Annotated in this window: 52 protein-coding genes (2 of these 52 running past the window's edge); 23 read left to right on the top strand and 29 right to left on the bottom strand. The window is 62.7% G+C overall.

Annotation, left to right across the window (positions count from 1 at the left end; translation table 11 throughout):
- The 3 genes from WBN73_RS04615 to WBN73_RS21420 all read left to right on the top strand — a co-directional run.
- On the top strand, positions 1-66 hold the end of the coding sequence (locus WBN73_RS04615) for a DUF1998 domain-containing protein (RefSeq protein WP_337339467.1). Its footprint begins 2,034 nt before the window's first position; the window shows 66 of its 2,100 coding nt (coding positions 2,035-2,100); its start codon lies beyond the left edge, outside the window; the stop codon is at positions 64-66.
- 1 nt (position 67) lies between these two features.
- On the top strand, positions 68-868 hold the full coding sequence (gene drmC / locus WBN73_RS04610; protein ID WP_337339468.1) for a DISARM system phospholipase D-like protein DrmC: 801 nt from the start codon (positions 68-70) through the stop codon (positions 866-868).
- A 209-nt stretch (positions 869-1,077) separates the two neighbouring features.
- Positions 1,078-2,058 (top strand): reverse transcriptase family protein, encoded by a 981-nt coding sequence (locus tag WBN73_RS21420; protein WP_443193460.1) that lies wholly within the window; start codon positions 1,078-1,080, stop codon positions 2,056-2,058.
- Positions 2,059-2,174: 116 nt separating this feature from the next.
- Here the strand turns inward: WBN73_RS21420 and WBN73_RS04605 are convergent, their stop codons facing one another.
- The 8 genes from WBN73_RS04605 to WBN73_RS04570 all read right to left on the bottom strand — a co-directional run bounded on the left by WBN73_RS04605 (position 2,175) and on the right by WBN73_RS04570 (position 12,083).
- Positions 2,175-2,780, bottom strand: coding sequence for an SHOCT domain-containing protein (locus WBN73_RS04605; RefSeq protein WP_337339469.1), 606 nt, complete (start codon positions 2,778-2,780; stop codon positions 2,175-2,177).
- Positions 2,781-4,099: 1,319 nt separating this feature from the next.
- Positions 4,100-4,894 carry a hypothetical protein gene (locus WBN73_RS04600; protein ID WP_337339470.1) on the bottom strand — a complete coding sequence of 265 codons (795 nt, stop codon included), beginning with the start codon at positions 4,892-4,894 and terminating at the stop codon, positions 4,100-4,102.
- 146 nt (positions 4,895-5,040) lie between these two features.
- On the bottom strand, positions 5,041-5,250 hold the full coding sequence (locus WBN73_RS04595; protein ID WP_337681302.1) for a type II toxin -antitoxin system TacA 1-like antitoxin: 210 nt from the start codon (positions 5,248-5,250) through the stop codon (positions 5,041-5,043).
- Positions 5,251-5,350: 100 nt separating this feature from the next.
- Entirely contained in the window at positions 5,351-6,601 is a 1,251-nt protein-coding gene (locus WBN73_RS04590) for a Wadjet anti-phage system protein JetD domain-containing protein (RefSeq protein ID WP_337339471.1), read from the bottom strand.
- Positions 6,591-9,413, bottom strand: coding sequence for an ATP-binding protein (locus WBN73_RS04585; RefSeq protein ID WP_337339472.1), 2,823 nt, complete (start codon positions 9,411-9,413; stop codon positions 6,591-6,593). Before WBN73_RS04585 ends, WBN73_RS04590 begins: the two co-directional genes overlap by 11 nt.
- Before the next feature lie 29 nt (positions 9,414-9,442).
- The gene (locus WBN73_RS04580; protein ID WP_337339473.1) at positions 9,443-10,000 is read right to left on the bottom strand and encodes an ATP-binding protein; all 558 of its coding nucleotides are present in this window, start codon (positions 9,998-10,000) and stop codon (positions 9,443-9,445) included.
- A gap of 2 nt (positions 10,001-10,002) precedes the next feature.
- Complete coding sequence (locus WBN73_RS04575; RefSeq protein WP_337339474.1) at positions 10,003-10,593, bottom strand: DUF4194 domain-containing protein; 591 nt, start codon at positions 10,591-10,593, stop codon at positions 10,003-10,005.
- Positions 10,590-12,083, bottom strand: coding sequence for a DUF3375 domain-containing protein (locus tag WBN73_RS04570; protein WP_337681301.1), 1,494 nt, complete (start codon positions 12,081-12,083; stop codon positions 10,590-10,592). The genes WBN73_RS04575 and WBN73_RS04570 overlap by 4 nt, the downstream gene beginning before the upstream one ends.
- Before the next feature lie 141 nt (positions 12,084-12,224).
- On the opposite strand from WBN73_RS04570, the gene WBN73_RS04565 reads away from it, so the two are divergent.
- Positions 12,225-12,425: a hypothetical protein gene (locus tag WBN73_RS04565; protein ID WP_337339476.1), complete on the top strand. Its 201-nt coding sequence runs from the start codon at positions 12,225-12,227 to the stop codon at positions 12,423-12,425.
- A gap of 19 nt (positions 12,426-12,444) precedes the next feature.
- Here the strand turns inward: WBN73_RS04565 and WBN73_RS04560 are convergent, their stop codons facing one another.
- Entirely contained in the window at positions 12,445-13,689 is a 1,245-nt protein-coding gene (locus WBN73_RS04560) for a flavin-containing monooxygenase (protein WP_337339477.1), read from the bottom strand.
- A gap of 310 nt (positions 13,690-13,999) precedes the next feature.
- Between WBN73_RS04560 and cspE the strand changes: the two genes are divergently transcribed.
- From cspE to WBN73_RS04545, 3 genes are all read left to right on the top strand, one after another.
- On the top strand, positions 14,000-14,203 hold the full coding sequence (cspE, locus tag WBN73_RS04555) for a transcription antiterminator/RNA stability regulator CspE (RefSeq protein WP_011773907.1): 204 nt from the start codon (positions 14,000-14,002) through the stop codon (positions 14,201-14,203).
- Positions 14,204-14,686: 483 nt separating this feature from the next.
- The gene (locus WBN73_RS04550) at positions 14,687-17,254 is read left to right on the top strand and encodes a LuxR C-terminal-related transcriptional regulator (RefSeq protein ID WP_337339478.1); all 2,568 of its coding nucleotides are present in this window, start codon (positions 14,687-14,689) and stop codon (positions 17,252-17,254) included.
- A 69-nt stretch (positions 17,255-17,323) separates the two neighbouring features.
- Complete coding sequence (locus tag WBN73_RS04545; RefSeq protein WP_337339479.1) at positions 17,324-18,577, top strand: APC family permease; 1,254 nt, start codon at positions 17,324-17,326, stop codon at positions 18,575-18,577.
- On the opposite strand, the gene WBN73_RS04540 is transcribed toward WBN73_RS04545, so the two are convergent.
- The 6 genes from WBN73_RS04540 to WBN73_RS04515 all read right to left on the bottom strand — a co-directional run bounded on the left by WBN73_RS04540 (position 18,574) and on the right by WBN73_RS04515 (position 26,365).
- Complete coding sequence (locus WBN73_RS04540; protein WP_337339480.1) at positions 18,574-19,845, bottom strand: MFS transporter; 1,272 nt, start codon at positions 19,843-19,845, stop codon at positions 18,574-18,576. The two genes, WBN73_RS04545 and WBN73_RS04540, sit on opposite strands and share 4 nt — an antisense overlap.
- A 310-nt stretch (positions 19,846-20,155) precedes the next feature.
- Positions 20,156-22,345: a M48 family metalloprotease gene (locus WBN73_RS04535; RefSeq protein WP_337339481.1), complete on the bottom strand. Its 2,190-nt coding sequence runs from the start codon at positions 22,343-22,345 to the stop codon at positions 20,156-20,158.
- A gap of 27 nt (positions 22,346-22,372) precedes the next feature.
- Positions 22,373-22,873, bottom strand: a complete 501-nt coding sequence (locus WBN73_RS04530) for a hypothetical protein (protein WP_337339482.1) — start codon at positions 22,871-22,873, stop codon at positions 22,373-22,375.
- A gap of 160 nt (positions 22,874-23,033) precedes the next feature.
- Positions 23,034-23,783, bottom strand: a complete 750-nt coding sequence (locus WBN73_RS04525; protein ID WP_337339483.1) for a tyrosine-protein phosphatase — start codon at positions 23,781-23,783, stop codon at positions 23,034-23,036.
- A 24-nt stretch (positions 23,784-23,807) separates the two neighbouring features.
- A complete protein-coding gene (locus WBN73_RS04520) occupies positions 23,808-25,202 on the bottom strand; it encodes a UDP-glucose dehydrogenase family protein (protein WP_337339484.1) in 1,395 nt (464 codons plus the stop codon).
- Positions 25,199-26,365: a glycosyltransferase family 4 protein gene (locus WBN73_RS04515; RefSeq protein ID WP_337339485.1), complete on the bottom strand. Its 1,167-nt coding sequence runs from the start codon at positions 26,363-26,365 to the stop codon at positions 25,199-25,201. Before WBN73_RS04515 ends, WBN73_RS04520 begins: the two co-directional genes overlap by 4 nt.
- A 137-nt stretch (positions 26,366-26,502) precedes the next feature.
- Between WBN73_RS04515 and WBN73_RS04510 the strand changes: the two genes are divergently transcribed.
- Positions 26,503-28,404 (top strand): FG-GAP-like repeat-containing protein, encoded by a 1,902-nt coding sequence (locus WBN73_RS04510; protein WP_337681300.1) that lies wholly within the window; start codon positions 26,503-26,505, stop codon positions 28,402-28,404.
- Positions 28,405-28,554: 150 nt separating this feature from the next.
- Here the strand turns inward: WBN73_RS04510 and WBN73_RS04505 are convergent, their stop codons facing one another.
- Positions 28,555-28,983 (bottom strand): MerR family transcriptional regulator, encoded by a 429-nt coding sequence (locus WBN73_RS04505; protein ID WP_207596712.1) that lies wholly within the window; start codon positions 28,981-28,983, stop codon positions 28,555-28,557.
- 141 nt (positions 28,984-29,124) lie between these two features.
- Between WBN73_RS04505 and WBN73_RS04500 the strand changes: the two genes are divergently transcribed.
- The 5 genes from WBN73_RS04500 to WBN73_RS04480 all read left to right on the top strand — a co-directional run bounded on the left by WBN73_RS04500 (position 29,125) and on the right by WBN73_RS04480 (position 33,493).
- Positions 29,125-29,547 (top strand): Hsp20/alpha crystallin family protein, encoded by a 423-nt coding sequence (locus tag WBN73_RS04500; RefSeq protein ID WP_207596713.1) that lies wholly within the window; start codon positions 29,125-29,127, stop codon positions 29,545-29,547.
- A gap of 226 nt (positions 29,548-29,773) precedes the next feature.
- A complete protein-coding gene (locus WBN73_RS04495; RefSeq protein ID WP_207596714.1) occupies positions 29,774-30,178 on the top strand; it encodes a J domain-containing protein in 405 nt (134 codons plus the stop codon).
- The gene (locus tag WBN73_RS04490) at positions 30,175-30,552 is read left to right on the top strand and encodes a hypothetical protein (RefSeq protein WP_207596715.1); all 378 of its coding nucleotides are present in this window, start codon (positions 30,175-30,177) and stop codon (positions 30,550-30,552) included. The genes WBN73_RS04495 and WBN73_RS04490 overlap by 4 nt, the downstream gene beginning before the upstream one ends.
- A 152-nt stretch (positions 30,553-30,704) precedes the next feature.
- The gene (locus WBN73_RS04485; protein ID WP_337339487.1) at positions 30,705-31,742 is read left to right on the top strand and encodes a VOC family protein; all 1,038 of its coding nucleotides are present in this window, start codon (positions 30,705-30,707) and stop codon (positions 31,740-31,742) included.
- 419 nt (positions 31,743-32,161) lie between these two features.
- Positions 32,162-33,493 (top strand): cell division protein PerM, encoded by a 1,332-nt coding sequence (locus WBN73_RS04480; RefSeq protein ID WP_207596717.1) that lies wholly within the window; start codon positions 32,162-32,164, stop codon positions 33,491-33,493.
- A gap of 43 nt (positions 33,494-33,536) precedes the next feature.
- Here the strand turns inward: WBN73_RS04480 and WBN73_RS04475 are convergent, their stop codons facing one another.
- Positions 33,537-33,986, bottom strand: coding sequence for a hypothetical protein (locus WBN73_RS04475; RefSeq protein WP_337339488.1), 450 nt, complete (start codon positions 33,984-33,986; stop codon positions 33,537-33,539).
- Between the two features lie 11 nt (positions 33,987-33,997).
- Between WBN73_RS04475 and purN the strand changes: the two genes are divergently transcribed.
- Entirely contained in the window at positions 33,998-34,567 is a 570-nt protein-coding gene (gene purN, locus WBN73_RS04470; protein WP_337339489.1) for a phosphoribosylglycinamide formyltransferase, read from the top strand.
- 154 nt (positions 34,568-34,721) lie between these two features.
- Positions 34,722-35,657, top strand: coding sequence for a hypothetical protein (locus tag WBN73_RS04465; protein WP_337339490.1), 936 nt, complete (start codon positions 34,722-34,724; stop codon positions 35,655-35,657).
- A gap of 57 nt (positions 35,658-35,714) precedes the next feature.
- Here the strand turns inward: WBN73_RS04465 and WBN73_RS04460 are convergent, their stop codons facing one another.
- The 3 genes from WBN73_RS04460 to WBN73_RS04450 are packed head-to-tail and all read right to left on the bottom strand — an operon-like array spanning position 35,715 to position 38,991.
- Complete coding sequence (locus WBN73_RS04460; RefSeq protein WP_337339491.1) at positions 35,715-37,067, bottom strand: MFS transporter; 1,353 nt, start codon at positions 37,065-37,067, stop codon at positions 35,715-35,717.
- 51 nt (positions 37,068-37,118) lie between these two features.
- Entirely contained in the window at positions 37,119-38,069 is a 951-nt protein-coding gene (gene murQ, locus WBN73_RS04455; RefSeq protein WP_280627377.1) for an N-acetylmuramic acid 6-phosphate etherase, read from the bottom strand.
- The gene (locus WBN73_RS04450; RefSeq protein WP_280627379.1) at positions 38,044-38,991 is read right to left on the bottom strand and encodes an N-acetylglucosamine kinase; all 948 of its coding nucleotides are present in this window, start codon (positions 38,989-38,991) and stop codon (positions 38,044-38,046) included. Before WBN73_RS04450 ends, murQ begins: the two co-directional genes overlap by 26 nt.
- 201 nt (positions 38,992-39,192) lie before the next feature.
- Between WBN73_RS04450 and WBN73_RS04445 the strand changes: the two genes are divergently transcribed.
- Complete coding sequence (locus tag WBN73_RS04445; RefSeq protein WP_337339492.1) at positions 39,193-40,167, top strand: endonuclease domain-containing protein; 975 nt, start codon at positions 39,193-39,195, stop codon at positions 40,165-40,167.
- Between the two features lie 304 nt (positions 40,168-40,471).
- Complete coding sequence (purH, locus tag WBN73_RS04440; RefSeq protein ID WP_337339493.1) at positions 40,472-42,142, top strand: bifunctional phosphoribosylaminoimidazolecarboxamide formyltransferase/IMP cyclohydrolase; 1,671 nt, start codon at positions 40,472-40,474, stop codon at positions 42,140-42,142.
- A gap of 129 nt (positions 42,143-42,271) precedes the next feature.
- Here the strand turns inward: purH and WBN73_RS04435 are convergent, their stop codons facing one another.
- Both WBN73_RS04435 and WBN73_RS04430 read right to left on the bottom strand, forming a co-directional pair.
- Entirely contained in the window at positions 42,272-43,381 is a 1,110-nt protein-coding gene (locus WBN73_RS04435; RefSeq protein WP_369746227.1) for a trypsin-like serine peptidase, read from the bottom strand.
- A gap of 84 nt (positions 43,382-43,465) precedes the next feature.
- A complete protein-coding gene (locus tag WBN73_RS04430) occupies positions 43,466-44,065 on the bottom strand; it encodes a hypothetical protein (protein WP_207596727.1) in 600 nt (199 codons plus the stop codon).
- Positions 44,066-44,333: 268 nt separating this feature from the next.
- On the opposite strand from WBN73_RS04430, the gene WBN73_RS04425 reads away from it, so the two are divergent.
- Positions 44,334-46,556 carry an NADP-dependent isocitrate dehydrogenase gene (locus WBN73_RS04425; protein ID WP_207596728.1) on the top strand — a complete coding sequence of 741 codons (2,223 nt, stop codon included), beginning with the start codon at positions 44,334-44,336 and terminating at the stop codon, positions 46,554-46,556.
- A 64-nt stretch (positions 46,557-46,620) separates the two neighbouring features.
- On the opposite strand, the gene WBN73_RS04420 is transcribed toward WBN73_RS04425, so the two are convergent.
- From WBN73_RS04420 to WBN73_RS04400, 5 genes are all read right to left on the bottom strand, one after another.
- On the bottom strand, positions 46,621-47,730 hold the full coding sequence (locus WBN73_RS04420; protein ID WP_337339495.1) for an FAD-dependent oxidoreductase: 1,110 nt from the start codon (positions 47,728-47,730) through the stop codon (positions 46,621-46,623).
- Between the two features lie 157 nt (positions 47,731-47,887).
- Positions 47,888-48,742, bottom strand: a complete 855-nt coding sequence (gene phnE / locus WBN73_RS04415; protein WP_337339496.1) for a phosphonate ABC transporter, permease protein PhnE — start codon at positions 48,740-48,742, stop codon at positions 47,888-47,890.
- Positions 48,739-49,533, bottom strand: a complete 795-nt coding sequence (locus tag WBN73_RS04410; protein ID WP_337339497.1) for a phosphonate ABC transporter ATP-binding protein — start codon at positions 49,531-49,533, stop codon at positions 48,739-48,741. The genes phnE and WBN73_RS04410 overlap by 4 nt, the downstream gene beginning before the upstream one ends.
- Positions 49,533-50,447 carry a phosphate/phosphite/phosphonate ABC transporter substrate-binding protein gene (locus WBN73_RS04405; RefSeq protein ID WP_207596732.1) on the bottom strand — a complete coding sequence of 305 codons (915 nt, stop codon included), beginning with the start codon at positions 50,445-50,447 and terminating at the stop codon, positions 49,533-49,535. The genes WBN73_RS04410 and WBN73_RS04405 overlap by 1 nt, the downstream gene beginning before the upstream one ends.
- Positions 50,448-50,502: 55 nt before the next feature.
- Positions 50,503-51,756, bottom strand: a complete 1,254-nt coding sequence (locus WBN73_RS04400) for a TIGR03364 family FAD-dependent oxidoreductase (protein WP_242703552.1) — start codon at positions 51,754-51,756, stop codon at positions 50,503-50,505.
- 127 nt (positions 51,757-51,883) lie between these two features.
- Here WBN73_RS04400 and WBN73_RS04395 point away from each other — a divergent pair, with 127 nt between their 5' ends.
- The 3 genes from WBN73_RS04395 (at position 51,884) to WBN73_RS04385 (ending at position 53,828) form a co-directional block, all read left to right on the top strand.
- A complete protein-coding gene (locus WBN73_RS04395) occupies positions 51,884-52,651 on the top strand; it encodes a GntR family transcriptional regulator (protein WP_207596733.1) in 768 nt (255 codons plus the stop codon).
- Positions 52,648-53,319 carry a phosphonatase-like hydrolase gene (locus WBN73_RS04390; RefSeq protein WP_207596734.1) on the top strand — a complete coding sequence of 224 codons (672 nt, stop codon included), beginning with the start codon at positions 52,648-52,650 and terminating at the stop codon, positions 53,317-53,319. The genes WBN73_RS04395 and WBN73_RS04390 overlap by 4 nt, the downstream gene beginning before the upstream one ends.
- 68 nt (positions 53,320-53,387) lie before the next feature.
- Positions 53,388-53,828: a DoxX family protein gene (locus WBN73_RS04385; RefSeq protein WP_337339498.1), complete on the top strand. Its 441-nt coding sequence runs from the start codon at positions 53,388-53,390 to the stop codon at positions 53,826-53,828.
- A gap of 14 nt (positions 53,829-53,842) precedes the next feature.
- On the opposite strand, the gene WBN73_RS04380 is transcribed toward WBN73_RS04385, so the two are convergent.
- A complete protein-coding gene (locus WBN73_RS04380; protein WP_337339499.1) occupies positions 53,843-54,913 on the bottom strand; it encodes a Gfo/Idh/MocA family protein in 1,071 nt (356 codons plus the stop codon).
- A gap of 28 nt (positions 54,914-54,941) precedes the next feature.
- Entirely contained in the window at positions 54,942-55,877 is a 936-nt protein-coding gene (locus WBN73_RS04375; RefSeq protein ID WP_337339500.1) for a hypothetical protein, read from the bottom strand.
- A 196-nt stretch (positions 55,878-56,073) separates the two neighbouring features.
- On the opposite strand from WBN73_RS04375, the gene WBN73_RS04370 reads away from it, so the two are divergent.
- Positions 56,074-57,171 (top strand): efflux RND transporter periplasmic adaptor subunit, encoded by a 1,098-nt coding sequence (locus tag WBN73_RS04370; protein WP_337339501.1) that lies wholly within the window; start codon positions 56,074-56,076, stop codon positions 57,169-57,171.
- 58 nt (positions 57,172-57,229) lie between these two features.
- Positions 57,230-57,671, top strand: the 5' portion of a protein-coding gene (locus tag WBN73_RS04365) for an ABC transporter ATP-binding protein (protein WP_337339502.1). It continues 281 nt past the right edge of the window; only the first 442 of its 723 coding nucleotides appear in the window; the start codon lies at positions 57,230-57,232; its stop codon lies off the right edge, out of view.

Genomic DNA, 57,671 nt, shown 5'->3' with positions numbered 1-57,671 from the left:
CCAGCGTCCAGCGAAGCTGATGGCGAGAAGATACCGAGTCTCTTCCAAGCACTTCTGGAAGGATGACATGGCATCGGCTGCCGTCGAGGCTTACGCGGAGCTTGGCAGAATTCTGGTATTAGGCGAACTGAAGAAAATGATCGCGGCCTTTGAAATGGGGCAAAGTTGCAAAATGGCTGCCAGACAGTTGTCAGGAAACAAAGCTCAAATCGTCAATGACCTCCTGAGTGCAGCGGGCCTGGATGATCTCCCTCCGCAACTTCGTTCGGGTATGTTTCGGGCACTTCAAGCTGCGAGGCAAGACGCCCAAGCTGAGATTGAAACGGTGTGGACGATGCCGGCTGCCACTCGGGTCGCCGGACTAAGAACTTCCGCGATGTTTCACGAGATTGCCAAAGCCAAAGAAGCCGTACTTGCTTCGACTTTCAATATTCAGCTGGGGAGCCCGATGATGCGAGCACTTCGGGATGCTGCAGTCCGTGGAGTCGCAGTGACTCTCATGGCGACGCCGGGAGGAGACCAGTACGGGCCATCCAACGGCGCCGTGAGCCTAGCCATTCAGATCAGTCACGAGATCCCCGGGTGCAAGCTGCTAACTCTTGGCAAAGCAGTGGACGGTTCCTACCAAGTGCTCCATTCAAAGTTTGTCGTCGTGGATACCAAGTGGGCTTTCGTGGGTAGTGCCAACTTCAGTGAGGCTGCCTCTTCAAAAAATGTCGAGTTGGGTCTTCAGGTCCACTCAGCGACTCTGGCGAGAAAGATAACCAGGGACGTTCAGGCTTTCGAGACGCAGGGAGTGCTAGTCCATGCTTCAGACCTTGCGCGCAACATGGCAGCTGGATTTGACTCAAAGAATGTCGCCGGATAAATTGCGCTGAGAGCAGGACCGCCGATGTCTAGCTGGGCCCACTCATCATTCCGGAATGGTTGGTGAAGCCCTATCTGCGCATCGCGAAGCGCGGGCCCACCCAATTGGGTGGGCTTTGATTGATGTTGATTACCTCGTACTGGTTTACATGATGTAGACGTCGGCGGTTCTGCTCCCTTGCAGGCCAAGTGAAATGAGGAACAGACGGCGTGCCAAAGGGAATATTTGTACCCAAACGCCCTATCAATGACCTGGAACATGTTGCGAAGGCAACTGGGGTGGGGCTCGAGTTTCTAGAGCATGTAACTAAAAGGCTAGTCGACCCATACGTCGAATTTTCGCTGGCCAAGTCCGACGGGTCGCGTAGGAAGATTTCCGCGCCGGCGCCCGAACTTGCAAAGGCTCAGCGTTGGATCTTGGACTATGCACTCGCGGAATCTAGGCCCGGACATAGCAGCTTCGCGTATCAGCGGGGCCTCTCTGCGAGGGACTGTGCAGAGGTTCATGCTGGAGCAAGTTGGCTCATCAAGCTCGACCTCAAGGACTTCTTCGGCTCTGTGGACGAGCGGCGCGTAACCAAGATCTTCCGAATGACCACAACGGGTGAATCCACTTCGACGCAATTAGCGAAGCTGTGCACAAGAATCCCTGGCTCACGACAAAGTAATGCAAGGGTGCTTGGGAGCCTGCCTCAAGGAGGACCTTGCAGTGGGATGCTCGCCAATTTAGTGGCAGGAAATCTCGACCAGAGTCTGGGTCGTTTGGCTTCGAGAAGGAATCTCAAGTTCACACGCTATTCCGACGACCTGACGTTCTCTTCCAAGGATACCTTCCGCAGGTCGACGGCGATCGAGATAGTGCGCGAGGCTCGGGGCCGTATAGCCATGAATAACTTTGTTGTGAACGAAAAGAAGACTCGAATTAGTCCGCCTGGTACGCGGCTGACTGTTATGGGTCTATTGGTCGATAGAGAGCGCCCGCGGCTTCTTCCGGACTTCAGGAAGCGGCTCCAGTGGCATGTCTATGGTGTCGAGCGATTCGGTCTGCGAAGCTACGCATCCTCGAAGGGACTCGAGGACACAAGTGAGTACCTGCAGCATGTTGAGGGACTTCTGGCGCACGCCGTCAATGTTGACCCTGATTGGGGGAAGCCCCTGCAGGAATCATGGAGATCGGTCCTTCAAGTTTAGTGAGGGACATTTGCTCGCGAGGATAGATGCCGAGTGCCAGGCGAAAGTCTAGTCGCGGTTCGTAAGCGTATTGACGACTTGGAGCACGTGATGAAAAGAAAAATGCGGAGTAGGTCCTATCTTCCGAGAATGCGGGCCTTCTCTTGGTCGAATTCAGCCTGTGTGAGAACGCCGGAGTCGCGCAGTTGACCGAGCTTGGTGAGCTGCTCCAGACGAGACTCGCCGGGTCCGTCAGAGACTGAAGGTTCTATTTCCTTGCCAGCTTCCGTAGCTCGCATCATTGCGGTGATGAGTGAGCTCCACGTACGGGCTTCTTGATTCGCTCGCTCGTGGTAAACGCTTCCTCGGGGTGCAGCCGCGGTCAAAAAATCTATGTCGATGACTGGTTTTGTTGAATCCTCAAGTTCAATCCTGAGCGTCACACGCCGGACCACGTCCTCGGAATGTTGCCGAGCGCCAAGCCCTCCGATAATCGCTCCGGCCTGTCCGGCTACTTTGTGGCCGACATAGGCGGCCCCGATCTGACGACCGCGGTTCGCGTGAGTAATGGAACGTTGGTCCTCGTAAACCGTCACCGACATAATTTTCCTACCATCAACAAACTTCGCTGAATAGTCCGGTCCTTCCGCGTATGCCAGTTGATTTGAGGCCGGATCCAAGGCGATCGCCAACAAGGAATCAGCGTGCCATCGCTTCTTCGTAAACCCGGTCTGGGTCTCCATAACCGCATCGAAGGCGCTTAGCGCATCATTTCGTTCGGAAAGGGACCTGGAGCGCGCTCGCGCTTGTCTGACTCTGAACACCACGAATGCAGCAAAGATAAGGAGGAGTATGGTCAATTCCACGTGGAGGCTCCAGTTCGTGCGGCGTTATTTCTGCGAGGATCAGCTGCATTATTTCACGTGTCTGCGTGTGCAGGTGCACAATGCGCCCGCCTTTGGACCGAGGATGGACAAGGTCTCAGTGTTCCGTCCTGATGCTCGACGCCAGCGCATATCGACCACCTGCACGCATCATTCCTTCCCGTGGCTTTGCCTCGTGAACCGGCGCTCCGGATCACGAGGACGGTCATCTCATGTCGTCTAAGCACCCAAACGATGCCCCGGCGACAACAACTAATAGTCGAAGGCATTGGCGCATCCAGTAGGTCCGCCGCAACGTGGAACGAAATGATTAACCCGCTTTCATGACGCGACGTTAGCAGTAAAGCACTCCGCTCATGGTTGTGGTTGGGCAGAGAAAAATCAGGACGTGGCGGCCCTCCCAGCGATGTATCTGGCGTCGAGGCCCGCTCCACCGACCATCGCTGAATATCGCCGCGTCAGACAAGGCAGGCCCACTACGTGTATTCCGGGGATTTCGTTGACGCCTCGCGTGTGCTTCGGGTAGCCCCATAGGTCCACGAGCGGCCTGTCCGCGAACCGGAAATCGAGTTTGCACCCGGTCACCCACAGGACGGAAGTGATGTCCGCTTCAGCCAGGTTCATATGATCCGAATCTGAAGGTATGCATTCATCCGCCAGCGGAGTTTTCTCTCCGGGTGCTTCGAACCCTTCGCCGCAATGTACGCTTCAACCGCTTTTCCTAAGCGCTTCGCGAAGGTCAACTCGACTGTCGCCAAACTATAGGCCAGGTCGTCGCATAAGGTGATGACGCCGGCGTCGACTGCGTCAAGGTGGCCGTGCAGGCGAAAGCGTCTCCGGACGAGCTCGCGGAGGTGGATGCTGTGGCCGTCGCCGGTGCCCGATGGCAACGGGTTGGGCGCGAAGCGTAAGGGGGGGAGGGAACGACTCGGTGGTGCGGGCATGGACGCCATAGTCGTGGGCGTTACGAGGGATTCGCATCGATGATCACGGTATCTGGGCAGATTCCACGGCATGGATTACGCTCGGAGGCGGTGACTGAGGTGGGCCCTACAGCAATAGCGAGTGTTGCGGGAAGGAAAGCGCTAATAGACGTCTGTCTCTCGAGTTCAGGGATTGATTCGAGCCTGGTGCCCTAGATCATTCGCGGTTCCCTTCATAAATGCCGAGGCACCCGACTATTTGAGTACTTCTCCGTAAATGACTTCAGTCTCCTGCGCCCGATGTCCAGGTTTAGTTAGCTCCAAACTGGCGAGGTGCTTCTGCAACCGGTTCGACATTGGGAAGAATGTGCCCAAAGTGAGGCCGCCCGAGAGCAGCGCACCGACAACCGGGATGGCCTTTGCTACCCCAGTGGCAAATAGCTTCTTGGTCATGCTGACGCCGAGGTATCCTGCGACCCTCTTCACGATTGGATAGATGACGCCTTGAGTGAGTGCCTTCTGGGGCAGCTTCTTCGCGACATTGGCGGCGACCATGCCGGCGACCTTGGAGACTCCGCTTTGGGCGATCTGCACGCCGAACATCACACCGACGAAAAGGACCAGCATGCTTTCTGTCGCCTCGTCGATCTCTTCGCCTTCTTCGGCGAAGAGATCGGGCCAGCTGTAGATGTAAGCCAGCTTCTGGGAAATGCGTAACATGTGGCCAAGGTATTGGAGCATGTCACCTGGAACAGTGCCGAGCATAAACAGGCCACCAGGGATTCCTGACAGGGCCGAGAGGCCGGTGACTTTGCTTGTCTCGTACTTGATGGAGCTATTTGCAACTTCGGTTATGACTTTGAGCGGGATTCCGGCGGCCGCGGGACTCTCTGCAATAGCCCGCTGGATCTGATCCTCCGTGCAATGACGCTTGAGAGCAGTCCTGAGATATGCAGCTCTGTTGATTCGCACGCCCGGTAACTTTGCCGCAGCGTCCAGCACCTGGGTGAAATTCGAGCCGAGGTTCTCCACCTCTTGGGATTCAGTCATGTGTAGATCGTATCTGTGACTTCCCACCTGAGCGGCGATTTATGCAGGTCGCCTGACCAGGCTGTCACAATCAGTGAAGCAAATCTTGGAACCGTGGTCGTTGGGCGGTCGAACCTGGTGAGGGTTAGTGCAGTTTCTTAGTTTCGTCATCGACGGATATGCCGCGAAAGCATGGACAGCGTCTTCAGCTCGGACGACTCGTCCGGCACGTTCAGGGAAGCCATCATCGCGTCGAAAATCTCCGGGGCCATAAGGGTGGTGTCCGCGCGTGCAAGCACTCGTTTGGCGGCTTGCCGCGCAGCGTCGGTGATAAACGCCGTTTTGGAGACGTGCAGCAACTCCGCAGCCCCTGAGATCAGCAGGTCTGTGGTTTAGTCGATGCGTAGTTCCAGTCGCTGGGTGTTTCTTTTGGTCATGATGTTTACCTCCTTGGTTTGGGACGGTATCTGTGGGGCGCTACCTCCCAAGCCTTTCCGTTGCCCACCCCCACCCAATCAGTTCCTGCTCCAGCCGCACCCGATTCCCATAGGAGCCGGACTGCAGGCCCTCGTACACCCGGGCCTCCTCAGCAGTGAGCCGGCCAAGTACCGCCCGGGAAGGCGTGGATTCCACGCCCCAAACTTCGCGATGTGCCAACAGCGTCGCCTCGTCCATCAGCACGCTCGTCACCTGCGGATGCACTGACCGGAGCTGATCAAGGATGCCGAAGCCGTGCGTGTCCAGGTCGCCCCAGTAGAGGACTTCGCAGTCCCGTAACCAGGCGGCGTCCCGGAGCGCTGAGAAGCCGTAACCCTTACCGAAGATCGCCACGGTGCCGGCACGTTCCGGGAGGGTGAGGAAGTTCACGAGGTTCTCGGTGATGATCGCTCGCCTGACGGGCAGCTGGAGGGATCGAAAGGCCGAAGCCGCAACGGTCAAATCTCTGGCGTCTCCGAGCAAGGGAATAACAGGGTCCAGCATTCGGAAACGTACCTGCTCCGGCGGATGAAGGAAGCCATGACGCGAGGCGAAACGTGCGGCCGGGGTCCGGGCAGCTTGAGCACCAAGTAATCCCTCGTCGGCATCCGCGGGAATCGGCACTTCTGCCAGATCATCCAAAGGACCAGCTGCCTGCGACCCCACCAGCACAGCCACCATCTCATCAATGGTTCTCCGGTGGGTCTCGATGAACTTCGTGTGCACGCCAGGAATGCTCAACTGTCGCACGAAAAAGCCAGGAGAAGGATGCCCCCTAAGCCACAACGCCACACGCGCAGCCGTCAGCGCGGCGTCCCCCAGCTCAATGAGGGGTTTCGGCCGCCGCGCAGCCCACTCCCGCAGCGAAGGGTCAAGCTCAGCCAGGGAACCAGCCAAAACCAGGAACCGCGCCAGCTCCCGTCCTTTTCCCACAAAGGCCGCTTCATCGGCAGCCGACGCGAACACGGCCACAGCGGGAAGCTGATTGGAACCGATCGTGGTGCGGCCAACGTCGACCGTCTCCAAGCTGTACGGCCCAGCGGCGGCGAACAGTTCGGCCGCCCATTCGCGGGCAGCCGCGTAATCATCCCGAAGCTCGGTCGCGGAAGGCCGCTTCAAGACCCGTCGCCGCGGATAAACCCCGGATGGTTCCAGAGCCTCGCGCATCACCTGGCCACGGTCCCACGCCGTCGCTGACAAAGAGCGAAGCACACCCAGGGACGTCCAGCCAGCAGCAGACTTACCCCGCACGCTTCTCCCGTTCCTCGCGATACTCGGTGATGGTCATGTTGCGCAACTGGGAGTCATTGCCGTTGGTGTTCGCTACAAAGCCCACGTGTGCCACAAAAGGCTCGATGACGTTGATCTTCTGCAAGGGCGTGACGATCAGCAATTGAAGCTTCATCCGCTGGAACAGCTCCATCCCATACCGTGCAGATTCGTCTGAGCCGCGACCGAACGCTTCATCGATCACCACAAAGCGGAAGCTTCGCCTCTTGCCGGAACCAGCCCGCGAGCCGCCGCGCGCAGTACCCAGCCCAAACTGGAACGCCAAGGCAGCGGCCAGAATGGTGTACGCGAGCTTCTCCTTTTGGCCACCGGATTTGCCGCCGGAATCGGTAAAGTGCTCAAACTCCTCACCGGTCTCCGTCCAGCGTTCCGAGGCCGAGAAATTGAACCAGTTCCGCACGTCCGTGACCTTGGACGTCCAGCGCTCATCTATGGTGGTCAGCCCTTCGCGGCCCCGGAAGCGCTCGATCAGCCGCTCAACCTGCAGGTATTTCTGCTCCGAGTACTGCTCGTCGTCAACAATGGTTCCTTCGGAGCAGGCCCGCAGCTCCACGCCGAACTCCCGCACATCCTGGTCCGTAGTGTTCTGGTGTTCCAGCTGGATGTGCCGCCCGGGGTTGTATTCGATCTCCGCCAAGGACTGGTTGATCTCGCCGATCCTGCTCACAATATTCTGGCGTCGGCCATCCAGGAACGCGTTGAACGCCACCACCTCGTGAATGGTGTTCTGTGTCAACGAGTCCTTGAACCGCGCCTCGAACCTGGGCAAGTCATCGCGCTCAAGCTGCTCCAGAAGACGGTTGAACTCGTCCGCAGCTTCCATGGTCGCATCAATTTCCGTGGTCTCATTCCGGTAGTTGTTGCGGAAGTTGGCCATGAGCCCGATGGTTGACGCGGCGGCGGTCGCTATCCGCTTGGTCAGCGCATCAATCCTCGACGTCAAGCCAGAACGAACCGAGCTTTCCATGGACACCGTGTTCCGATACGTCAGTTCCTTTTCCCCGAGCGACTCGGCGGTGAGCCGGCTTACGGCAGCCAGCACGTCGGCGTCGTGCGTTAGCGGCTGTTCCTGGAGAGTCGCCCGGCATTCTTCGATCGATACCGCGATGTCCCGGGAGTCCTTGCCATTGGCCCCGATGCGTTCGTGCACCCTGTCCGACTTATCGTGCAACTTGCCGATGCTCGCGACGAGGACAGACTCTTTGGCCGTCAGCTGCTGCAACACACTGCTCGCGGACTGGAGTTCCGTCTTCTCCTCTTTGAGTTCCTGGATCCTCCGGGCAGTGACCTGCCAGCTGATCTCCGAAAACTCGGCCACCGAACTAACGGTGCCCAACAGTTGCCGCAAACGCCCCACATCATCGAGGGCCGCGTCAACCTTCGCCAGCTGCGTGCTGACGCTGCGGTGTTTGCCATCCACTTCGTCTCGTTCGGCGCGGAATCGAACAATCTTGTCATGGTTGTCCCAGCCCAAAACGAAGGACCGGCGGTCCGTGAGGCCCCTCCGGTCATCCTTCTCATGCCGACCCCGCGGGCCCTTAAGCTGGCCGTTGACCGTCAGCGCCTGCGGGTACCGGCGGAAGTCCTCCATGGTGTCGCAGCAGACGTAATCAAAGCGAGAGCTGAGCTCATCCAGCAGGAAGTCCCGGAACGGCGTCCCCTGCTTGATCGCGATCTTGGCACCGAGCGTCCCGGCTGAAGGTGGGCGTGACGAATAGGAATCCCCGACCTTCCGGTACACCAGCCTGCCCTTAAGGTCATTCGCGTCCACCCACGAACTCACCGCCGCGTAGTGCTCTGCAGACACCAACAGGGACAGCGCGAATGATTTGAGCGTCCGCTCCGCTGCCCCTTCCCATTCGGCCTCGCCATCGCGGACGCGCAGCAGTTCAGCCGCATAGGGGAGTGCAGACTCAGGGATGCCGGTGCCCTGGCAGATCCGCGCGCGCAGCTCCAACTCGCGACGCTCCAGCAGGGTTGGCCGCGAGCTCAGGCTCAGCAGCTCGGCGTCGATGTCGTCCCTGCGACCCGCAAACTGCCGCAGCTCCGCGTCCAAGTCCGTCCGACGGTCCTGAAGCTCCGCCGCCTTGGCCGAGAGGTTCCCTTCCACGTCCGACAGCCGGGCCCGGTTCGAGTCAAACAGCACCCGGTCCTCGGGTACATTCAAACCAAGCTCGACGACGGCGGCTGAGTACTGCTCAAAACGGTTGCGTTGGGTTCGGGCTGCCTCATCAAGCTGGGCCACCTCAGCATCAATGGCCGACAGCCTGCCGCCACCGTTGGTGCGAATGTCCTCTTGTATGGTTGCAAGCTCGTGGCGAAGACGGGCGATGTCCGAAGCCAAGTGCGTGCTGTCTTCCCGGAGTTTCTGTCCGGTCCGCTCCAGCTCGCCTTGGTGTTCCAGGCTGAGCCTGAGCTGCTGATCGGTGAACCACGGATGCAACTGATCCCGATGTTCGCGGGTCTGACTTTCCTCAGTGCTGAGGTTCCGGTGTGTGGCGGCCCCGGATCGGATCGGCTTCAACAGCTCAATTTGGTCTTTGGCCCGCACCACGGCTTCGTGCGCCTTCTTCAGGTCATCAAAGTGGTGGATGAGGTTCTTGATCCTCGACTCGACGTCATCGTCCTCCAACATATTGGCGCGGACGAAGTGGGTGATGTTCTCAACCTGCTTCATAGAGACAGTGCGGTGGAACAGGTCCATAGCCTGGTTGCCACTGATGCCAAAGTTCCGTTTAAAGGCTGCGGCGTAGGGATCAAAGGAGTCTTCCACCTTTACGCCTTCTGCCCTAAGCCTCTTCTTCAGCTTTGCAGGACCTTCCCGAAGTTGGAGAAATCCTCGGCGATGGATTGCTCTTTCTCGGCCAAAGAATAGAAACGCGGAGGGGTGCCGGCTTCCTGCATGGTCCAGAGAGTGACACCAAGCGTGATGGTCTTATCCAGGTCCACGTTGTGGAAAATTCCAAGGACAACCGTCAGCGTGCCGGGAGCGCGCAGCGCGACAGGCTTCGAGTACTCGCCGCCTGTGCTGCGGGTGCTCTTGTGATACCCGCGAACGTAGGACATCAGTGTCCGCTCGCGCTTCTGGGCGCCGGCTGCCTTGTTGTATTCGATCCTGTTGGCGGGAAGCAACAGGGTGGTAATCGCATCAACCACAGTGGACTTCCCTGAGCCGATATCACCGGTCAGCAAGCTGTTAGCGCCATCCAAACGGAACGTGCGCACACCGCCATGGAACGTGCCCCAATTGAGCAGCTCCAAACGCTGGAGTCGGAAACCGGGCGGCAGGCCGTCGTCGTCCGCTTGTGCCTCAGCTAGCTCGTCCAAGCTGAAGTGGCTGTCTTGAAGTTCAGTGGTCATGGTCACTTGCTTCCGGTGAGAGAGTCACGATAGTCAGCCAGCCGCGCGTCGAACTCTTCCAACCACTGGGCATCGACATACGCCTTCAAGATACGCGCCACTTCATAGCTTGCAGCCTCGCCGCGAAGCTTCCTGAGGAAGCCGAGCTCCACCACCTTCTTGATGTTGGCGCCCAGCCGGTCCAGAATGCGGGCCTCGTTGCTGGAATCCGGAAGAAAGACCGAGACCATGTCCCTTAGTTCGTCCTCGGTCATGATGAGGCGGAGTTCGCTGCTGTTGGTATCGAACTCCAGGAGGCGCTTCCGAAGGAGGGCAAGCATTAGGCTCACATCAAAGGTGAGTTGGCGGCGTGGAATCAGCCGGGGGAGGGTGCCATCGGGATCGTCCTGAGACCTCAGGAACGCATAGCCTTCGGACTCGTCCAAGGTTAGGTTGAGCCCCAAAACCTGCACATAATCCCTCACTTGAGGGGTCAGCGTGAGCAGCGACTGCCAAATCTTCTCGTCACTTTCCGCGTACACCACGCCCTTGAAAAGCTTGGTAACCACCATGGGAAGTTCGTCAGGCGTATTCGTTTCGACTGGGATGCTCATGCTGGCCTCACAAAAATGATCTGCTCAATGGTCGCTTCGCGGATGGCACCGTCCGGCGTCTCCCACGAGAGGTTCTGGGTAATGTCCTGGTTGATGGTGGCCCAGTCCGACTCTGCCGCCACCTGGTAATACGCCACGAGCTCTGCGAGCCCTTGCGTCAACGGGTATGCGTCCGTAACGTCCGCGAGGCTCGCTTGGTCAGCGTCCTCCAGGACGGAATCGATGTTGGACCTCAGGCGCGCGCTGTCCACATGGAACTGACTGAACAGGGCGCTCGCATCCACATTCCCATCATCAGCGGCGGATACCTGGTCCATCACCGATACCCTGCCACCCGGCTCATAGAGAGGCCGCTCGAACGGCAATGCGATGTCCACTGTTGGGGCGTCGATTTCCATGAAAATGCCCGACGGCGGCTGGTCGCGTGAGTCGAGAGCGCTCGTCTCGACGCCTCGGATCAGTTGCATGATGCGTTTGTTCTCCAGGAAGACCTTGTCATCCAGAAGCCGGCGCATCTGCTGCGATAGCTGCCGAACGGTGCCCTGCGTCTGCTCGACAGCCGGCAGCCAGTCCTGGTGCAGGTTGGTGATGGTGTGCAGGTTATCGACGCGGGCCAAGGCATCGATCTGAGTTGCCCGCTGCAGAAGATCGTTGAGCTCGTTTCTCAACTGAGGGGACATGAGGTAGTCCCAAAAGCCTTGGAATGTGCGGCCCTGCAGGGAGCTGCCGATGTCCTGCTGGTTGGCGAAGATGGTGTCCAGCAGCTCGCCTTGGCTGCCGTCCCACGTGGCGATCTGTTCGCGCACTTGGCGGTCCAGTCTCCTGAAGTTCTGTTCTACCTCTCGGAAGTCGGAGAGCAGATCCTTAGCTAAAGCCGTTAGCTGCTGGAAGTGGTCCAGAGCTTCCGGAGCGCTCATGACCTTGACATTGCCGTCGCGGATCTGTTGCATCTCTGCGTCGATCGTGTCCCGTTGTTTTTGGAGTTCAGTCAGCCGGACATCGGGGTCTGTCTCCGACTGTTGAACCAACGTTTTGAGGACGGTGAAAATGCTGGTCAGCCGCGACTGGGTTGCCACAAACTCACGGCCCCTCAGGCTTTCGACCCAGCGCACCACGTCCTCAGCCGCCGCGGTGAGGTCATAGTGCGGTTCGTCCTCGCCCGGTACGTAATACTTGCGAAGCCAGGCGCGTTCCGGAGCTGCCCAGTCATCCAGGTACTCCGACGCGCTGCGCGGGAACTTGTCTTCCCCCTGGGAATCCCGAACACCGAAAAGGACGTCATCCAAGGTATCGATCAACCGCTGGCGGCCCACATTGCGCGTGTTGGGATCGGTAAAGGCGGACATGAAGAAGTGCAGAGCCAGTGGCGCGTTTTGAGCGCGAACCAGTGCCCAACCTGCGTGGTTCTCCCGGAGGGAGTTGATGGCGTAGAAGTCCACTTGATCCCTGCTGTCAGTATCTGTGCGCTGTGTGCGCCTCTCCTGATTCAACAGGCTAAGGCAGATCTACGACAGTTTGATGTCCGCCAGGTCCCATCGCCCGGATTCCGTGGAGGGGCAGAGCGTTCTCATGGCTCACTTACTCGAGGCGTTAGGCTTCTTGGACAACGTCGTAGGGGGACGATTTTGAAAATGACTACTGCACGTAAGATCCGAGTTCTGAATATTGCGGCAACAGTCCTGCTGCTGACCGTTTTGACTCTGCAGTTCACAAAAGTAATCGACGGCTTCTGGACTATGACGCTGCTCGTGCTTATCGGGGCCCCGACGACGGTTGCTTGGGTGATTCTTGAGAGACGACAGGGCGCGGAAAAGATGCGTGACCGGGCCTAGTCTGCTCAAGGCGCGACGCTCAGTCCCCGGCAACCCGTCCTGCTACGTACTCCGCGTCCAGCCCAACCCCGCCAACGATCGCTGAGTAGTGCCGGGTTAGCCACGGCAATCCGACGACATAAAGGCCGGGGATCTCAGTAACGCCTTGCGAATGACGTGGGTAGCCCCACTCATCGACCAGCGGTAGGTCGACGAAGCGGAAGTCGAGCTTGAAGCCGGTTGCCCACAAAACGGACGTGATGTCCGAATCGACGAGGTTCAGCTCAACCTGATCGAGGGGGAGCCAACTATCTGGCGGCGGGGGAGGCTGCTTCGGGGCATCGATCCCTGCCGCCGCGATGTAAGCATCAATTGCCTTTCCCGAGCGTTGCGCGAAGATCGACTCAACTGTGCCCAGCCGCTCAGGGAGGTCATCGCTGAAGGTGATGTCGCCGTCGTCGATTGTTTCCAGGTGGCCGTGAAGGTGCATGCCGCGGCGGGCGAGTTCGCGGAGGTGGATGCTGTGGCCGCCGTCGGTACCCGAGAGCAGCGGGTTGGGCGCGAAGCGCAGCGCGGGGGAGGGGAGCGCCTCGTTGGTGAGGGCGTTGACGCCGTAGTCGGGGCCGTGTTTGCCGGTTTCGAGCATCCAATAGATGAGGTCTTGGCCTCGGTATCGGCGGGGCGCTTCGGGGACGAGTGAGACTGAGAGGTGGATGTCGCGGCCGGCGGCGTGGAGTTCCTCGGCGATCTGGCCACCTGACTGGCCCGTTCCGACGATCAGCACTGCGCCGTCTGGGAGCTGCTCCGGATTGCGGTAATCATGGGTGTGGAGCTGGGTCACGCCGCCAGGGAGCTTGGCGGCCAAGGCTGGGATCTTGGGAACTTGGTAGGCGCCCGTTGCCAGAACAACGCTTCGTGCACGCAGGCTCCCGAGCGACGTTTCAAGGTGGAAGCCGCCATCCGGTGCCGCGGCTAGTCGGGTGACGTCGACGCCCGTGTGGACTGGAGCGGCGATGAGCTCGGCGTACCGCCTGAAGAGGTTCACCGCTGCGTCCCGGGCGATGAACGCGTCCCGGTCGTCGCCGTCGTACGGCATCCCAGGGAGGTCCAGCGCAAGGTTCGGGGTGTTCATGTAAAAGCCGTCCCAGCGGTCCTGGAATGCTCCGCCGAGTGAATCGCGCCGTTCCAGGATCTGATGCTCGACGCCGAGTTGCGTCAGCCAGTAGCTCGTCGTGAGGCCGGCTTGGCCCGCGCCGATGATGACCGTGTCAGATGTCGGTCCCATGAGGTGGAGTTTACGCTTGGCAATGCCTCCAGAGTAGGCGGATCAGGAGTGGGATCCGGGACCAATTTGCTGCGCGCTCGTCCCCTCAAATCGATCGTCCAGAAACATCCGATGGATAAATATTTCCCAGCACTAGCTATCTGCTCAGAACTCTGTAGACTTGATGGTGTTGTTGTGTTTGGCATTTGGTAGTTCAGGCAGTCCCCACGGTCCCTCTGGATCGTGACCTTCTGAAGTAACGGTGGAGAACACCCCACACCGGAGACCCGAAAGTCGGGAGCATCTCCACCTTCAGTAAGGACTGAAAAAAATGGCTACAGGTACCGTAAAATGGTTCAACTCCGAAAAGGGCTTCGGCTTCATCTCTCCTGAAGATGGCAGCCAGGACGTTTTCGCTCACTACTCTGCGATCAACTCCTCGGGCTACCGCTCCCTCGAAGAGAACCAGAAGGTTTCCTTCGACGTCGAGCAGGGCCCCAAGGGTCCCCAGGCAGTAAACATCCAGGCTATCTAGTCTTCGGATAACAAAGAAGCAGGGCCGGTCATTGACCGGCCCTGCTTTTGTTTGCCCACGTGCAGGTGATCCCGGCCTTGCAGCAGCGCCGGGTGCGTCCCACTGGGGGTGTAGCAAGCCCATGCTAAAACAGGCTGAGACTCGCTTGCGCGTCCGAAGGGAACATACTTACTAATCCAATAAACCTCGATCGAACACATATCCACATAGCGAATTACACCCATGTAACTCTCGCTCAGCCCTCCGTAGCGTTGGAGATAATCCACCCACAGAGCTGAGGGAGCATCCCATGGATCACCTGATTTCCGAACAGCCCCACCACCTAGACGAGTCCCGCCACCACCTATATTTGCCCAAATCACCACCTAGATGGACCCAAATTGGCCTGTGCAAGGCCGTTTTGCCACCTAGTCCCGATTTCTCGATCTAGCCTGCGAAGTGAGCCGCATGTCGGGCATCCACAGAAACAGAAGGTTGGGTCGAGTGTTCGATTCTGAGGTTCAGCGAATCCTCGACTTTGTCGCACGCGGAATCGGAGTGCGGGTCGTCGGTGCTCCGGGGAGCGGCAAAACGTCCGTGGTCCGCAGTGTGATGAGCAATCTGGAAAAGACCGGAGTAGCCGTTCACTTCATCACCGGACTGCGCACGCACCGCACCCTCCCCTTCGCGGCCATCAAAGGACTGGGGCTGGACTTGCGGCCCGGCCGCAGCGGCGTCTTCGACATCGCGGACGTGCTGACCAGCCAACTGGCCACCAACGGGAAGCACCTGCTCGTCGTCGACGACCTTCACCTCGTTGACAGCGAATCACTGGCAGTCCTGGAGGCGGTTCGGCGCCGATCCACCTGCCCTATGGTGGCCACGGCGCCCGAGACCTGGGCATTCTCCAAAGGCCAGCTGGCCATCCTCAACAATGGCCGCGAGGCACACCTGCAGCTGGACCCGCTCCACTACGAGCAGGTTCACATGCTGATCGCCCAAGTCCTCGGTGCCCCAGCGGACGCAGACACCACAGCCCGGATACTCACCAAGTCCGCCGGTAACCCCCGACTCATTGTGCGGATTGCCGAGACCGCTTCCCTGAGCAACCTCTTGGTCATGAAGGATAAGCAGTGGGGGATGAGCACCAACACCCTCTGGAACGAGCACCTGCGGGGGACACTTGAGTCGCTCCTGGCGGAGCTCAGCGCCGATGAGTTCACGGCGCTGCACACCATGGCAATCCTCGGCACCGCTCGTGTGGACGTCCTGCAGAAGGTCATCGAGCCCGACGCCCTGGAAGGTCTCGAACGCAGGGGATTCCTCTCCGTCATGGACGATCACCACAACGGCTCCATCGCCGCCATCAGCCCACCCGTCATCGCTGACTACTTCCGCGGCAACAAGAACCTTAGGGACCGGAAACTGCTGCGACGAAAGATCGCCGGCGTTCTGGAGGCCGCGCCGCGCGCGGAACAGGAAAACCAAACAACGGCAGACTGCCTCGTCCGGGTTTTGGCTACGCTGCGTCTGGAAAAGGGCGACGGCGACGCCGTCACCGCCCGCCACTTCCACGACCACAGTTCCGATCGTGAACGTATCCGTTTCGAGCGATGGGAAGCCAACAAGTCAGCCGCCAACGCTGCCTCCCTGCTTCGGATCTATTGGGGTGCTCCCGTGGATGTCCAACGGGCAGCCCGCGTCTGCAGTGAAACAACAACGTCCGACGCCGACCCCAAGGACGTCCTGTTTGTCACCATTACCCGCGCCATGCTCGCGGTCCACACCGGGCAAGGCCCAGGTGCCGCCGTCGACATCCTCCAAAAGTTCGCAGACGACAACCCGGACCATGCCGCGGAAGCCGCCCACGCGATCACCTTCCTGAGTGCCTCCCACGGAAGGGTCCCTTTGGACGCGTCAACAGGCGTGCTTGAAGGCAAGCCATCAGGGATGGGCAGCTTGGTCCACGGGCTGTTGGAGCTCTACCGCTTCAGGCCAGCGGCGGCCTACGACGCCGTCGACGGCCAGAACGATGACGACACCTTCTCCCACCTACGTCCTTTCATCCGCGGGTTCGCGCTGTTCGCTGCCGGACGCATCGAGGAATCCCTCGTCTTCGCCTTGGACTGGCGGGCCGAAGCACGCAAGAACCTGGACCAGTTCGGGGTGGTCACCAGCAGCTACGTCGCTGCCCACGGGCTGCTGTATCGCGGGCACTTTGAGGAAGCGGAGTACCTCATGAGCAGTGTCTTCGCCATGGGCCGGCCAGGCTTCGTGGTGGACGCCCTCTACGACGCGATGCTGCGCCTCGCGGGGCTCCGCCACGCAACCACCGCCACACCACCGGCCCTCTCGATTGCCGCGCAGGCGCGGACAGAAGTACCCGACGTCGGCCCTTTGCCGGGAATTGGAAAGGGAGCCTACGAACTGATTGCGCACGACAGCGCGCAACCTTCAACGTTCGACCGCAAGGCCGCCAAGCTCGTCAGGCGCCAGCTGAAGAGCGGCTACGTGCTGGAAGCCATGATGACGGCGCTCCTCTGCACGTGTCTGAACCCGGGACGTCCGGTTCTGGACCTGCTGCAGAAGATCCTGCGGGACAGTGGCATTACGGTTCACGATCAACTCATCGGCATTGCTACCGCCGTGGTTGAAGGAGACCACCAGCTCCTTGGTCTGCTGCTGAAGCACTACGAACCGGACATCGACACCTACCAGGTGGGGATGCTTCTCCGGGGTGCACTGAAGAGGCACGTCATCGAGGGGAATACTGCCGCAGCCGACGCCATGGCCCAGGCCTCGTCCATGTTCGCGGTCCGGTTCCCGTCAGCCAATGAGCAACTCTCCTTCAACTCGTTCAGGACCACGCCACTGACTGAGCGGGAGATCGAGGTTGCCGTCCTGGCGGGCCATCGCACCAACGTGGAGATCGCGGAGCACCTGGGCATCAGTGCCAGGACAGTGGAAAACCACATCTCCAACGCGCTGCGCAAGACAGGCGCTACGTCCCGCAACGGACTCTTCATGCTCGTCGGGAATTCACTTCCACCGCGAGGAGCCGGGATAAGCTGAAACCAATTCTCCCAACGCCGGTCTCCGACGCCACGCCCTGAGCCCGGCCCCTCAGCGTTAAGGGTGTCAGTGAACAACTCCCCGGCTTTGGCCCGCCGACTCGGCACGTTCGATGCTTCGCTTATCGGCTTGGGTTCCATGATCGGCGCTGGGGTGTTCGCAGCTTTCACCCCGGCCGCTGCCGCCGCGGGGTCCGGACTGCTGATCGGCTTGGTAGTGGCCGCATTCGTAGCCTTCTGCAACGCCACGTCGTCTGCCCAACTCGCTGCCAGATACCCGACCTCCGGCGGTACCTATATCTACGGACGGGAACGCCTGGGACCGTGGGCCGGGTTCCTTGCCGGCTGGGGTTTCATCATTGGCAAGACCGCCAGCGCGGCTGCCATGGCAATGACGTTCGCGGCCTATGCCGCACCGCAAGGGTGGGAACGTCCGGTGGCGATTGCCGCCGTCGTACTTCTGACAGCTGTGAACTATCACGGGGTTACCCGGACAGCTGGGCTGACCCGTGTCTTGGTGATCGCGGTGCTGGCGGCCCTGGCCATTGCTGTCACCGCAGTGTGGGGTGGGTCCGGCGTCGACTTTGGCGACTTTGCGGGGGAGGGGCTACTGGCGGAGGGCTGGTACGGGATCCTGCAGTCCGCCGGGTTGTTGTTCTTCGCGTTCGCCGGGTATGCGAGGATCGCGACCATGGGCGAGGAAGTCCGTGAGCCCAAGCGCACTATTCCCCGAGCGATCGGCATCGCCTTAGGCATCACGATTCTCATCTACGCCGTTATTGCGGTGACACTGCTCGCGGCACTCGGCCCGGAAGGTGTGGCTGCCACGCCCACACCGCTGGCTGAAGCAGTGGGCGCAGGAACCTTGGCGTGGGCGTCGCCTCTTGTTCGTCTGGGGGCCGCCGTCGCCTCGCTGGGTGCCCTGTTGGCTCTGGTTGCAGGACTCGGCCGCACGAGCCTGGCGATGGCCCGCGAACACGACCTCCCGCACTGGCTCTCTGCCGTGCACCCGAAATACAAGGTGCCTCATAGGGCCGAGGTAACTCTTGCCGTGGTGATCTGCCTGATCATTGCCGTGGCCGATCTTCGCGGGGCCATCGGCTTCTCGTCATTCGGTGTGCTGCTCTATTACTTGGTGGCGAACGTCGCTGCCTTCACCCAGCCGAGCGAGGATCGTCGCTACCCGAAGTTCCTGCAGGTGGCCGGCGCAGTTGCGTGCATTGTTCTGGTCGCGACGCTGCCGCCGTTGTCCGCCGGGCTGGGTGTGCTGATGTTCGTTGTTGGTATCGCTTACAGGGTGATCCGTCTGCGGGTCAGCCGCTAGGCGGCTGAGCGGGCGGGAACCGGCAAGAATCGGCGGATTGCAACAGCCGACACCACAGCGATAACGCCAGTGAACAGCCACGGCGAGGCGGCCGCCGTCGACGTCTGGTCAGCAAACTCGTATAACGGCGCCATGGCCGTGTTGCCGATCAGCACCATGGCACCCCCGCAACTGGCGAGGAGTCCGTAGTAGGCGCCGGTGGGTCGGCCGCCGGCGAAGTCCAGCACGAGCCGCATTGCCGTGGGAGTCGCGCACATGTTCCCCAGGCACAGGCCTGTGACGAGTGCCAGTGCCGGCAGAACCGGCAGCGAGGCGATGGGTGGCTGAGTAGCAAGGATTGCGACGGCGGTGAATCCTGCGGCTTTCAGACTGAGGCCTAAAGTCAGGGCGTTGCGCTCGCCGAATCGGCGCATGAGCTTGGCGACGGGCCACTGCAGTGTGACTGTCAACAACGAGGCGTACGCGAAAACCAAGCCGAGTGTGCCGGCGTCGAGACCGCTGCGTCGCAGCTCCACCGGGAGGCCGAAGTACAACTGATTGTGCGCCAGCAGGCTGACACTGAAGAAGCAGGCGAACGCCACAAAGCGCTTGTCGCGCAGGCAGGCCAGGAGCTGGTGTTTGGGGACTGCTGCGTCAGTTGGCTGTCCGCTGTGGTCGGCGCTTGGCAGGAAGCGCCAGAAGACGAAAGCCATGACCGCGAAGATGGCCGAGGCGACGTAGAGGGAGACTTCGAAGCCGAAACCCATGAGCAGGCTGCCGAGCAGTGGGCCAGCCACGGCGCCGAATTCGCCGACGATGACCAGCGAAGCGAAGAGGGTTGGCCGGTGTTTCCCGGACGGTTCGCGTCGTTCCTCGGCTGCGGCGACCAGGCTTTCGAGTGCGGGCGAGAACAACGCGCCACCGACGCCGGTGACGATCGCACCCGCGAGGAAGAGACTGAAATTGTCGGCCGCCGCCAACAGCAAATAGCCACTGACCCGGACGATGCACCCGGCGACCATGGTGTAGCGGGCGCCCCAGCGATCGGAGATGGCGCCGCCCACCAGGAACATCCCTTGCTGCGCGAACGTCCGTGCTCCCAGAACGACGCCGATGGCCACCGCGCTCATGGCGAAGTCGTTGGCCATGGTAAGGGCAATGAACGGCACCACAGAGTAGAACCCGATGTTGAAAATCAGCTGGCTGGAGAGCAGGAGCTTCGGGTTGGGCCTGGCTGGCCGTCCCCCGGTCTGGAGGGGTGTCTGGGTGGAGCTGGTGGCGGGTTTCATGAACGGCTTTCCTTGGCGGCAGGCACGTTCGAGATTATCAATAATCGTTCTCGTTTACTCCTGTGACGACTCGCGGCGTCTCTGGCTTGGGCACGACTCCACCTGGGGGTAGACGGGTGGAGCCGTGCCGTAGTGCCTCCTACGCCAAAGCGGGTGGGGCTCCCGCCGGACACCGGGACTCCCGCTTCGGAGGCACAAGAGGAGACTATGGCCCGTTTCACGGCACTAGGTGGCAAATCCGGGCAACTAGGTGCCGTCAGTGGAGAAATTAGGTGTTGGTGCGGAAGAAATAGGTGGTGACGGGGAGCGCCTAGGTGGTGGCCGCCCGGCCGCGTGGCTCAGCTGCCCGCGGCGTCCTGTTCGCCCGGTTCACCACCAAGCCGATCACCGCCTGCACCGCGAGGCGAAGAGTGACGGTGACGCTGACGACAATGAGGGAGATGGCGAACCCCCGCGCCATGGCCGGTGCCCAGATGCTCAGCAGCACGTCCCACGGCACTGAATCCGTGCTGGCCAACCAAAAGACAGCAACACCCATGGCACAGAGCGCCAGCGTCAGAGGTCCCGCGATGAAAGTAGTGGCAGGACCAGTAGCGGGATTTACCAGGCAGAGCACGGCTGACACGGAAGCCCAGCACAGCACCGTGGTGCTTACCCAGAGGAAATCGGCTTGGGAGGCGGCTTCCGCGGTCCTGATGGGACTGATCCGCAAGAGCTGCGACACGAGGAATATGCTCCCTGCGATGCCTGCCACCAAGCCCAGGATCAAAGGCAACCAGAACGAACTGCCGGGAGCCTTAAGGTGAGGGCGACGCTGGGAGTCAAGGCCGCCGTCGTCCTTGTTGTCGTCAAAGTACATCCAGTCACGGGCTTCACGTGCACGGAAGAACTGCCCATAACAAGCCGCGATGATGGCTGTGATGCCCAGCACCAGGGCAACGCCGATTCCCGGCCACTCGTCATAGCCGTACTGGATCCACAATGCGGCGCCCAACCATCCGAAGTTTGTGAGGGCAAGATCCAAGCTGTCGGCCATCCAGGTGGTGACCACAAAAGTTGCGGTGCTGAGCAACGCCACAGGCAGCCAGAAATGCCGGGGACGCCTGGCCAGGACTGCCAGCGGGAGACCTCTGCTGGCGAAACCTGCGCAGATGAACACTGTTCCGAGCCCGGCGATCATGGGAGCGACCAACGTCATGGGATCCACCGGTGCTGAAACGTCCTGCCCTATTCCCGCGAACGACAGGACTTGCCCCAGCGCCAGGCCCACGGCAACACCGACGGCAACCCTGAAGACACCCGGCAACCCGTGCCCCGACAGTGGAACCCCCGCACCCCGGGCCGAATGAGGGGATTCCGCCGGATAAGCGCCCGCTAACGCAACCGCGAACCGTGATCGCCAAAGATCAAGCCCGACGGTAAAACCGAGGAGCGATCCCGTCACCACCGCTGAAGCCCAGATGCCACCCAATACGACGCCGGATCCCGTCAGCAGGGCGGTGGCGGTTCCCACCACCAAGGGACCAAGAATCCCGGCGAGGGCACCGCCGCTCAGCGAGCGGAGGAAGTCGCTGGTGGCGGCTTTACTCGGAGCATTGAGGACAGCGAACCTCGCTTCGCGTGTCGGGTGGCGCATGCGCAGGCGCCGTATCCACGTGGCGGGAGTGCCGGGACCGAGAAGTCCCAAACTGGCGCTGACCTTCCCGTATGAGCCCTGCGCGGCCCGCAGGTCGGCATCATGCTCACGTGACCTGAGCAGCGCAGCTGTCACAGTCTCCACCACTACAGCCAGGAGGACCGCACGCCAGAGGTAGTACGGAAGCAGCGAAGGCCCTTCCCATATGGCGCCGGCGACGGGAACGAGAAGCGCCACCAGAGTCACGTACCACGAGCTCCGAGCCAGCCACGCCAATTCAACGTCGCGGTGACGGATATGCGCGAACTCATGGAGAACGACGCCGTCGGCCGGTCCGGGCCGTACAAGAAGACCGACAATTTTTGGCGGCAGGGCAACCGCCGTTGAGCCGGGCCTGCCGAAGGAGAAAGCATCTCCCATTCGTGCCGGACCGATGAATAGCTTCGGTACACGACGCAGGCCGGCCTCGGACGCCAATTGGCCGAAACGATCCACCACGGCGCTGTGTTTTGGCGCGGGCACCTGCAGGGCACGCCGCCGTCGAATCACTAGTGGAACAACAAACATGACGGCTACGGCAAACACTGCCATGACCCCCGCTCCGGCCAGAGACCACAGACCCCGCCTGATCTCCAGCGGCGCCGTGCATTGCTGTTGCTGGGCGAAATCCAGGGCCAAACACTTACCCAACTCCTGGACCCATTCCCTTCCAAGGACCACGTTGTGCATCCATGAGCCCACAAACAAGCCGACCGCCAGAAGCGCAGCAATGAAGAGAACATACAGGCCAGTGGTGGGTGCGGGGAGGGCGAGTACGTTAACCCGGCGACGATCAACTGCTGGCGCCAACGGCTTCTGGTCCATGCTGACCGCCTTCTAAGGGTTGGAGAGCTACCTGCTGAGGACCCCGAGGATTGCGTTTCCCAGCAGATCTGCCTTGGTTTCGTCGAGGCCAAGCCGTTTGGACTGCTCTTTTGCGGCGGCGAAGACGCGGTCGCGCTGTTCCGCGGTGAGTTCGATCGCTGCGCTGGTGGAATCCTGTGGGGAACCCAGCCGCAACACCCTGCGAACGGCTCCCGTCACTGCGGGTTTGGCGGCGTCCTTCACCGCGTCCTTGGCCACATCGCGGAGCAAGTCACCGAGGAAACCGATGATGAACTGGGCCACGGCGAGGGCAAAAGGTGCCAGCAAGGCCAGCTCCAGGCCGAAACCAACGGCCTCATCATTCTGAGCCGGGTTCAGAGTGGATTCAGGATCCGCGTAATACTCGTCGGCGACTTCGTCGAAGGTGAGCAATTCATCCGGGGCGGCCCGCTCGATCATCAGCCGGGCCAGTTCAGTGCTCACATCACGTGTCTCGCCCACTGGGATGTCCGTGCCAAGCTCTCCCATGGTGCCCCCTTGGTGAGAATCGAACAGACTCGGAGGTCTGCCGTGGGACACATTGTCCGCCTGACGATGGGGGACCACAAGACCATTGGCCCGTGCCGTCGAGCTTCGCCTTTCGATCAGCGGAACGGAGCCGCTGATCTGGCGTCAACTGGCTCGGCGACTAGCAACCGAGCGGAAGAATGGTGCCGCGCCAAGTGGCTAGGGCGGTGCGGTCGCGCTCGGGGAGGTCGGCGGCCTCGATGAATTCGTGAAGGTCCAACCCGGCCAAAGCCGTCCTGAAGGCTCCTTCGGTGGTGGTCCCGTGGCGCTCGCAGAGTTCGTTGAGTAGGGATTCGGCATTGTTTCTGTTGCTGCTGGCAGCGCGGACGTCGCCGAGCCTGACGGTTTCGAGGTAGTCATCTACGATTGCCTCGGTGCCGGCGTTCACGGCCGACAGCAGAATCATGGCAATAATTCCGGTCCTGTCCCTGCCACCCATGCAATGAAAGAGGACGCCGCCCGGCGGTGCGTTGAGTATGGCTGAGATAGCAGCCCCGGCTCGTTCGGGCATCTCATTGAGGTGGGGCAGGAAATACAGTGCCGTGCCCACCAAACCGTTGTCCCAGTAGCCAGCCCAGAACTCGGTGTTCTCAAGGCCGTCGAGATCCACGTTGATCGTGGTGAGCCAGGCCGGACGTTTCCGGGTGTCCTTTTCACGTTCCCCAGCTTGCCGAAGATCGACGACGGTTCGGATGCCCGCCTCGTAGACTTGCTCCCAGCCATCGGGGCTAATCCGGTCCACGTTGTCGCTCCGGAAAAACACCCCGTGCGGCGTCAGAGTTCCGTCTGCACGTTCCAAACCGCCAAGATCCCGGGCGTTGACCAGACCATCAACCCGGAGGGTACGGTCCTTCCTGCCAGACTCTTCCATGCCCCAAGTAAAGCAAAGCGGGCCCTACGCCCGCGCGTGCTTCTTCCCGCCGACACGCGTCGCAGCGGCACCCTCGCCCCGCTCCCCGGCAGTAACCGACGCCCCCGTCCCCAACCCGCGGACCGTCCACCCGGCACTCCGCCAGGCGTCAGCGTCCAGGACGTTTCGAGCGTCCAGCACCATCCGGCGTCGTACTAGGCCTCCCACAACGGAAGGTGACAGCGAGACGTATTCGTCCCACTCCGTTAGCAGCAGCACCAGTTCGGCGCCTTCGAGGGCGCGTTTTGTGTCGGCCTCGAAGCGGATTTGCGGGTAGCGGATCCAGGCGTTGTTGATGGCTTTGGGGTCCGTGACGGTGACGTGGGCGCCCGCGGCAGCGAGTTGCTGGGCGACGTCCAGGGCAGGGGAGTCGCGGATGTCGTCGGTGTCGGGCTTGAACGCTGCGCCCAGAATGGTCACCGTGCGGCCGGAGAGGAAGCCGCGGCACATCTCGCGGGCCACTTCCACGGCGCGGGAACGCTGGTCCAGGTTCACCGAATCAACCAGGGCCATCCACTCATCCACGGACGGCACCGACAGCTCGCGGGCCTGCGCACGGAACGACCGGATGTCCTTCGGCAGGCAGCCGCCACCGAACCCGAGCCCGGCGTGCAGGTATCGGTTGCCGATGCGCGGGTCCAGGCCCATCGCCTCGCTGAGCTCGCTCACGTCAGCGCCCGACGCGTCGCACAGCTCGGCCATCGCGTTGATGAAGCTGACCTTGGTGGCCAGGAACGCATTGGACGCCGACTTGATCAGTTCCGCCGTCGCGAAATTGCAGACGAGCCGCGGAATACCGGCGCTGATCAGCGGTTCGTACACGGCATCAAGCACGGCGGTGACCGGCGCGCCGGCAGCGGCACCCTTGCCGCCCGGGACGCCGTAAACCAGACGATCGGGAACCAGCGAATCCTTGACCGCAGTGCCCTGGCGCAGGAACTCGGGGTTCCAGCCGAGCAGCACATCGGAGCGCCGGGCCAGTATCGTGCGGAGCGTTTCCACCGTGCCTACCGGCACCGTCGATTTACCCACGACGGCGGCGCCCTTCGCCAGGTGCGGCAGGAGGCTCTTCGTGGCGCCCATCAAGTAGGAGAGATCGGCTGTGTCAGAGGTCTTGGACTGCGGTGTACCCACACAGAGGAAGTGCACCTGGGCCTCGGCGGCGGTGGAGAAATCGGTGGTGAACACGAGGCGGCCAGTGGTGCGCCCGTCCTGAAGGAGCTCGTCTAAACCCGGTTCATGGAATGGCGCCACAGCTTTGTTGAGCTGTTCAACCTTGGAGGAGTCGACGTCGATGCCCACCACACTGTGGCCCATCGAAGCGAGCGTTGCTGCATGGACTGCGCCGAGGTAGCCGCAGCCGATCACGGAAATCTTCATGAGGAGGGTCCTTTGCTTGAGGTGAGTTCTGTGGGCCTGTTTTCGCGGGAGAAGGAGGCGATGACTTCGGTGTAGTGCCGGACCAGATCGGCGCTGAGCACAGGCCACGTCCGCCCCTGGACCGAGGCGGTTGCTGCCGTCGCGAACGCGCGGCGCTTGGCGTCGTCGCCCATCAGGTCCTGGACGTATGCCCTGAGTTGGGTGAGGTTTCCGGGCTCGTACAGCCAGCCGGTGCGGGAGTTTTCGACCAAGTCCAAGGGCCCGCCGCGTCCGGTAGCGACCACTGGAACGCCCGATGCCATGGCCTCCTGGATGGTCTGGCAGAAGGTCTCGAACTCGCCGGGATGAACAAAGAGGTCAAAACCCGCGACCGCCTCAGCCAGTGCATCCCCGCCGAGGAAACCCGTGAATACAGCGTCTGGCAGCTGAGCTTCCAGCGCCGCACGCTGCGGGCCATCACCTACAATCACCAGCTTCGTGTTGGGTAGATCAGCCAGCACGGCAAGATCTTCAACCTGTTTCTCCACGGCGAGCCGGCCGACGTAGCCGATGATCCGGTGACCGTCGGGCGCTACTGAGCTGCGCCACGCCGTCGAGCGTTTGGCGGGGTTGAAGCGCGCGGTATCCACGCCGCGACGCCACATGTCCACACGCAGGATGCCTCGCCCGCGCAACTGGTTCAGCGCGAACGTGGAGGGCACAAGGGTTCGGGTGGCCAGGAGATGGATGTTGTCCACGCGGTTCCAGGCCCAGTTCTCCAGGAACGGCACGCCATAGCGGGCGGCGTAGCTGGGAACCTCGGTTTGGTAGATCGCCACGGTCGGGATGCCGAGTTGGTGGGCGGCCTGCACGGCGCGCCAGCCGAGGACGAACGGGGAGGCGAGATGAACAACATCGGGGGAGAAATCGGCAAGGATTCGCTTGACCCGATTCACACCACCCAACGCAACCCGCACATTCGTGTAGCCGGCCAGCGGCACCGAAGGAAGCCGGTGCACATACGCACCCTTCTCGACGCTCGAAACATCAGTGTCCGACGTCGACGGCGCGATCACCATCACCTCATCCCCGCGCTCTTGCAGATGCTCCAGCACCCGCAGGATGGAGTGGGTTACCCCGTTCATCAATGGCAGGAATGATTCGGCGACGATTGCGATCCTCACGCCTTCCACGGTGGTCGCGGCGGTTGGCGTGGCGGGTTCGAACGGGTGGCCTGTGGAGGAAGAGTTGGTTAACAGGTGGGGCTCCAGTTTGTCTCAGGGCGCGCGTAGACTCTGCTTCACCGACGCGCTGGGGCGTCATGACTTCTGGGGGTCTTGCCATGTTTGCTGCTGGGGACAATTCGCGCGCGCTTGGAGTACGACGGCGGCGCTGGGCGGCGGTGCGGTCAGTCGCTGTCGGTTTGGGCTTGGCGCTGTTCTTGGGAGCCTTCAGTTCGCCCGGATCGCCGGCTGTGGCTGATGCGGTGACGGACATCGTTCCTGTGGGCGACAAACCTGGTGCCATCGCCGTGAACCCTGTGACGAACAAGGCGTACGTTGCCTCATTCGAAGGCGTTTCGGTCATCAACGGAACGTCCGACGGAGGCCTCCTGTACTCGGGAGACATGCCTGTGGACGTTGCCGTGAACTCGGCGACCAATAAGATCTACGTCAGCGAGATCGGCGGCTCGGTTGCTGTTGTAAATGGGGTTTCCGGTGCCGTGACGTGGGTTCCCGTGGGGGCTGAGCCGGGTGTTGTGGCGGTGAACGAAACGACCAACAAGATCTACGTGGCCGTGAAGACCGGCATCACGATCATTGATGGGGCTACGAACACGACCACCTCTGTGCCATTCGACGGAGGTGCGCAGGACATCCTGGTGAATTCCGTGACGGACAAGGTCTATGTTCAGTCCAGTGGCACCATCAAGGTCATCAACGCCAGCGGCAATCTCTCGTCAACGATCGTCATCGGCGCCGGCATCTTGGGCGCAGCGATGAACGAGACAACGAACAAGCTTTACATCACGACGATCAGCAGGTTCGGGCCACGGCTCTCAGTGATCAACGGCGCAACCGACACCAGTGGAGTGAGCCTCACATTCTCGCAGACCGTCGGTACCCTCGCGGTTAATCCTGGGACGAACAAGATATACGTAGCCGCAGACAGTGCTTCAACGGACGGCTTTGTGAAAATCATTGATGGGGCGACCTTCACGGAAGTGACCACCATCAGCACCGCCACGCGTGTCAGCGAGATCGTCGTGAACCCCACGAGCAACAAGGTCTATGCGCCGACCAGCGGCGGGGGCACCGTCATCATCAATGGCCAGAGCAACAGCAGCTACGCCGTTTACACGGGCAGCGAGCCGGTCTCCGCTGCCGTCAACACCTCCACCAACAAGGCGTACGTCGTCAGCTACGGCACTGCTTCTGTGCGGATCATCGACGGGACCGTGGAGCAGCCTGTCAAGAATGATTTCAACCGGGACGGGTTCACGGACGTTTTGGCTCGGGAAGCTTCCGGCGTCCTGTGGCTCTACCCGGGGGATGGCTCGGGCGGGTGGCTGAATCGCGTTCAAGTAGGGCAGGGCTGGAACATCATGACGGCTCTGGTTACTCCCGGCGACTTCAACGGCGACGGGAATGCCGACGTCCTTGCCCGTGATGGCGGAGGGCTGCTCTGGCTCTACCCCGGCAACGGCTCGAGTGGTTGGCTGCCTCGTGTGCAGGTAGGCATGGGCTGGGCTGGCATGACCGCGATCGAGTCCGTCGGGGACTTCAACGGCGACACCTTCGTGGATATCGCTGCCCGTACCGCCTCAGGCGTTCTGTGGGTGTACCGAGGTAACGGCTCCGGCGGTTGGCTGTCTGCCATCCAGGTCGGTACGGGTTGGAACGGAATGTCCGAGATGACCGGCGTCGGCGACTTCAACAGCGACGGCACGCCCGATGTTGCTGCCCGGGACTCCTCCGGTGTGCTCTGGCTTTACCCAGGCAACGGCTCTGGTGGATGGCTGCCGCAGCGGGCTATTGGGCAGGGCTGGAACGTCATGAACTCGCTGCTTGGTCCCGGTGACTTCGACGGTGATGGACGTGCAGACATCCTCGCGCGGAACGCCGCGGGTGAGCTTTGGTTGTACGCGGGCAGTGGGGGAGCTGCATGGCCCACGGCTTCCCGCGTGGGTACGGGGTGGGGCGGGATGACGGCGATTCTGTAAAACAGGCGGCCAAAACGGGACGTGTCGACATCATGGTTTGATGCCACCTTCCATTCACCACATCCATTTGCCCTGTACTCCTTGACTTCTTCTCTTCGGTGGAGAGTGCTCAGGTCCGGGTCCCGGTCAGTGCACTGTTCACTCGCGGACTCAAGCGTCCCCTCCCCGCGCCCGCTTCAGATCCTTCCGCAGCCCCCGGTTATCAGCCCGGAGCTCCCGGTTGTCGTCAACCAGCCCACGGTTGTCCTCCGTCAGCCCTCGGTTCTCCGCCTCCAACTCGAGCACCAGCTTCACTCCGGCCAGGTTCAGCCCCTCATCCAGGAGTGCGCCGATCCTCCGTAGAGTCGCAAGGTCGTCCTCGCTGTAACGCCGGGTGCCGCCGTCGGTCCTTTCCGGGGTGACCAGCCCTTTGCGCTCGTACTGCCTGATGTTCTGCTGCCCCGTGCCAACCAGTTCCGCCGCCACTGAGATCGCGTAGACGCCGCGAGCGTCCCGGCCACCGGCAGAGGTGCCGTCCGCCCCGGAAGCAGCCGGGCCGCCGTCGTGCGTCTCCGCAGCAGCGCCGTCCGAACCTGCCATCAAGAACCTCCGAAAATCTTCCGAAAACCTACTTGCACTACTTTCTCACCAGTGCTATAAAAAATCTATACCAGCCACCACAGATCAGGGAAGGCTGGGAGAACAACAAATCAGCATCACGACCAGAGGAGTGAGAACAAAATGCTGATGCGCACTGACCCGTTCCGCGAATTCGACAGGCTCGCCCAACAGGTTTTTGGCACAACAGCACGACCTGCCGGAATGCCCATGGATGCCTGGCAGGAGGGCGAGGAGTTTGTCGTTGCCTTTGATTTGCCCGGTGTGAGCCCCGACTCCGTCGACCTCGACGTCGAGCGCAACGTCCTCACGGTCAAGGCAGAACGGAAGTCGCCGGCCGGCGAGAACTCAGAGATGATCGCCGCCGAACGTCCGCAAGGCGTCTTCAGCCGGCAACTGATCCTGGGCGACACCTTGGACACCGAAGGCGTCAAGGCCAGCTACGACGCGGGCGTGCTGACACTCCGCATCCCCGTCGCCGAAAAGGCCAAGCCGCGGCGCATCGAAATCACGTCCAACGAACAACGTCAAGAGATCAACGCCTAATCCTCTGCCCTGCCGGAAGGCTTCCCCGGGGGTGGCCAACCGGCAGGGCGCCGACCGGGAACAACGGAGGCGGCCGCATCGGAATAGTTGGGCGCAGGCTTCGTGCCACGTCACAGCGTTTTTTAGCGCACATGAAAGCGGTCCCCGCCCGTCGTCTCCCGATTGATGGCCCCCGGTTCACCCCGGGGGCCATCCCCAAGTCTGCTGCAGGAAACCGGAACCAACCGTGAGCGATCAACCTGACCACTACGCCACTTTGCACGTGTCGCCGGACGCGACGACCCGTGAGATCGCCCGCGCCTACCGCACGCTGCTCCGGACCCATCACCCGGATACACGCCAAAAGGTCGACGACGGCGACACCACCTCCGCGGCCGACCTCCAGGAACTGCATGCCATCATGCAGGCGTACGTCGTTTTGTCGGACCCAGGAAAGCGGGCGGCTTACGATCAGGCGCGGCGGAGCGGTGTGCCCGCAGGAAGGCCCGGAACGCCGGTCAACGTGCGAGTCCATCGACACGAACCAGCGGCCAGCAAGGAACCAGGGCGTCCCCAGCCGCCCTTGTCTTTCGGGCCAACCCGTTGGGAGCCTTCATCCAGAACCCTCAGAACACCAAGGAGCCATTCATGAGTGCCTGGCGTCCCTACGACGGCCACATCATTCCCGCGTTCTACGAACGGTTCGAGAAACGCTGGGGGAGGGGAACGGCTCCATTCCTGGACCCCGAGGTCCACGAACAGCCGATGCCCCGTGCCCAGTGGATCAACCCGGACACGGGCGCTGCGGTTGCTGTGGTGCCCATCTGGACCGACGACCCTGAGCATCGCTCATTTGGTGTGTTCTACCTCCCGCCGGCTGGGGACATCTGGATGCTCCGCCCCGGCCCCACCACGTTTCTGGAACCCAGTGCAGGGGCCAGCGGGGAGCAGGTGACACTCCGCAACGACGCTTTCAAGAAGGCCGTCAACCACGCCAAGGAGTTCATCTACGGGCCCCAGCTCTAGCGGGCTCACCCGAGGGGTTGGCTCTCGGCCCTAAGCGAGCCCTCAAAGTGCTGAGATGTAACCCCTCGGCGCTAGGAGCAAAAGCGGACGCATCCTGACCTCAAGTAGTCGTAGCCTGAAAGTACTGAACTCCCGACGAAGAGGACACAGTCATGACCGCGGCAAACCCGAGTATCAGCACAGTTCCCAGCGGCTACTCCAGCGTCAGTCCGTGGCTCATCACGCGTGACACCAACGCCCTCTTCGAGTTCATCACCGCAGCGTTTGGGGCAGAGGAGATCGACCGCGTCGTCGGGGAGGACGGCACCATCGGGCACGCGGAGGCGCGGATTGGCGACTCAGTAGTCCTCGCGTTCGACAGCCGACCGCACTGGCCCGAAACGCCGTCGTACCTTCGCCTGTACACGCACGACGCCGACGCCGCCTTCCACGCCGCCCTCGCCGCGGGTGCCACCGCGGTTTCGGTCCTCGACAACAGCGCCTGGGGTGATCGCGGCGCCCGCGTCCAGGACCCGTTGGGCAACGTCTGGTGGATCATGTCGCACATGGAGGACGTCTCCGACGACGAAGCGGCCAGCCGCTGGGACGCCCCGGAATACGCCGCCGGAATGGAGTACGCGGTCGAATCCCTCCGACGGCATATGACCGGTCAGCCGGATGCGCCGGTCCCGGATGAGGTCAAGGCGATGGCTCCGGTGACACGTACCGAAGGAGTCCCTGCCGTCCCGGCCGGATATCGATCCGTTGAGCCCTGGATAATCTCGCGCAGCACTCCGGAACTCCTCGATTTCATCACGGCTGCGTTCGGCGCCAAGGAAGCGTTTCGCGTCCCGATGGAGGATGGGTCGATCGGGCACGCTGAAGCCAAGATCGGCGACTCGAACATCCTCGCCTTCGATTCCCAGCCCGACTGGCCTCCTACTCCTGCTTTCCTGCGGGTCTACGTCGACGACGGCGATGCCGCCTTCGCTGCTGCCCTCGCCGCTGGTGCCACGGCAGTCACGAATATGACGGAGATGTTCTGGGGAGACGTAGTGGGCCGGGTCCGGGATCCGTTGGGAAACCTTTGGTGGATCCACTCCCGCGTTGCTGAGCCCACCGAAGAAGAGGCCTACGAGCGGATGATGGATCCGAAGTTCGTGAAAGCCATGGAGTACGTGTCGGGAGTGGACTTCTTCGCGAAGGGTTAGCTCTCGGCCGTAAAGCAACCACCCGCCGTCGTACTTCTCGCCGAGGGGTCAGCTCTCGGCACTAAGCGAGCCCCAAAGTGCCGAGACGTCGCCCCTCGGGGCAAAGGTGGGGGACACAAAGAAGGCTGGTGCAGCCTAAGGAGAGAATCCCGAGGCGGCTGCACCAGCTGCTAGTACGACTTTCTGTTATGAGTTGTGACACCTATCCATTGGCCGCTCCTAGTTCCCGGCTTCGATTGTTTCCGGGCCTTGCAAAGTCTGTGCAGGTGGGGGCGGAGCTGAGATGGTCGGTGAGGGCTCCGTGCCCCGGGAGAACACCTCCCATTTTACGGCGGCTTCGTGGAAAAAGCGCTGGAATTCGCGGTATTTCAGGGGCGCCTGCGGGGTGGGAGCGGCCTGCCGTGGCACGATAGATCACGATGAAACTGCGCGCTGATCAGACCGGAAACCGTGGCCTCCCGATGCCCCTTTGGCTGCAGGGTGGTTTGGAAGCGGCGCAGGCAGCGTTCATTTCGGCCATCGTTGTGGTGTTGCCGCTGGTGGGAGTGTGGGCAACCGATGGTTTCCAGGACCGGAACGTCGACTCCCTGGCCCGTTTGGGCGGCCAGGCGTGGCTGCTGATCCATGGTGTTCCGCTGGAGCTGGCGCAGGTCAATATCGGGACTGCGGCCCAGCCGGGGTCGGGTCTGCTGTCCCTCATTCCGCTGGGGTTGACGCTCATCCCGTTCCTGCTTGCGTGGCGTGCGGGTCGTCGGCTCGCCCGGGCCTCCTACACCGACCAACTGTGGCAGGCATTCCTCGGCGCTTTCGTTGTGTACGCGGCGTTCGGGGCAGCCACCGGCTTCGTGTGCCGCACCCCTGAAGTAGTCATCAACCTCTGGTTCGCCATGACCATCCCCCTGGTTTCCTTCGGCCTTGGCATGATTGTGGGCGCTCGGCGAGAGGCCGGTTCGTGGAGCCGACTGATCGGCGTCGACGCCGTTGCGTGGCTCGCGAAGACCAGCCAGCATTCGCGCTGGGCGGGCTCCTACGTGGGCTCGGCGTTGAAGGCCGGATTCGTCGCGGCGATGGCTTCGGTCTGTTTGGCTGCTGTCCTGCTGGCCGTCACCATCGTGTGGCACTGGACGGACATCATCGCCGTCTACGAAGGAATCCAGGCCGGCGCCCTCGGGGGAGCCGTGCTCACCATCGCGCAGCTGGGCTTCCTGCCGAACCTCGTCATTTTCGCTCTTTCATGGTCCACCGGCGCGGGCTTCTCGCTCGGCGTCGGCTCCACGGCGGGTCCGCTTGGTACGGCGGTCGGGCCGCTCCCGGCCGTTCCGGTCCTCGGTGCCCTCCCCGCAGGACAGCTCGACGCCGGCGCCATGGCACTCGCGCTGCCAGTCGTCGCCGGTATCCTCGCGGGCTGGTGGTTCCTCCGCGAAGGCGAGAACCACTTTGACGAGTGGCTCTCCATCAAGATCAAAGCCCGATGGTTCACAGCTGCCGCCTCAACCCTGTTCCTGGGTGTGTTCATTGGCGCCGTTGCGGGGCTCCTTGGTGGTGCCTTGGCGTGGATCTCCCGCGGTTCGGCAGGGATTGGGCGGCTCACGGAAATCGGACCCCACCCGCTGTGGACGGCAGTCTGGCTGGCCGCGGAAGTGGGTATCGGCGTCGTGATTGGCTACGCAGTGGGGCCGTGGCTGGAACGCAGCCAGAAGCAGCGCGAAGCGAACCTCGACGAAGCAGCGTACGACGACGAACACGCCTGAGCTGGTCCTCTTCCGTCAGCGCTGGCTACTGCCGCGACCGGCGTTAGCGAAGCGGTCCAGGCATGGAGTTCTCGAGCTGCGTCAGGCACTGCGTCTTGGCGGATTCCGTCAGCGCCCCACGCGAGCAGTCCTGGTACTGGCTGACCTGGTTGAAGAAGAGCACCGACGTCAGGATGAGCAGGCACATCACGGCCGTGACCACCAGGCCTGAGATCGTCCCGAAGAGAATCAGCCGGGGGTGCTTGTACTTCAGCGTGCGGACCAGGACGACGATCCCCAGCACCATACCCGCGAGCGTCAGAATGGCGCTCAACCACACATAGTTCACGTTCAGGGAGAACACGAAGAACGCGCCCAACGCCGTCAAAAGGAATGCACGGAACAGGATCTGGGTCTTGCTGAGGGCGGACTTTTCGGCCTCGGAGCGGGGTTGCTGGCTCGGCTTGGGACCGACGTCGGGATTCATGTTTTCCAGCCTACGCGAGCCGCCCATAAGCTAGTGCAATGCGCATTGTTGTCCTCGTCTCCGGTACCGGTTCCAATCTTCAGGCAGTCATCGACGCCGTGAAGTCGGGTGAACTGGATGTCGAGATCGCCGCCGTGGGCGCCGACCGCCCCGACACGTACGGCGTGGAGCGCTCCGATGAGGCCGGCATTGAGACCTTCGTGGTCAACTTCAATTCCTTCGAAACCCGCGCTGAGTGGGACACCGCCCTCCGCGACAAGGTGCTGTCCTACTCGCCGGACGTCGTGGTGTCCTCCGGGTTCATGAGGATCGTCAGCGAAGACTTCATCAACGCTTTCGACGGCAAGTACGTCAACACACACCCCGCGCTGCTTCCGTCCTTCCCGGGCGCCCACGGAGTACGCGATGCCATTGCGTACGGCGTGAAGGTCACGGGCTGCACCGTTCACTGGGCCGACGCCGGCGTGGACACCGGGCCCATCATCGCCCAGGAAGCCGTCGCAGTGCTTCCGGAGGACTCCGAGGAATCCCTGCACGAGCGCATCAAGGTAGTGGAGCGCCGCCTGCTGGTCCAGACCCTGCGGGACCTCGCAGCCGCCCCCGCGTAGCGCGCCCCACCCGCGTAGGTCCCCACCCAACTGAGTAACAGCAAGTGTTCCACTCAGCCCTGAGTAGAGCGTTTGCTGTTACCTAGTTGGGTGGCAGGAACGAAAGGCTGTGGATAACGCCCCACGCTCCCGGCACATTTGCCAGCATGGGCTGATGAAGATCCCGCGGCCGCTCCCGGCAGACCTCACTTCGAAGCCCTTTACAAGGCAGGAAGCGCTCGACGCCGGAGTGTCAGTTGGGCGACTGCGTTACCGGGATCTGGACTCGCCAAGCCGTCAGATATATGTACCCGGCTCCGTTGACGAGTTGCAGTTGACCGATCGCGCCAGACCCTTGACGTTGGTCACGCCGTTCTCCGCGGCTTCGCATGCGACGGCGTTCCTTCTTTGGGGGTTTCCCGGATTCCTCCCACGCAGCCATGAGCCGGGTATTCACATTTCGCGACCTGACACCGTCGGAATCCCGCGCCGCCGGGGCGTGATCGGGCATAGGGGACAGTTCTTCGAAGACGAGATCACCACTTTGGATGGAATGTACATCACCAGCCGGGCCAGGACGTGGCTGGACTGTGCCCGGAGAATGGATATTGACGAGATCACTGTCGTGGCTGACCATCTGTTGCGTGTGCCCAAGCCGGAATTTGAAGGACGCAGTTCCCCGTATTGCACCATGGATGAGCTCGAAGAGATGCTTGACCGGCACTGGGGGACACCGGGTATCCGAAAGGCCCGCCCCGCCTTGGAACAAGCTTGCGTGGGTGCCGACTCCGCACCCGAAACGCGACTTAGGCTGGCGCTGAACAGGGCTGGGCTGCCCACAGCGGAAGTCAACGTGCCCACGGAACTGAGTCCCGGCGTCGTACGTCAACCGGACCTGGCGTATCGCGAACAGCGTGTTGCCGTGGAATACGAAGGTGAGGGTCATTCAGATCCGGAGCAGATTGTCCGGGACATAGCCCGTGAGGAAGACTTCAGCCGCGCAGGATGGACCTTGGTGAGGATCTCAAAGCGGCACATGGGCAACGACGCGAGGTCCGCCGTGGCCAAAGTGCGCAGGGCGCTCGAACAACGCGGCTGGGCTCCCAACTAGGTAACAGTAAACGTCCCACTGAGCACTCAATGGGACGTTTACTGTTACCTAGTTGGGTTAGGAGAGGACGCGCTGCTTCGTCTCCGGGGCGAAGAACGCCATCCACAGCACGGACAGCAGCACCAGGCCGCCAGCCATCGCGAACGACTGCGCCAACCCGAACTCGGGCCAGAAGAAGGAGGCAAACACCAACGGGCCGAAGCCGGCGCCGATGCGGGAGAACGTCGAAGCCCAGCCGAAGCCCGAGCCGCGAAGTTCGGTGGGGTACAGCTCGGACACGTAGGCATAGAGGACCGGAATGGCCACCTGGACCACGAAGCCGAACACCAGCAGCCAGAACACAGCAGCCGATGGCACATCCACCACGAACGCCACGATCACCAGCGTCAGCGCGGACAACGGACCGGTGATGGCAAGGATCCACTTGCGTCCCACCCGCTCCACCAGCAGCGCTGCTACCACCACGCCCAGAAGTCCGACGGCGGCCATGCTCGCTGTCGTGACGAACGCCTTGTACTCCTCGAATCCGGCGCCGATAAGAATGCGCGGCATCCACGTGAGGGACAAGTAATAGACCAACAGGATGCTGAAGAACAGGGCCCAGGCCGCGGTCGTAATCTTCCAATTGAACTGCCAGATCCCGCGCAACTGTGCCCACGCGCTGCCGGGGGAGAGGCGCGGTGCGGCCTGAGGCTCGGGCAAACTGTACGCGCGGGGCTCGGCACCGGTGGCTTCCACCAGACCGTCGATCACCGCCGCCGCCTCTTGCCGTCTACCCGCTCGAATCAAGAACAGCGGAGATTCCGGCACCGAACGCCGAACCCAGAAAACGAGCAATGCGGGCAACACCATGATGAGCATCGTGAGCCGCCAATCGCCGAAGGCAGCAACCAGGCCGGCGGAGACGAAACCACAGAGCGCAGCACCGATCGGCCACCACCCGTCCATCGCCGTCAGCACCTTGCCGCGTTGTTTCCGGGGAGTGAACTCACCCACCAGCGCATAATCCACGGGGATGCAGCCGCCCAGGCCGAAGCCGGCCATGAAGCGGAAGATGCAGAACCACACGATGTCCGGCGCAAAAGCACCCAGAACCGTGAAGATGCTGAAAATCAGGAGGGTCGCTGTGAAGGCTTTCTTGCGGCCAATGGTGTCGGCAATGGTGCCCCACGCGAACGCACCCACGGCCATGCCGATCAGGTTGGCCGTGCCGATCCACGCAGCGTCAGTCGGTTGCAGCGACCAGTGCTTGGTCAGCAGTGGTATCAGGATGCCGTTGAGCGTGACATCCCAAGCGTCGAACATGAACCCGAGCCCGCCGATCAGGAAAATCCGTCCCTGGACCTTCCACCGCCATGGCAGTTCCTGCACAACTTGCTCGCCGCTGGGCACGGCTGTGTATGTATTCATTGGGCCTCCTGCATGCAACTTTATGCGCTGTGCACCGAGCGGAAGTCCGCGTTACTTCTGGTTCTCGATGGCCCTCCGGAGGAAACCACCGGCTTCCTCCAACGCACCCTTGGCCTGACCAGCTTCGATACCTGTCAGGAGCACCAAAATTGCCGCCTTCACGGAACCGCCCACGGCGTCCAAAGCAGTGGCAGCTTCTTGGGCCGACACTCCGGTGGCGTGCTGGACCGTCCGTTGCGAACGAGCCAAAAGCTTCTCGTTCGTGGCACGCAAGTCCACCATGAGGTTCCCGTAGGTCTTGCCGAGCTTCACCATCACCAAAGTGCTGATCATGTTGAGGACAAGTTTCTGGGCGGTACCCGAGTTCAGCCTGGTCGAGCCCGCAATAAACTCCGGACCTACGACAACCTCAATCGCCGCGTCCGCCAGGTGACTCACGGCCGAGCCCTTGTTGCACGCCAGCGACGCCGTAAACGCACCCCGTTTCCGCGCTTCTTCCAGCGCACCGATCACGTACGGCGTCCTGCCGGAGGCGGTAATACCCACGACGGCGTCTGCTTCCGTCACGTTGATGTCGTGAAGGTCGCGCGCGCCGGCCGTTGCGTTGTCCTCGGCATACTCCACCGGATGTTGGATGGCTTTGGTGCCGCCCGCAATAAGTCCGACGACGAGACCCGGCGGGGTGCCGAACGTCGGCGGGCACTCGCTCGCGTCGAGCACACCCAACCGTCCGGCCGTTCCCGCTCCCACATACAAAAGGCGCCCGCCGCGCTGGAGTCGCTCCGCAACGGCGTCGACCGTTTGAACTATCGCCGGGCTCGCAGCCTCAACGGCAGCATGTACTCCTGCACTGTGGGCAAGCATCGCCGAAACGAGTTCTTCAGTGCCCAGGATGTCCAGATTGTCCAAACCCTCGGCAGTGGCCTCGGTCGCCAACCCGGCGAGTTCCGTGCGCAGGCCCGCAAGTTTGTCGGCGTCAGTCGGGCCAGTTTGTTCCGTCACGGTGGATGTACCTTTCCTGGATGAGCCCGCGGCGCGTCGCAGCGAGGGCAGCACCATCCAAGCCATCGCCCAGTGGCGCCACCACCTCAATCCCAGCCGAAGCGAGGGACTTCCGCAAGAGCGCCGCGAAGAACTCCGATCCCACCACTCCACCCAGGAGCGCCACGCGCGGCGTACTGCCGCGCTCACCACTGGACGCGAGCTTCACCGTGTGGGTCAGAATGCGGCACGCCTCGCCGATGATGTCATGCGCGACGGCGTCACCCGCCTCCGCTGCGTGCAGAACCAGCGGCGTGAACCGGGCCATCGCACGGTACGGGTTTTCGCTGGCAGCGAGCCAGCCCGGGAGCATCTCCGGCGACTCGACCAGGGCGCCGGCCGCGGCCGACAACGAGGTGGCGGGGCCGCCGTCGTGCGCTTCAAGAACTGCCTGCAGACCTTGCTGGCCAATCCATCGTCCGCTGCCGCGGTCGCCAAGGTAGGGGCCCCAGCCGTCGGCCCGGTGCAGGACTCCGGCTTCGTCGAAACGGAACGCCACGGCGCCGGTCCCCACGATGAGCGTGGTGCCCGGAGCGCCTTGGAGAGCCCCGAGCTGGGCGGCTGTCGCGTCTGAAAGGACGGCTGCGGGGACACTGAATCTCTGGGCCAGCATGGTGGCGAGTTCCCGGGATTTTTCGGCGGATGCTTCGACGCCGGCCACTGCGGCGCCGATTCCTGTCAACGTGCTGACGGGGAGACCGGGCGGCAACAAGCTGACCGTCTCGAGGAGCAGCTCGAACGCCAGCGTGGGCCCGTTGTCCACGTGCACGCCGGGAAAGCCGTGCTGGTCGGCCGCGCCCAGCAACTCGCCACCGCTGCGCAACTCCACGCGGCAGCGGCTCTTCCCTACATCGGCAACAAGAACGACTTCGGTGGCTTCCATGGATCAACCCTATGTTGTGAGGCCCGTTCTGCAGGGTATGGGTCTCGCTTTGCCTGCAGAGTGGGCCTCGCAGTGGGTGGGCTTGGTGTTGTGAGGCCCGTTCTGCAGGGCATGGGTCTCGCTTTGCCTGCAGAGTGGGCCTCGCAACGCGGGCGCAACTTCTGTGGAGGAACAGTCGCAGCGCCCCCAGGGGCCAAATCTGTGGATAACGCAACACCGCCGACCGTTTCCGGCAAGCATGGTCAAATGCTGAAACCCACGCCCCTGCCGTCGGAGATCGACCCGGATGGCTTCCTTGTCCGAGATGCGTACGCGGCTGGCGTGCCCCGCGGGAGGTTGCAATCGGCGGGCCTCGTCACACCCAGCCGGGGAATCCGGCTCAACCGAAGCGATAGCCCCAACGTGGCGCTACTTGCACGACTGCATACGGCCATCACTCCCAGATGTGCGGTGAGCCATGTGACCGCGGCGCTCCTCTGGTCGATCCCACTTCCGATCTATCTGGAGGAGGAGGGCAACAACGGCGTTATCCATGTGACGCGTCGACACGAGATTGGGCGGGTTAAGCGTCGCGGTGTGGTGGGGCATCGGGCGCCGCTCTTGGCCAGGGATGTTCGTGTTGTGAACGGGGTCCAACTGACGTCGCCCGAGTGGACCTGGATGGATTTGGCCCGGCATATAGGGCGGTCTTCGCTTGTGGCCGCCGGGGACTTTCTGTTGGCCCGGGAGAATCCGTTGTCCTCCATCGAGGCGATCCAGGAAGTCATCGACCGGCGACCGAAGGTAAAGGGAATCAGGATGGCCCGGGAGATACTGCCGTTGCTGCGCGTTGGGGTCGATTCTCCGCAGGAATCCCGGCTGCGGTTGAAAATCGTCGACGCCGGCCTGCCGGAGCCAGCGGTCACGCAGCCGATCTCTGATGAGCATGGCAGGTACATATCCACGCCGGACCTCCAGTATAAGGAATACAAAATTGCCATGGAGTATGAGGGGGACCATCACCGCTCCGATCCCGTGCAATGGGGTAAGGACATCGAACGTGACGATCGGCTTCGGGCTATGGGATGGATCGTGCTCAGGTTCTCCGATGTCCAGATGAAAGGTGGATGGGCCAACGCGGAACGTAAGGTGCGCGATGCGTTGGTGTCGCGCGGGTGGCGAGGCCCGGCGTCGTAATTCTTGCGCACGGGGTGTTGGGTGTGGAGTGGGCCTCGCATTGTGGGGGCGGGATTTGTGGGGCCTGGTGTGCAGGGGTTGGGCGGGGTGTTGGGTGTGGAGTGGGCCTCGCATTGCAGGGGGCGGGATTTGTGGGGCCCGGTGTGCAGGGGTTGGGGAGGGTTGATGGGTGCAGAGTAGGCCTCGCAACGCAAGAGCCCCCAAAGACGCAAAACGAGCCATCGAGCGAAACGCGATAAACTCTCCGTATCCCACACCCGCGACACCACCCGCGACTTCTACGCGAACTAAGACGGAGACTTTTGTGAGCTTGACGCAGCTTGACCGTGTTCCCATCCGCCGTGCACTGATCTCGGTTTACGACAAGACGGGACTGGAGGAGCTCGCGAAGGGCCTGCACGCAGCCGGCGTCGCCATTGTTTCCACCGGCTCCACCGCCAAGAAGATCGCCGCCGCAGGCATCCCGGTCAAGGAAGTCGAAGAAGTCACCGGCTCCCCGGAAATGCTGGACGGCCGCGTCAAGACCCTGCATCCGCGCGTGCACGGCGGCATCCTGGCCGACCGCCGCGTCCCGTCCCACATGGACACCCTTGCGGGCATGGAGATCGAAACCTTCGACCTCGTGGTGGTGAACCTGTACCCGTTCGTCGAGACCGTGAAGTCCGGCGCAGCGCAGGACGACGTTGTTGAGCAGATCGACATCGGAGGCCCGGCGATGGTGCGTTCGGCCGCTAAGAACCACGCCGCCGTCGCCATTGTCACGGACCCCAACTTCTACGGCGAAGTGGTTGCCGCAGCACAGGAAGGCGGCTTCGACCTGAACACCCGCCGCCGCCTGGCTGCCAAGGCCTTTGCGCACACGGCCAGCTACGACAATGCTGTTGCTTCCTGGACCGCCAGCCAGTTCCTGGACGAAGACGGCGACGGCATCATCGACTGGCCCGCCTACGCCGGCCTGTCGCTGGAACGCTCCGAGGTCCTCCGCTACGGCGAAAACCCGCACCAGCAGGCGGCTCTCTACGTGGACAAAGCTGCTCCGGCCGGCATCGCCCAGGCCGACCAGCTGCACGGCAAGGCCATGAGCTACAACAACTTCGTCGACGCCGATGCCGCCCTGCGCGCCGCCTTCGACTTCGCCGAGCCGGCTGTCGCGATCATCAAGCACGCCAACCCTTGCGGTGTAGCTGTCGGTTCGGCCGACGCTGCAGACCCGATCGCCGACGCACACGCCAAGGCCCACGCCTGCGACCCCGTTTCCGCCTTCGGTGGCGTCATCGCTGCAAACCGCACCGTCACCGCAGGCATGGCCCGCACGGTTGCCGACATCTTCACCGAGGTTGTCATCGCCCCGGACTTCGAGCCCGAAGCCGTGGAGATCCTTTCAAAGAAGAAGAACATCCGCCTCCTCGCCCTGCCCGAGGGCTACGGCCGCTACCCCTCCGAGATGCGCCAGGTTTCCGGCGGCGTCCTGGTCCAGATGAGCGACAAGGTCGATGCCGACGGCGACAACCCCGCCAACTGGACCCTCGCTGCCGGCGAAGCCGCCGACGAAGCAACGCTCGCGGACCTCGCCTTTGCCTGGACCGCTTGCCGCGCTGCCAAGTCCAACGCCATCCTGATCGCCAACCACGGTGCAGCCGTGGGCATCGGCATGGGCCAGGTCAACCGCCTGGACTCCTGCCGCCTGGCCGTCGAGCGCGCCAACACGCTGGGCGTGACGGTAGAGTCCGACGTCGAAGGTGCGGGCGGCGCGTCCAACACCAGCGGTTCTGACGCACCTGAGCGCGCCCGCGGCGCCGTTGCATCCTCGGACGCGTTCTTCCCGTTCGCTGACGGCCTGCAGATCCTGATCGACGCCGGTGTCCGCGCCGTCGTCCAGCCGGGCGGTTCGGTCCGCGACGAGGAAGTCATCGCCGCAGCCAACGCTGCAGGCATCACGATGTACTTCACCGGCGCACGCCACTTCTTCCACTAGAGGAAGAGCCCGCCAGGGCCCAGGCAGAAAGCACCACAACGCAACGGCGGCCGCCCCCGGGAGAGGACGGCCGCCGTCGTGCTTTATCCGGACATACTTAACAGGGACGTGCCAGCAAAAGAGGGTCCGCTACGAAGCCGCTGCTGCGGTGTTGTACGTGGACTGGATCACGGTGCCCCAGTAGGGGCCGTACATGGTGGTGGAGTTGCTGCCGTATCCGTAGCTGTTCACGGAGTTCTGGTAGCCGGAGGAGCTGGTGCCGATGAACCACGGACCGCCCGAGGAACCACCGGTCATGTTGCAGGGGATTCCCTGGCTGTTGAACTGCGGGTTGTAGGGATCATTGGTTGCCTTGCCGGAGCAGCTCTTGAGCGATTCACCGTTGAAGGGCGAGCCTGCCGGGTAGCCGAAGGCCTTGTAGCTCAGGCCGCGGGCGGCGTTGAACTGGACGCCGGAGGCCCCGACGACGTCGGCGAGCTTCTGGCCGTTGAGGGTGTTGACCACGGCGAAAGCGGTGTCGTACTGCATGTTGCCGTTGGATGCCCACTGGGTGGGGGCGTACAGCGCCTTTGCCGTCCACTTCCCGTAGGGTGCGGCACCGTTGAGGTAAGCCGGGACAAACACGAAGTTGGTGGCGTACGCGCCCGGGCCTTCGTTGAGGCAGTGGCCTGCAGTGGAGACCGTGCTCTTGTTGGTTGAGGTGACGGAGTTGCCGGAGCAGACGTAGTTGGAGCCACCCAGGGTGAAGAAGACCTTGCCGATGTGCTTGACGGGGGTTTCGCTCTGGTTGACCTTGCGGTCGATGGTCTTGGAGTCGGTGGTGGCCTGCTGGCCTGCGATGCTGCTGAGGGCGCCCGGGGCTTCGGTGACCGGGGCTTTGCCGACGTTGAGGAGCTTGCCGCGGTCAAGTGCTTTGGCCGCGAGGATTTCGCCGGACTTGGCATTCTTCATGCGCTCCGGCGTCCAGTAGTCTGCAGCGCCGGTGTCCGACACTACATGGCTGCTGACCGCAGCGCCGCTGGAGTCTGCGTTCTGGGCCGGTGCCGCGTTGGCGCTGGTGGTTCCAACCAGCGCCAGGATTGCGGCAGCGGACAGACTCAGCAGGCTTGTGGCCAGGGTCTTGGTTTTCGTCACGTTGTTCCTACCTATCGAGGGAGTGAGGCGGCCAGTGATGGCGACCGCCGACTGACGGAATTGAAGGTATCGAACGTATGACAAGTTTGTAAAGAGATGTTTCATAGTTTGTGATAATTTGGTGTCACTTCCTCGTCAAGTGGCGCGGTCCCTTTCGTGATCCCAGTGACAGCCCGTGGCAGGAGGCCGTCAGTGGTCTTTGACCGTGACTCTGTCAGGGAGGGGCTTGGGTGTGACGCCAGGCCATGAACCTTCCTGTGAGAGCAGGGATAGATTGCGCGCTCCCTCGGGATCGTCGGCGCTGAGCGGGATGATGATGGTGTTGTGCTGCGAAGGAGCCGAGGGCTGTCCGCCCATCCAGGCTGATCCCACGCCTGCAGTGGAGAGGTCGAAGAACGGCTCCCCGTCAGCGGTTCGGGCGCTGATCTGAATCTGGGTGTTGGGCATGTAACCTTCGCCTACAGACCAAACATTCCGGACGATGTAATCGACCAGCAAATCGCCGTAAAGAACGGTGTAACCAGGGTCGATGGCTATCTGTACGGAGTATCCGGTGTTGCCCTTCACGTTGGGGGGACCTCCTCCGGCGAAGCCAGTCACCGAGATCCCGGGGACGGCGTCGATTGCCTCGCGGGCTTCGGCCATCGTCTGGCCGGTGTCGGCATCGTGCGGGATGGTCTCCCGGGGTGTCGGCGCCGGGACAGCGCAAGCGGTCAGCGCGAGGAGAATCCCGGCCGCCAAGGCGGTCAGCCAAGCAGCAAAGGAGGTGGGTCGAATGGTGCGGGTCATGACTTCACTATGTTCGGTTTCGCGGTGAATGAGATGCTGGCGCGCCCGGGGACCAGACATTTGCCGGCAACCAGCCTGCAGGCAACCAGCTCTCCGCAACCAGGGTCCGACGGCGGCGGGCAGCAGCGGCGGTCAGGCCGCCGTCGGACGTTATCGCCGGAGAGTGGTAACGAACACGTGATCCCGGACACGAAGGGCCGCCTTATCCGTCTACTCGGGTAAGTTAGGAGATGTTGAAATCTGCAGACTTTCAGGGAGAACCCCGCCAATGGCCAAGATTATCTATACCCACACAGACGAAGCGCCGATGCTGGCAACGTACTCATTCCTGCCGATTGTGGAAGCGTACGCCTCGACCGCAGGTGTAGAGGTGGAGACCCGCGACATTTCGCTGGCCGGCCGCATCATCGCCGTTTTCGGCGATTTCCTGACCGAAGAGCAGCGCACGGGCAACGCCCTGGCTGAACTTGGTGAACTGGCAAAGCAGCCGGAAGCCAACATCATCAAGCTGCCCAACATCAGCGCCTCCGTGCCGCAGCTCAAGGCTGCCATCGCCGAACTCCAGGCCCAGGGCTACGCCCTCCCGGACTACCCGGACAACCCCTCCTCGGACACCGAAACGGACATCCGCTCGCGCTACGACAAGATCAAGGGCTCCGCTGTGAACCCGGTGCTGCGCGAAGGCAACTCCGACCGCCGCGCACCCTTGTCGGTGAAGAACTACGCCCGCCAGAACCCGCACTCCATGGGCGCCTGGACCCCGGAGTCTAAGACCAACGTTGCCACCATGGGCGAGAACGACTTCCGCTCCAACGAGAAGTCCGTTGTTCTCAAGGCCGACGACTCCCTGACCATCCAGCTGGTCCGCGAAGACGGCACCACCAAGGTCCTCAAGAAGGACTTCCCCGTCCTGGCCGGCGAAGTTGTTGACGCAACTGTCCTGCGCGCCGACGCCTTGGACGAGTTCCTCAAGGCACAGGTTGCCCGCGCCAAGGAAGAGGGCGTCCTCTTCTCCGCACACCTGAAGGCCACCATGATGAAGGTCTCGGACCCCATCATCTTCGGCCACGTGGTCAAGGCCTACTTCTCCGAGCTGTTCGACACCTACGGCAAGCAGCTCGCAGCCGCAGGCATCAGCCCGAACAATGGCCTCGCAGCCATCCTCAGCGGCCTGGAAGACCTGCCCGAGGACGTCCGTGAAGGCGTCAAGGCAGCCATCACCAAGGGCCTCGAAGACGGTCCCGCACTGGCCATGGTCGATTCCGACAAGGGCATCACCAGCCTGCACGTCCCTTCGGACATCATCGTTGACGCTTCCATGCCTGCCATGATCCGTTCCTCCGGCCACATGTGGGGCCCGGACGGCAAGGAAGCCGACACCCTGGCGGTCATCCCGGACAGCTCCTACGCCGGCATCTACCAGGTTGTCCTGGACGACTGCCGCGCCAACGGTGCTTTCGATCCCACCACCATGGGCACCGTTCCCAACGTGGGCCTCATGGCGCAGGCAGCCGAAGAATACGGCAGCCACGACAAGACCTTCGAGATCCAGGCAGCCGGCACCGTCCAGCTCGTGGACAGCAAGGGCACGGTCCTCACCGAGCACCAGGTCTTCCCGGGCGACATCTGGCGTGCATGCCAGACCAAGGACATCCCGGTCCGCGACTGGGTCAAACTGGCCGTCACCCGCGCCCGCGCCTCCCAGACCCCGGCCGTGTTCTGGCTGGACGAGACCCGTGCGCACGACGCCAACCTGATCGCCAAGGTCAACGAGTACCTCAAGGAACACGACACCGAGGGCCTCGAGATCAAGATCCTCTCCCCGGTTGAGGCCACGGCCTTCACCCTGGAGCGAATCCGCAAGGGCGAGGACACCATCTCCGTCACGGGTAACGTCCTCCGCGACTACCTCACGGACCTGTTCCCGATCCTCGAGCTCGGCACCAGTGCCAAGATGCTCTCCATCGTTCCGCTGATCAACGGTGGCGGCCTGTTCGAGACCGGCGCCGGTGGCTCCGCTCCCAAGCACGTCCAGCAGCTGGTCAAGGAAAACCACCTCCGCTGGGACAGCCTGGGCGAATTCCTTGCCCTGGCAGTCAGCTTCGAGCACCTTGCCACCACCACGGGCAACGCCCGCGCCCAGGTTCTGGCTGACACGCTGGACCGCGCAACGGGTACGTTCCTGCTGGAAAACAAGTCCCCGCGCCGCAGCGTCGGCGAGCTGGACAACCGCGGAAGCCACTTCTACCTGGCCACCTACTGGGCCCAGGAGCTGGCCAAGCAGACCGAAGACGCCGAGTTGGCCCAGGACTTCGCAGCAATCGCTGACGCCCTGACCTCCAACGAAGAGGCCATTGTCGGCGAGCTGGCCGCAGTCCAGGGTCCCGCCGTCGATCTGGGCGGTTACTACCGTCCGGACGCCGCCAAGGCCGCTGAGATCATGCGCCCGTCAGCTACGTTCAACAAGGTCCTTGCTGACCTGAAGAAGTAGTCTCCGCAAAGCGAAACTGGCCCGCAGGCGTTGCCTGCGGGCCAGTTTGCTTTTAAGACCCTGTTCAGCGTTCGGCCAGGAACCGCTCCGGTGCCACGCCGCCGTCGACGATGTCCTTCAGCACCCGGCCAATAGCCGGCGTGAACTTGAACCCATGTCCGGAGAAGCCGGCACCCACCACCAGCGGACCGAAACGGTCCAGCACAAAGTCCTCGTTGGGCGTGGTGGTGTAGGTGCAGCTGATGGGTACCGCGGTGGAAGGGTCGACGCCGGGAAGCCACTCTTCTGCGTACCGCACCAACGCCTCGAGCTGCTGGGGGATGGGCTCGAAGGTGCGCTCGTCGGGGTCCATGACGGGACCGACTCCGTGCCAGCCTGCTTTCACGCCTTCGCCGGGAGTGAGCATGCCGTAGACGGGGCTGAACCAGTATTCGTAGAGTTCGTTGTTCGGATCGGGGTCCGGGTTGTGGTTGAAGCTGGGCCACACCAGGGTGTTGTCCGTCGGGGTGAAGTGAGCGGGTTGCTCCTGGGTCACCACCAACGCGGGGAGCTTGACGAGTCCGTTCAACACCTTCGTCGTCCAGGCGCCCGCTGTCACCACCACGCGGGTTGCCGTGTATTCGGTCTCCTCCGTCACAACCACTACCGTTTCGGCCCCATCGATGCGGATGTCGCGGACCGGCGTCGAGTACTTGAAGACGGCGCCATGGGCTTCAGCGGATTCCCGCAGCGCCACCAGGGCATCTGCCGACCGGATCCGACCGGAACCCGGCACGAACAGGACATCGGTGGCGAAGTTCATTCCCCGCCAGCGGTTGGCGGCCTCGTCGGCCGAGATGAAGTAGCTCTCGACGCCGCGCTCCTGGTGGGCCGCGTGGATCAGTTCCAGCTTGGGCACGTTGCCGTGGTTCGCCAATCCCACCATGTCCAGCAGGGGAGCGCCGTGCTGGGCTGCGAGTTCGTCCCAGAGCGTTTTGGATTCGGCCAGGAGATCCAGGTAATCAGCCTCGGCGTACGCGGTATTGAAGTTGCGGGTGGCGCCGTGGGAAGCACCAATGTGGTGTCCGGCTTCGAACTGCTCCAGCAGGACCACGGAACGGCCCGCCCGGGCGAGTTGCCATGCGGCCGCCGATCCCATGGCTCCTCCGCCAACAACTACAACGTCAACCTGCATGCCTGCTCCATCCACCGTTGGCCCTCTTGAGAATCGCACCCCCCGAAGAGGGCCACCTCCCATTCTGCCCCCACTCACCCAACTGAGTCGCAGCAAACGTCGTAATGGGGGCGCATTGGAGCGTTTGCTGTGACTCAGTTGGGCCAGGGCGGGGGTGTTACGCGGCCAGGCGCCTGCGGATCCACGCGGAGAACTGGTCCACCACGATGATCAGCACCAACACGATCAGGATGTGGGTGAGCATGGAGTCGAACTGGAACGACTTGATGGACTGGTTGATCAGCAGCCCGATGCCTCCGGCTCCCACCAGCCCGAGGACCAGCGAGGACCGCACGTTGACGTCGAAGCGGTACAGCAGCAGGCCCACGAACTGGGGGACCACCATGGGCAGCGTGGCATTGGCGACCTGCTGGATCCTGTTGGCACCGGCTGTGCGGAGTGCTTCCTGCGGCCCGGCATCGATTTCCTCCATGGACTCGGCCCACAGCTTCCCCATGACACCCGTGTTGTGGCAGATCAAGGCGAGCACGCCGGCAAAGGGACCGAGCCCCACTGCTGTGACGAAGATCAGCGCAAACACGATGTCCGGTACAGCCCGGAAGAACGACAAGACAGCCCGCGCTGCCTGGTACACGAGCCGATGCGGACTGGTGTTCCCAGCAGCCAGGGCCGCGAGCAGCAGGGCGAACGGCACGGACAACGTGGTTCCCAGCAGGCCAATCCACAGCGTCACCAGCGTCGCTTCGAGGCCGGGCTTGAGTGTCTTCTCCCAGCTCAGGTCCGGCGGGAAGGCGTCGCCAATGAAGGCTGCCATGCCTTTCCAGCCGTCAACCAGGAGTTCCGGTTTGAAGTCCGTCCCCTCGATGGCCACGGCGTGAAGTCCGACGACGGCGGCTGCCACTGCCGCCGTCGTGATCCACCGCAGCGGCTTCTTGGGGCGGACCAGTGCCACGCGGGTTGTGCCGGTGGAGCCACGGCGGGCGACGGCCGGGGTCAAAGTGTGGGGAGTCATGCGGCCTGGGTCCTGTCTGAAACGACACTGTCTGAAACGTCCCGGTCCGGGGCATACAACGTGTCGAGATGATCGGCTGTGACCTCTGTGGAGGGGAGGTCGAAGGTCATGGAGCCCTGAAGCAGCCCGATGGACCGGTCAGCGTATCGCAGCGCGAGATCGGGCTGATGGAGAACCGCGGCCACTGCCAACCCTTCGGAGTGGGCGAGTTCACGCAGCAGAGCCATCACTTGCTCTGCGGCGTGCGGGTCCAGTGCGGAGACAGGTTCGTCGGCGAGTACGACGTCGGCCCGCTGGCAGAGTGCCCGGGCTACGGCGACGCGCTGCTGCTGTCCGCCGGAAAGGCGGCCCACCCGGTCGAAGGCGCGATCGGCCAAGCCCACGCGGTCCAGACAGTCGAGGGCTTCCTGCTGGACGTCGGCCGGAAACAGCAGAGGACTGAGGGAACGAACCGTGGGGATGCGGGCCAAGGCGCCGGCGCAGACGTTGTCCAACGCCGTGCGCCGGGGGACCAGATGGATCTTCTGGAAAATCATGGCCATGCGTTGGCGGGCTTGCTGCAGGTCACGCCCTTGGAGGGTTTCCAGCGCAGTTCCGTCGATGCTGATGCTGCCGGAATCCGGAGCGGTGATACCCATGACGCAGCGCAGTGTGGTGGACTTTCCGGAGCCATTGGCGCCCAGGAACGCGACGAGTTCGCCGGCTGCAACGGAGAAGTCCACGCCTTGAAGGACATTCCTGCCGCTGAAGGACTTCCGCAAGCCTCGGACGGCGAGAAGGGGGTCAGGCATTACAGATCCTTCTCGGTGAGGCCCATGGTCTCGGCGAGTTCGAACAGCGGCGTGTAGTTGTCCTTGGTGACTTCCAGCAGCGGGCCCGGAGGGGTGACGTCCAGGAACTCGCCCACCTTGGCCACGTCGGCGGGTTCCAGGCTGAGGAAAGCGTCCTTGACGGCTGCCTTGAACGCGGGGTCCGCGTCGCCGCGCACGGTGATGGGGTCGTTGGGGATGGGGTTGGACGTCCATACCTGGCGGAAGTCGTCCTTCTTGAAGGTGCCTGCGGCAATGGCGGTGGCCAACGTCTGGGAGTTGATCTCCGCTGCATCAACCTTGCCGTTGGTCAGCGCGAGCAGGGCTTCAGGATGACCGCCCGTGTAGTCCATCGTGATGTCGGCGTCGGCGATTCCGGCTTCACGGAGGCCGAAGCGCGGCAGGACGTCGCCCGAGGTGGATCCGACGCTTCCCAGGGCGAGGGACTTACCCTTCAAATCCCCGATGGCCTGGATCGGGCTGTCCTTGGCAACCCAAATCCCGGCCGTGTACGTGCTGAGTTCCTTCTCGGCAGTGCCAAAGGAAACCAGCGGCTCGGCGCCGGCCTTGGCATCAGCGAATACGTAGCCCAGCGGGCCGAACTGGCCCAGGTCCAGTTTGCCGTTGCGCATGGCCAGGACCTCGGCAGCGTAGTCCTCAACCACCTGGACGCTGACGGGGCATTCGAGCTTCTTGGACAGCGCGGCCGCAAGGACGTCGTACGCGGGCTTCAGCTTGGCCGGGTCTTCGTACGGCTCGATGCCGAACTTGATCTCCCCGTTGGGGCAGGTGGCGGACGTCGCCTCAGGTGAGGACTGGGCTGAACCGCCACAGGCGGTAAGTGCCAGAACGGTAGCGAGGGCAAGCGCGGAACCGGTGAAGAGCGGGGTTTTCATGGGAATCCTTATGCGAAGGGGATGGGGAGAACGGGAAAATTCAGGACAAGATGAGTCAGTACAGGCGCGATACGTTGCGGTGTGCCAAACCGAAGGACAGGGTCATGCCCACCCCGGAGGTCACAGACACCACCGTGACGCCGGGCTGAACCTCGCGGACCAGGATGGGTGCTACGTCGGAGGAAGCGTAGATGCCTTGCCACCGCTGGATGATCTCCAGTGGTTCGCCGATCCGGCCGGTGATTTCGGCGTTAAGCGTGGAGGTGACACCCTCATCCATGAAGGGATCGGCGGTGTGGTGGTAGTGGTGGGAATCGCCCAGAATGAGCGTCCCGTCCGGGCGTTGGGTGAACATGACGTTGGCGCCGATCTCCAGCAATTCGGGCTGGTTCTCCAACACCTCGGAGCGGAGGGCTGCAGCGGCGGGCATGTCCGTGAACGCCGGGTACCGGAGCATGGACGTTGCGGTGAGGACTGCGGGAGCGAATTCGACGCCGGAAGGCTTGGCCGCCAGCGACATCTGCAGAGCACACCGCTGGATCCGGTGTTCTTCGGCGAGGTCCGGGAAGAGGTAGTCGACGTCGTGGCCAACACATACAAAGACCTGCTTCGCTCGAAGCCCGCCGCGCGACGTCTGGACGGTGACGCCCTCCGAGGATCCGCTGAAGCCCAGTGCGGCGGTGTTCCAGTGAAGGTCGACGCCGGGCTGCCGGCTCAGCCATTCGGCCAACGTTGCGACCGTGGTGCGGGGGTCGACGCGGAGGTCGTCCCGGAGGAAGGCGCCGCCAACGAGGCCCGGCCACTGAGCGCCCGAAGTGCCGCCGTCGTCGTGTGCTTCTCCCACAGCGAAAGCCGAGGTGCCCAGCCGTTCCCGGGTCCCGGCGGGGGAGAGCAGCTCGACTTGTCCAGGCTCGCGCACCTCGGAGAGTTCGCGGAGGACGTCCATCTCCGCCTCGGTGCGGGCCAGGACGACGGCACCGGATTCGGCGGCCCAGAATCCGGCGTGCTCGGCGAACTCCAGCCAGTACTTCCGCGAGGTCTGTGCGAGTTCGTAGAGCTCACCGGACTGCGCGGTGATGCAGCAATGGCCGAAGTTGCGGACGGAGGCTCCGGCGGCGTGGTGGTCGCGCTCGATGATGGTGACGGTCAGGCCGTTGGCAACAGCGTGGGCGGCATGCGCCAGGCCCACGATTCCGGCACCGACAATGATGACATCGGTGGCCTGGTTCGCCGTCCTGTTGGCGGTGGTGGGGGAAGTGCTTGGGTTGTTCACACCACTGACAATGTCGGCTTCGGGAGACTGAATCAAGCCAAAATGGCACTTGTATATACAAGTTAACCTAATTTTAACTTCTGTTCATGTGAGTTCATGCCAAGTTCATCTATAGGCCCTGAAAACAGCTGTTTTCCCATGAGCAGACTTGTATTATCAACTGGTGACCACACAGACGAACGCGCCCCTCCACGTCAAGCTGAGCGAAGAATTCATGCGCCGGATCAACGACGGCGACTGGCCGCCGGGCTTCCAACTGCCCAGTGAAGCGGAGCTGTGCCGCGAGTTCGGGACGTCGCGTGGCCCGATCCGTCAGGCGCTCGCGTTCCTCCGTTCCGAAGGTGCTGTCACAGGCGGACGGGGGCGCCCTCCCATGGTTCGCTCGTCTGTGCCGTCGCAGTCGTTCTCCACGTTCAACTCGTTCACTGAGTGGGCCAGCGGGATCGGAAAAAAGCCCGGCCAGCGGACACTCGAAGTGGCACGGCGCGAAGCCAGTCCGGAAGCCGCTGAGGCACTCGGCCTGATGCCTGGCACCACTGTGGTGGAGGTCCTTCGCGTCCGTTACCTGGACGAGGCGCCGGCCATGATCGAGCGCACCACTTTCATTTTGGACGTGGGACGCAAGCTGTTCGACTTCGACACCGACTCCGGGTCCATCTTCGCGTTCCTCAAAGAGCAGGGTGTAGACCTGCACAGTGCGCGCCACACCATCGACGCCGTTGCTGCCAGTGACGAGGACGCCGAACTGTTGGAGCAACCCGAAGGTATTCCGCTTCTGCGTGAACGCCGCATCACCCGCTCCGCCGACGGGCAGCCCCTGGAATACTCCGAGGACCGCTACCTGCCGGCACTGACCAACTTCACCATCGACAACACCGTGGAGCGCAGGGCCGCCCTGGTCCGCATCCACACTGAAGGAGCCACCCCATGATCAAGCTTGTTGCCTGCGATATGGCCGGAACCACCATCGACGAACACGGCGATGTGTACGTAGCCCTTGCCCGCTGCGTTGAGGAAACCGGGGTGACCACCACACCTGAGGCTGTGCAGGAATGGATGGGCGCGGACAAGGTTGAGGCCATCACAGCCCTCATCGAAGCCGGTGGGGGAGCGGCCACCCCGGAAGTGGTGGCGGCCGCATTCAAGCGCTTCAAGGAATTACTCGTGGAGTTCTACGACGCCAACCCGCCAGTCGCGCTGGAGGGCGTGGAAGACGCCTTCCGCGCACTCCGCAGCCAAGGCATCAAAGTGGCCCTGACAACCGGATTTTCCCGCGACGTTGCCGAACCCCTCCTGGAGCGGCTGGGCTGGAGCGTCGATGACGATACGCTGCTGGACGCCGTCGTCTGCTCCGACGAGGTAGCCGCCGGACGACCGGCACCACACATGATTCACCGGGCCATGGAACTGACCGGAGTCCAGGACGTCCGCGCTGTGATGGCCGCGGGCGACACCGTGAATGACCTCGCCGCTGCCAACAACGCCGGCGTCACAGCCGTGGGCGTCCTGACCGGCAAACTGGGCCGCGAAGACCTGTCCGTGCACCCACACCACCACATCCTGGACGGCGTGAAGGACATTCCGGCGCTGCTCTCCTGATCCTCAGCGTCGGGCCCGTGCTGCCCGGCGTTTTGGCGCCCAGCCCCAGGCATGGAAGATTGGAACGCGTGAAATTCCTTCACCCGTCACCCAAGTCCTCCGCCCGCGGCGTCACCATCCTGCGCGTGGTTTTCGGCGCGCTCATCATGGTCCACGGCATCCAGAAGCTCATGGCCGGGCACGCTGCCTTTGCTGCGTCGGTTGCCGCCATGGGCGTGCAGAAGCCGGAGATCGTGGCGTGGCTGGTGATCGCCGGCGAGCTGGGCCTGGGCCTGCTTCTGGTCCTCGGCGCCCTGACCCGGGTGGCAGGGTTCCTTGCCGCCATCATGTTTGCTGGAATCTGGTTCGTTACCGAGGCCGGCAAACCCTTGCTCACGGACAAGGCAGGGGTGACTGCAGAGCTCCTGATCATCTACGCAGCAATCTCGGTAGCGTTCGTCTTCCTGGGACCCGGAGCTTTGTCCTTGGACCGCAAGCTGGCCCGGCAATCAGCCGGCTCGCGGCGTTAGCCCTTCGGGACGCCTCACCGCGCGTCGTTCGGATACCGGATGCCCAACTGGGAGCGCACGCCGTCGAAGAGGCGCATGACGTTGACGGAGTCCTCCAGCGGCATCACCGGGCTCTCAGTGAGGCCTTGCTGGATGCAGCGCGTCACTTCCCGGAGCTCGTACGTGTAGCCGGTACCCACCACATCGAAGTGCTCGTGTCGCGGTTCGTCCCAGCCGATCCGGATCATCAGCTCGCGGGGATTGTTCACTGAGCCAACGGTCTGCAGGAATCCGAGCCCGCCCGCAACGGTGGCAGTCCGGGGTCCGTGTGCCATCAGGGACGACGTCAGCTGAACCTGGGCACCACTGGAGTAGCCCAACGTCAGGGCGTTCTGGGTGTCCACGCCGTCGTCGTTGAGGGTGCCGATCGCGGTGACGGACTGCGGGAAACCCAGCGTGCCCAAGGCCCAGAGCAGCGGGTAGACGGTGATGTCCAGAAGTGCGCCACCACCATCATTGAGTGCCCAGATACGGGCCGAAGGGTCGTAGGGCGCCGGGAAGCCAAGATCCGCGCTGACCCATTGGATCTGTCCAAGCTCGCCGGAAGCAGCGATTTCGAACGCCCGCTGCATGCTCGGCAGGAAGCGGCTCCACACGGCCTCCATGAAGAACACGTTGTTCTCCCGGGCCATTTTCACCAGCTCGGAGGCCTCACGGGCGTTGATGGTGAGGGCCTTCTCGCAGAGCACGTGCTTGCCGGCGCGCAGGGCGGCCGAGGCGATCAGGAAGTGCTGGGCATGGGGTGTGGCCACATAGACCACATCCACTGCGGGGTCCTCCACCAGGCGCTGGTAGCCGGGAACACCGCCGTCGTCCCCGTAGCCCCTGGCGAAACCCAGCGTGTGCGCGAACGCATCAGCGGCAGCCTGCGTCCGGGAACTCACGGCGTAAAGCTCCGCATCTTCCAGCAGGGCCAGGTCCTTGGAAACACTGTTGGCAATGTTGCCCGTAGACACGACGCCCCACTTCAAGCGCCGGCCGGTAGCTGCCCGGGGATCCTGGTTGGTCTGGGTGGACAGCCATGGCACGGCGATAGGGAGAGTCATGTCTGACATCCTCTCATTTCGGCCGCCGCTAACCGGGAAGTTGCAGTTGCTCCAAATCAGCCAAGGTTCCCGTTGATTCGAACGTCAGCCTGACATTGACGTTGTACGCGCCAGGCCTTCCAAGGTCCGGTATCCAAACTTCAGCGACTCCGGCGTCATGGTTCGTGGTGGCCACGATCCTGTAGGCGAGGTTCTCAGCCTTCCAACTTTCGGAAATATCAACGCCATCCAGGGACCAGGTCAGGAGCATCGGTACGTGGGCCAGTCCCTCAAGGTCCAGTCTCACGGCTACAGTCCACCCGAGGGGGTCCTTTCCCTGGGTACCGTCGACGACCAGCACTTCCTCCAAGGCCTTGACCAGTTCTGCTGCCACTTGGGCGGGTGGAAGCAGTTCGCCGGCATCGTTGACCGTCACCGGTGGGAGCAGCGCTGGAAGGACTATGAGGGCTCCGGGAACGTAGCCTTCCAACACCTTCTGTTCCTTCACCGCGGACCGATACTCCTCCGGCGGACGGGAAGTGATCTTGGTTGCCATGGTGGGCGATCCAGTGGACGTGCCCTGGGTAGTTGATGTTGTCACGGGGGTTGTGGGAAGAGTGGGGGTGATGGTCGCCGTGGACGTCGTCGGAGGAGGCGTGGTGGGCGGAACAGTGGTGGGCGTCGGCTTTTTGGTGCCGGTAGACGCGGCACGATCAACGGAATACGGCTCTAGGGCGGCTGCTGCGGCCGGGTTGAGTGTCAGATCCTTGCCCAAGTCAGCCGGGGCGAATGCCGCAAGCGAGGTCTGCTTGATGATGGTGATCGATTCGATGTCGGCAACATCTTCGGTATTGGGCGGAATGATCCGGTCCCACAGGGCGATGATGCTGATGAGGGCTGCGGCGATGGCTCCCGCGGTAATGATCCAGGTCTTGCCGCGTCGATGCCAGGGAGTCTTTTTTCCCTTTTTCTTGTGTGCGGACACGCCCGCCACCTCCTGCCCTGCTCACAGATTGCTCCCGCGCCGGAGCAGCGTCAACCCTGCGCGGCGATGAATCCCCGGCGACACGTAAGCAATCTGTCAAGTCACAGGAATGCCCCGCCCGCGGAATTTCCTCGCCTAGGCTTAGGCCATCATCCCTCGCAGAGGTTCTGTGGGGAGTTACCGAAATGGAGCAGGGATGGGTATCTTTCGGCGCGTCATCTTGCCGGTTTCCTGGTTGTTGGTTTTCGCGGTTATCGCGGTGGCGTTGGTCAAGATCGCTTTTGTCGATGGTCTTGAAGCGTCCGGATCCGAGCCGGCGCCGTTGGCCCAGGTGGATATCCCGGTGGTCCCCGCCACCCGCGCCACTGTGACCAATACCGTGCAGATCAAGGGAACCGTCCAGAGCGACGTCGCCGACACCGTCCGGAGCACGTCCGCAGGCAAGGTCATCAAGATCTTTGTTGAAGAAGGCGGAACCGTAGCCGAGGGTCAAGCCTTGTTCCAGGTCAAAGCTGAGCGACCTGTCACCACCCCACAGCTTTCCAAGGACGGCACACCAACTACGCCCAAGCCTGTGTACGACTACTTCGACATCCTCGCTCCCAGCGCCGGCACCCTGCAGCAGCTCACAACGCTCATCGACCAGCAGGTAACCGTCGGCGAGGCGGTGGGCAAGATCGATCCCGGAACCTACACGGTGGCCGGCTCAGTGACAGCGGCCCAGCAGTACCGTCTGCTGGGCAAGCCCGGCCCAGCGGAGATTGCGTTGGTGGGTGGACCGGCGCCGTTCCAGTGCGCCGAAGTGACGCTCAAGAACAACGCGTCCGACGACGGCGGCAGCGCCTCAGGCGGGTTGGCCGCCACTGGCGGAGGTGCCGGCATGGGCGTGGGCGCAGCGATCGCGGGACCTGGCGCCGGCGGGAGCCAGCCGGAAGAAGGCGGAACCCCCACGGGAACGCTGAGCTGTGCGGTCCCCTCAGACCAGCAGGTTTTCGCCGGGCTCGGAGCCACCATGACCGTCAGTGCTGGAGTGGCCCCGGACGTGGTGACGGTTCCGTTGACCTCCGTCAAGGGCAGCGTCAAGGACGGAATCGTCTGGATTGCCGGGCCGGGCGGAACAGGCGCTGCGCCCGAGCAGCGCACGGTCCAGCTGGGCCTCAACGACGGAAAAGTTGTGGAAGTGACCTCTGGCCTGGTCGAGGGCGAGCAGGTCCTGGAGTTCGTTCCCGGTGCACCGGCTGCCCCGGGCCCCATGATGGGGCCGGGCCAGGTCGCCTACGCTCCGGCGGGCTAGGGCCACGGAAGAAGCACGCGAACGTCCACGTCGGGAAACCGCCAAAGTTAGCGCCGAGGTGGCCGCCAAGGAAACGCTGGTCAGCCTGCGATCAGTCACGCGGTCTGTCACATTGCCGGACGAGCAGCAGCTGCATATCCTCAGGGGCATCGACCTTGAGGTGTACAGCGGCGATCACACCGCCATCGTCGGCCGTTCCGGTTGTGGCAAATCGACGCTGCTGAATTTGCTCGGCCTCCTGGACGTCCCGACGTCGGGAGAGCTGGAGTTCCTCGGCCAACCCGCGGACCGGCTCGGTAACAACGCCCGGGCACGCCTGCGCGGCTCCACCGTGGGCTTTGTGTTCCAGCAGTTCAACCTGTTGCCCGGACGCAGCGCCCTGGACAACGTGATCACCCCGTTGTTCTACGCCAAGGGCAAGGAGTTCTGGCGCCGCCGGGAGATCGCTATGGACATGCTGGACCGCGTGGGCCTCGCCGCCCGGGCCAACACCATGCCCA

Origin of the sequence: Paenarthrobacter sp. CCNWLY172, from assembly GCF_037402035.1 — a bacterium.
In the GTDB taxonomy this organism is placed as follows: Bacteria; Actinomycetota; Actinomycetes; order Actinomycetales; family Micrococcaceae; genus Arthrobacter.
Note: the sequence above shows the minus strand (reverse complement) of the source record. Positions and strands in the feature narration are given on the sequence as shown.

Excerpts from the sequence above, each read along its gene's own strand:
- WBN73_RS04510 (WP_337681300.1), top strand. The coding sequence starts at position 26,503 with ATGACTTCTGGGGGTCTTGCCATGTTTGCTGCTGGGGACAATTCGCGC.
- WBN73_RS04405 (WP_207596732.1), bottom strand. The coding sequence starts at position 50,447 with ATGAAAACCCCGCTCTTCACCGGTTCCGCGCTTGCCCTCGCTACCGTT.
- phnE (WP_337339496.1), bottom strand. The coding sequence starts at position 48,742 with ATGACTCCCCACACTTTGACCCCGGCCGTCGCCCGCCGTGGCTCCACC.
- WBN73_RS04465 (WP_337339490.1), top strand. The coding sequence starts at position 34,722 with ATGAAGATCCCGCGGCCGCTCCCGGCAGACCTCACTTCGAAGCCCTTT.
- WBN73_RS04475 (WP_337339488.1), bottom strand. The coding sequence starts at position 33,986 with ATGGGCGGCTCGCGTAGGCTGGAAAACATGAATCCCGACGTCGGTCCC.
- WBN73_RS04520 (WP_337339484.1), bottom strand. The coding sequence starts at position 25,202 with ATGAAGATTTCCGTGATCGGCTGCGGCTACCTCGGCGCAGTCCATGCA.
- WBN73_RS04605 (WP_337339469.1), bottom strand. The coding sequence starts at position 2,780 with ATGGAGACCCAGACCGGGTTTACGAAGAAGCGATGGCACGCTGATTCC.
- WBN73_RS04485 (WP_337339487.1), top strand. The coding sequence starts at position 30,705 with ATGACCGCGGCAAACCCGAGTATCAGCACAGTTCCCAGCGGCTACTCC.
- WBN73_RS04460 (WP_337339491.1), bottom strand. The coding sequence starts at position 37,067 with ATGAATACATACACAGCCGTGCCCAGCGGCGAGCAAGTTGTGCAGGAA.
- cspE (WP_011773907.1), top strand. The coding sequence starts at position 14,000 with ATGGCTACAGGTACCGTAAAATGGTTCAACTCCGAAAAGGGCTTCGGC.
- WBN73_RS04575 (WP_337339474.1), bottom strand. The coding sequence starts at position 10,593 with ATGAGCATCCCAGTCGAAACGAATACGCCTGACGAACTTCCCATGGTG.
- WBN73_RS04435 (WP_369746227.1), bottom strand. The coding sequence starts at position 43,381 with ATGAAACATCTCTTTACAAACTTGTCATACGTTCGATACCTTCAATTC.
- WBN73_RS04420 (WP_337339495.1), bottom strand. The coding sequence starts at position 47,730 with ATGCAGGTTGACGTTGTAGTTGTTGGCGGAGGAGCCATGGGATCGGCG.
- WBN73_RS04380 (WP_337339499.1), bottom strand. The coding sequence starts at position 54,913 with ATGACTCTCCCTATCGCCGTGCCATGGCTGTCCACCCAGACCAACCAG.
- WBN73_RS04410 (WP_337339497.1), bottom strand. The coding sequence starts at position 49,533 with ATGCCTGACCCCCTTCTCGCCGTCCGAGGCTTGCGGAAGTCCTTCAGC.
- WBN73_RS04490 (WP_207596715.1), top strand. The coding sequence starts at position 30,175 with ATGAGTGCCTGGCGTCCCTACGACGGCCACATCATTCCCGCGTTCTAC.
- WBN73_RS04540 (WP_337339480.1), bottom strand. The coding sequence starts at position 19,845 with ATGAAACCCGCCACCAGCTCCACCCAGACACCCCTCCAGACCGGGGGA.
- WBN73_RS04430 (WP_207596727.1), bottom strand. The coding sequence starts at position 44,065 with ATGACCCGCACCATTCGACCCACCTCCTTTGCTGCTTGGCTGACCGCC.
- WBN73_RS04390 (WP_207596734.1), top strand. The coding sequence starts at position 52,648 with ATGATCAAGCTTGTTGCCTGCGATATGGCCGGAACCACCATCGACGAA.
- WBN73_RS04580 (WP_337339473.1), bottom strand. The coding sequence starts at position 10,000 with ATGACCACTGAACTTCAAGACAGCCACTTCAGCTTGGACGAGCTAGCT.
- WBN73_RS04480 (WP_207596717.1), top strand. The coding sequence starts at position 32,162 with ATGAAACTGCGCGCTGATCAGACCGGAAACCGTGGCCTCCCGATGCCC.
- drmC (WP_337339468.1), top strand. The coding sequence starts at position 68 with ATGGCATCGGCTGCCGTCGAGGCTTACGCGGAGCTTGGCAGAATTCTG.
- WBN73_RS04535 (WP_337339481.1), bottom strand. The coding sequence starts at position 22,345 with ATGGACCAGAAGCCGTTGGCGCCAGCAGTTGATCGTCGCCGGGTTAAC.
- WBN73_RS04505 (WP_207596712.1), bottom strand. The coding sequence starts at position 28,983 with ATGGCAGGTTCGGACGGCGCTGCTGCGGAGACGCACGACGGCGGCCCG.
- WBN73_RS04370 (WP_337339501.1), top strand. The coding sequence starts at position 56,074 with ATGGGTATCTTTCGGCGCGTCATCTTGCCGGTTTCCTGGTTGTTGGTT.
- WBN73_RS04530 (WP_337339482.1), bottom strand. The coding sequence starts at position 22,873 with ATGGGAGAGCTTGGCACGGACATCCCAGTGGGCGAGACACGTGATGTG.
- WBN73_RS04600 (WP_337339470.1), bottom strand. The coding sequence starts at position 4,894 with ATGACTGAATCCCAAGAGGTGGAGAACCTCGGCTCGAATTTCACCCAG.
- WBN73_RS04560 (WP_337339477.1), bottom strand. The coding sequence starts at position 13,689 with ATGGGACCGACATCTGACACGGTCATCATCGGCGCGGGCCAAGCCGGC.
- WBN73_RS04565 (WP_337339476.1), top strand. The coding sequence starts at position 12,225 with ATGACTACTGCACGTAAGATCCGAGTTCTGAATATTGCGGCAACAGTC.
- WBN73_RS04500 (WP_207596713.1), top strand. The coding sequence starts at position 29,125 with ATGCTGATGCGCACTGACCCGTTCCGCGAATTCGACAGGCTCGCCCAA.
- WBN73_RS04450 (WP_280627379.1), bottom strand. The coding sequence starts at position 38,991 with ATGGAAGCCACCGAAGTCGTTCTTGTTGCCGATGTAGGGAAGAGCCGC.
- WBN73_RS04525 (WP_337339483.1), bottom strand. The coding sequence starts at position 23,783 with ATGGAAGAGTCTGGCAGGAAGGACCGTACCCTCCGGGTTGATGGTCTG.
- WBN73_RS04425 (WP_207596728.1), top strand. The coding sequence starts at position 44,334 with ATGGCCAAGATTATCTATACCCACACAGACGAAGCGCCGATGCTGGCA.
- purN (WP_337339489.1), top strand. The coding sequence starts at position 33,998 with ATGCGCATTGTTGTCCTCGTCTCCGGTACCGGTTCCAATCTTCAGGCA.